The organism is Cryobacterium sp. M23 (assembly GCF_002929655.1).
GTDB lineage: Bacteria > Actinomycetota > Actinomycetes > Actinomycetales > Microbacteriaceae > Cryobacterium > Cryobacterium sandaracinum.
Genome location: NZ_PJJV01000074.1, coordinates 1 through 57671 on the forward strand (window position 1 = coordinate 1; position 57671 = coordinate 57671).

Here is a 57671-nt window from a genome sequence, read left to right on the forward strand (position 1 = left end):
CTGACCATCCCACGGTGGCTCTTTACATTGACGAAGCAACGCTCAAGAGCGGGAAACCACACCACTCACGGGGACGTAACCACCCTGTCAGCGGATTCACTCACCACATCCAGGGAGTGCCTTCTCTACACTCGTCATTCGATCGTCCAGGACCGCACCATGACCACCGCCGAGACGAAGCCGCGTCCCCCCCGGGACGGTGCCGGCGACCATTTGCTACTCGAACAGGTAGCCGCCGGTGACGCACTCGCCTTCGGCTCCTTGTATGACGCCTCCGTCACCGAAACCTGTGCAATCTGCATGTACAAGTTTGCAGTGCCGTCGTCGGCCGACACAGCCATGGTCAGAATATGGATCTTCCTATGGAGCCACCCCGCCGCACTCAACGAACTGGCGGGTACAACAAAATCCATCGTGCTGTGTCCACTGCCTGAGCCGTCACCTCGCAGCGCCGCAGAAGCCTCCGTCAGCTGATTACCCGTTAGATCCGCTAGGTCAGCTCGTCCTCATAAGACCAACAAAACGCGCGGCAAAACGATACGCGCAATGTTGGTAGCGGCAACGAATTTACGAGCCACCCCTACCCACGCGCCAGCGTTGACGGGTCGGAGGCACTCCCAGGCACACCAGTACAGTTCTGCCTGCGTGCCCAGTGCGCGATCAAGGCCGTCTAGCGTCATGAAACATAGTCAAATAAGCGTCCTCCGCCCTACTCCTTCTGATTAGGAACGCCAGTTATCGCAGGTTACGGTGCCAGACCAAGTTGTTGGAGCATGCCCTGTTCGTCGCTGCTACCCCAACGCTCGACAAGTTTCCCGTTCTCGAACCGGCTGATTTGCATGCCACGAACAGACATCGTTTTCCCGCTAGCCGGGTGGCCCATGAGAGGGCCCTGGTGGGTGCCGGTGAGAGTGTACGCGAATGCGACGTCGGTGTCGTTTGCGACGAGGCGCTCGACTTCAATGTGCAGGTCGGGGAAAGCGGCAATCATCTCGCCGAAGAACGCTTTGTAGCCTGCGTGTCCCGGGCCCTGGCCAGGGGCCGGGTCGTTGTCGACTGCGTCTTCGGCCACGAGGTCATTGAGAAGGTCGAGTTCTCCGCTGTTCACGGCGTCACCAAACTTCTGCTGTGCAGCAATATTCACTTCTTGACTCATGTGTTCGCTCTCTTCCTAAAAATTACCATGGGTGGGTTTGTATGTGCCACGAGGTGACCATACCGCCGTTGACGTTCAACGTTGAGAGTCGTGAACGAATTTGAGCATGAATCCGATGCCGATGAGGACGGCCTGCGTCGCAATTCCTGGCAGTGTCGTTGTCTCGACGACGGCCGAGAGCACAGCGGTGCGAACCGTCGCCTCGACGCCGTTGAAGGCGAAGTATCGGGCAAATCGGATACATCCGGATGCGGCAGGTCCTCGGAGGTCTCGGAAGTCGAATCGCTCTTGGAGGAGGAAATTGCCGACGATTGTGACGGCTGCAGAGATGATTGCAGCAGCGATGTACCACACGCCGAGAGCCTGCAGTCCTGCCATGATGAGCAGGTTCGTTACCGCGCCAGCTGCGCCGATGGTGACGAAGCCGGAAAGGTGACCGAAGCGGAGTGCGGCAAGTTGCGTGACGAAGCGGACCCCTTGCTGGAAGTCGGCTCTGGATACACCGGCTTGTCGTTCGTCGAAAACGAACGGTTCCTCCACCACGGTGACCGTATTCCGGGCCAGAATCTCGAGCAGTATTTTGAATCCTCGTGGCTGCAACGCTGCTATATCTATGGTGGCGCGGCGTACGGCGAAAAAGCCTGTCATCGGGTCGGTGCAGTTCTGCAGCCTGACGGGGAGCATTGCGCGTGCCAGGAGGTTTGCTGCGGTGGAGACGATATGGCGGGATGCGCCTGCGAGCCCGCCGGATGAACCGTCGTCAAGGTTCCGGGAGGCGACAACCACATCTTCGTGTTCGCTAGCGGCTGCGGCTAGCAGAATCGGAATCATCTCGGGAGGGTGCCGCAGATCGCCGTCCATCACGATGCACCACTTCCCGCCGCTGGCGGCAATGCCCTCGAGGACCGCGCCCGCTAAGCCGCCGGTGGGTGTACTTCGGTGGATGATGCGGACGGGGAGGCGGGCGGTGTTGCCGACGTGAACTATTACCTGCGGTGTGTCGTCCGAAGAGACGAAGATGATTTCCGCGTCGTAATTGGTTGTGGCGTCACTAATCCGTGCGGCGAGCTCGGCGATGCTCGGTGCCACATTGTAGGTGGGTATCACGATCGAAACGGCCATCAGCGGGTCATTCCTTTCCTGTCCGGGGCGAGGCGAGCGTTCTTGTTCGCCGCTGGCGGGAGGCGAGGTAGAGCCGGTGGGCGGTGATGATTATCGCGAGCTACGCCAGTCCGACGTGGTCTTGCCCGCCCCGTTGTGCCCGAGCAACCCGAATACTTCTCCCATCGGCACCTCGAGAGCGAGGTCGGCTAACGCCGCCGGGAACCGAAGGACCGCAACAGGCCCCTGATAGTTATTGCCATCTTTGTCATAAAACTGACGCTATTGACACCACCGTGAGAAGAAAGTGAGAGAGCCAACGCTCACCGAGAGAGCCATCGACGCCCGTGTCAAGGGCGGGCTCCCCAGCGGTCGGCTCGACAAACGCCAAGCAGCACCGGGTGGGACACACTCGAGTCGGTACAACTGGTGGACCCCATCTCGGTTCACAGCAATAACCGCCAAGGCCGACGAGGAAGTGGGTGATAGTCGGTTGGAATGCGATTGGAGTTGGAATACTTTGCTGCGACGAACGCTAAGACGCTCGTGGTTTTCGTCACGGGGGGCGTGAATGATGACTGAATGGTGGCAGTTCGCGCTAGCGCCCTGGGAAGCCTCGCACTCTTCTGGCTCGCGCTCGTGCTTTTCCTCTGGATTGAATCCACGCGTCACCTAAGAGGTGCATCGCTCAAGGACTTGTTGCGGCTCGTGCCCGATACTTCGCATCTCCTTCGGCGGCTCGCGAGCGATCATTCAGTGTCCATGGGCGTGCGAATATGGCTCCACATTCTTCTCTTTCACCTTCTATTTCCCATTGATGTGATCCCTGACTTCATCCCGGTTCTGGGATATGCTAACGGCGCCCTTATTGTCGCGATCGCGCTGCAGTTCGCGACCCAACAAGCAGGTAGCGTCGCGATCAAACGCCACTGGCCTAATGCGCCGGAAGGACTAGCCGCGGTACTGCGACTAGCTGGCCTGCACCAATGGGAGGCATCTGATCATCATGGGGTTTGAGGCGCCGAAGGTACGATGCATCCGCACCGATAGTTGCGCTGGACAGTTTGTTGGACATTACCTATGTCCTCGTCCATGGTCGAACGATGACGACTTGCCAGTGAATATTGGGAGGAAGATCTATCAGTAGTAGCGGGCAAGACGACGGTGGGACCAACGAGAAAAAATTCCTATCGACGGGAGCGCGCGTCCGTGCTGGCTTCCACGGGGGCCGCTCCGTGTCCCTCGACGCTGTGCGCGTGTTCGCAATGCTCGCAATCGTGGCCGGCCACATCTGGGTAGACGGTCCAGCACGACCATTTCTTTACAGTTGGCATGTACCGATCTTTTTTTTGCTCTCCGGTTATCTCTGGAAGGTCGGTCGGTCGTTTAACCGGGAGGTTAGGAACCGGGTCAGGTCCCTCCTCATCCCTTACGCGGTCTGGCTCGTGCTGCTTGGAACGGTCACCTTAGGGACCGAAAGTGTGGAGGGCGGCTTCGATCCGATCAGGCTCGCGCACCTTCTCTGGGGCGGCCAGTTCGCGACCGGTGGGCCCTTTTGGGCGATGTGGTTTGTGACAGCGTTGTTCTTCGCCGCTGTCATCTACTGGCCTGTGTCACGGTTGCCGTTACCCGGGCAGTGGGCCATCGCCGCGATACTTTTCATCGCGGCGGCGTACATCCCGGGACATCCTGCACGATTCCTGCCGTTGAGCCTGGGGCTCGCCCTCGCGTGCATCGTCTTCATCGTTGCCGGGCGTTCGATGCGGCGGGCCCGGGGCATGGTGCGGCACCCGATTGTCACTGGTGTCGTGTTGCTTGCGGTTTCCTTTACCCTCATCGTTCTGGGATGGTCGCAGCCGCTTGATTTGAAGCGGCTCGATGTGGGTACCCCGGTCGTGAGCATAGTGGTGGCCGTCGCACTTTCCTTCGGCTTCATTCTCATTACAGAGGGTTTGCTGGGCGGCGATTCTGTTGGGGAGGATGCCAAACAAGGTGTCAGACGAAAGAGCCGAGTCGACGGCATTGGCCAGCTCTCGCGAGTGGTCACTCAACTTGCCCAGGCGTCATTAACGGTGCTCTTTATCCACCCTGCGGTGATCACAGGCCTCCACTCATTGGGTCTACCGAAACCCGTGGTCTACCTGCTCACGATCGGAATCGCTTGGCCGGTGGGACTGCTGTTGCTGCGCCTCCCCCACAGCCGCGCTATCACCGGCCTCAAGCCAGCACACTGACCAGAGGTGAATGGCGTAAACATGCGAGCTCGGAACGCTGCGCCGCGGACGCCGCAACGACTTTCAATCCGAGTGCCGAACTGAACGTAAAACCTCGAAGCCGAACCGTTCCATATCCTTGGAAGTGGAACGCCTCCTACGGCGGAGTTTAGAATTTCGACACGCCGTGGAAATTCGTTCCAAAAGTTAGGTTCGAAAAGGTGTTTCGTTTCTCTCGTACAAAACCGACTTCCGGTACGGTCGCTGTGGATATTGGCTACGCTCGCGTCTCGACTGCCAAGCAGCCCTCGACCGGCAGCTCGACGCGCTCGGCGCCGTCGGGATCCCCGCCGATCAGGTCTACGTCGACAAGAAATCAGGCTCGACGACAAACCGACCGGGGCTAACGGAGGCTCTCAAAGTCGCTCGATACGGCGATGTAATCGTGGTGCACACCCTGGACCGTCTCGGCCGAACTGTTCGAGACACGCTAAACATGATCCACGACCTGCGCGAACGTGGCGTCGGGGTACGAAACCTAGCCGATCCGATTCGGGTCGACTCCGCCAATCCGGTTGATCCGATGTCGCAGCTAGCCGTAGTCATGCTCGCCTTATTTGGACAGATGGAGCGCATCTATTCGCTCGAACGTGCCGCCCATGCCCGTGCAGTTGCGATGAGCAAGGGCCGGCGCATCGGGCGCCCCAGCGTCGTGGATCCCACAAAATTCGCCTACGCTGATCACCTGCGCAACGCGGGGCACACAATCCCCGACATTGTTTCTAAGACCGGCATCACGAAATCGAGCCTGTACCGCATTCTGCCTCCACGACGGCCTGAGCCTGCTCCAGGTGCAGACGAGTAGAACGCAAGATCGACGAACCTGATGCAAAAGATTTGCCCATGATCCCGAATGAAATAGCCGACGCCTTTAGCAAAATCGGCGTTCCCGTGCTCGTCGCTCTCATCACGACTCTCGTCGTAGAGTACTTTGCTAAGCCCCGATTGGAGGCCAGAAAATCACGGCTCATCCGTGATCGCCAGCAGATCGATGAGGTCATCTTCGCATTTCAGAAGGCAGCGATGCTCGCTCCGGCATTGCTTCCCGACGAATACATAACTCATCACCCAAACACGAGCGCGGTGAAACGTCGCCAAATTGAAAGGCTCGCGCCAGCGGTCGACGCGCTTTTCGACGCGACAGCGCGGGTGCCCTCGTAATTCATAGCCAGACATTCCTGGCAGGTGGGAGCGGCGAGCTTCTTCGTGGCCTACTTTGCTGGCTTAGTTTGGTCAGAGCTGGAGTCTGAACGGCCCAACGGCGATCACCTCCGCGCAGCTGGAAGTGACATCAGCGAGTTCGACGCGTATTTCGCGGCACACGCGAGTTCTGTGGAGTTTGGAGATAAATGACCGCGCCCTGTGAAGCTCGATGTCGCATTACCGGGCTTCGAGTCGTCTTACATCTCATGTGTTTCGACACACTGAGGTTACGAGACACCCCACACATGAATCTGACTGCAATTGGCGAATTGGGCGGTGCCTAGTGTCTCAAGGCTTACCGGACGCAATCTCACCGCTGCCCTCATCACCTTGGTGAGCAGCAACGCTGCCGCGTCATGACCGCATCACCAGCCCTAACGGCGTGTGATTTCCGACCCCCGTTGTTGCTACCGCTCCGTGTCACCCGATGGGTAGGCTCGGCTCATGACCTCTGGAGCGGTAGTCAACGCGTCGTCGCTCGGCAATGCCGTGCGGTTCGTCGACGTGCCCACCTCGCTGCCAATGAAGATCGGGATCTGGGGCCTTGCAATCATCGCGATCGGGTTCATCGCCGTGGTCCTCAGCGACCTGTTGGTTAGCGCAGATGGCCAGTTCGCCGATCGAATGTCGTTCCAACAAACAGGCCGGATCGGGCTGGTGGGGCTTGGAGTGCTTGTCGCCCTGATTTTCTTGGGCACCGCCGTATTCCAGCGCGCCAAGTTGCGAGCGGCAAAGGCGGTTCGACCCGACGCCTTTGTCTTCATGACGCAGCGCACCCCGGCACTCATCGACGCCCTGAAGACGATTGGGACCGACCGACCGCGACTGCGCCAGCACTTCGTGGTCACGCTCGGACCGAAAGGAATCGAGCTTTGGGGCCGCGGACGAACCGATGTCCCTCGAATGGCCCTGCCCTGGAACGACATTGATTACGCCCATCCCGGCCGACACACGGTCGAAATAGGAAATATCAGCGTCGCGGTTCTGGCCCTCCGCATTTTTCAGACTGTCGATGGGCGCCGGCTAGATCTACCGTTTCCGATTTTCGGTCCGCAAGGCCTCAATCGCGCAGGAACTCATGATGCCAACAAGGTGCTCGATGCCTGCTCCCGCTATACGAGCATCGCCTGACCGACCGCAGCGACCTGAATCAGTCGCGGTTCCCGATAACAAATTCGGTAAACGAAAACATCAGCCAGTGCCCCGCTAGATGAGTGAGTCCTAATGGTCGTAGGCGATGAGGGATCGTTTGTTGGGGGTTCCGAGGAGCCAGTTGTGCCAGATTCCGGCGGCGAGGGCGAGTAGTCGGCCGGCGACGCGGGAGTACAGGCCCGGGATAGTGCGTCCGCCATGGTCTTCGAGGGTGAGTTGGCCTTTGAGAGTGTCGAAGACGGACTCGACCCATTGGCGGATTCCGCCGAGTTTCCCAAAGCGTTTCTTCTCGTCCTTACGGTCCGGTCGGATCAGGTGAGCGCCGAGTTCGTCGGTGATGAACCCTTCGAATTCGCGGCCGGCGAACCCTTTGTCACCGATGATGACTTGGCCCTGCTGGATGAGGTGTCGGTCGTGGCGCAGCATCGCCTGGGCAGCTTCGCGTTCGCCGATTTTGGGGTTGGCCAGGCCCCAGACGACGGGCATGCCATCTGGGGTGCAGACCAGATAGAGGCGGAATCCCCAGAAGTAACGGGAGTGGGAAGCGCAGTATCCGTAGCCGGCGTGTCCGGCCAGGTCGGAGCGTTTCACGGTCTCTCGGGACTTGCCGCAGGGCACCGGGGTGGAGTCGATTAGCCGCGTGATCTCGCCCCAGGACGGGGTATCCCTGCCCAGTTCTGTGATCACCGCGGAGAGCAGCCCGGTGGCTTGGCGAACGCGTTTGCCCCACCCGGATTGTTGGGGCAGATTCGGAAACATGGGCCTGAGGTACGTGTTCGCGTAGCGGATCCATTTTCGGTCCGAGGCGATGCCGAGCAGATGTTGGGCGACGACGAGGCAGAGCAGCTCAATGTCGGTCAGGGCCGGCGGGCGCCCGGGTCGCCCCCGTCTGGAAAACCCCAGCGCGGGGATGATCCGATCGTCTAGATGGACGTAAAGTGTGGTCAGGAGGGTGTTCAGATCTGTCTTCACAAGCAGGGTTTAACACCCTCCGCCTTCGATTAACAGCGTCCACGCCGGGCCAGTCCGATCTGACTAGACGTGTACCGCTACCGACAATCGATTAGGACTCACTCATCTAGACGTTCCTTCGTGACACCCAACCTGGCAGGCCGAAATCGTTGAGTCTTCGACCCGAAGCCGCGGCGTTTCTGGTCTGCTGGAGACTAAGCGCTCGGATTGCCGATGCGTACCATCGGCAGGCTCCTAGAACGCGTCGGGTGCGACCGTCTTCGCGCCGACTTGCAGGGCCAGCGCCTCGAGTACGTGCGCGGGGGTCGTGGCGGCCTGGAGGGCGTCGCGGAAGGTGGGCTTTATCAGGGCGCGGGATAGCTGGGCGAGTACCTTCAGGTGCTCGGTTCCGGCCTCCGCCTCCGGGACGGCGATCATGAAGATCAGCGTGGCCTTGGAGCCGTCGGCTGAGTTCCAGTCGATGCCTTGCGTGCTGCGGGCGAAGGCGAGTACCGGGGCGGTTACACCGTCCGACTTTGCGTGGGGGATCGCGATGCCGTCGCCGATGCCCGTCGTGCCGTGCTTCTCGCGGGCGAGGGCGGCCTGGGTCACCAGGGTCTCGTCGGTGACGCGGCCGGTCTTGCTCATCAGGCCGGCGAGGGTGCTGATCATCGCATCCCGGTCGGTCTCGTCGACGTCGAGCACGATCGTGCGTTCGTCGATATAGTCGAGCACCGTCTTCTTCGCCGGGGGCATAGGCGACGATTCGGACTCGGACGCTACCGAGCCGACCGTGCCGGCATCCGCGTCCGATGGGCCCGTGGGCGCGGGGACAGGACCGGAAGCCCCGGCGGCGGTGCCCGTGGCCGCACCCGTCGCTGCAGCGTGGCGGGTCGACTTGCGCGCGGAAATGCCGAGCAGCAGCACCGAAACGAGGGCGGTGACGACGGCGCCGGTGATCAAGGCCGCGAAGTACATCGGCACCCCGGAGACCGCACCGAAGACGGCGACGATTGGGCCACCGTGCGGTACGGAGTTGGTGACCCCGAACAGGGCGGCAATGCCTCCGGCCATGGCGCCACCGATCATGTTCGCCGGGATGACCTGCAGCGGCTTGGCCGCGGCGAGCGGAATCGCGCCCTCGGTGATGCCGAAGAATCCCAAGAACAGTGCGGCGATGCCGGCTTCACGCTCTGGTTTGGAAAAGTAGCGGCCGCGGATCAGGGTGGCCAAGCCCATCCCGAGCGGCGGGACGGCGATCGCGGCGGCGACCATGCCCATCGGGGCTGAGTTCCCCTCCGCGATCAATGCTCCACCAAAGAGGAATGCGGTCTTGTTGATCGGGCCGCCCATGTCGAAGGCGACCATGGCGCCGAGAATCAGGCCAAGCACGATCGCGCTGCCACCCTGCAGGCCGGTGAGGAACGTGGTCATGCTGGAGAAGACCCAGCTGATCGGCTGGCCGAGGGCGAGCACGAAGGCGCCGCCGACGATCACGGTGGTGAGCACGGGGATCACGAGGATCGGCATGATCGGCTTGATAAAGCGGTGCACGGGGATTTTCTTGATGCCGAGGGCGACGAAGCCGACCAGGAAACCGGTGATGATGCCGCCAATAAAGCCGGCGCCTGATTCGGAATTGTAGAAGGCCCCGGTCGTGGCGATCCAGCCACAGATCATGCCCGGTGCGAGCCCGGGCCGGTCGGCGATGGCGTAGGCGATGAAGCCAGAGAGGATCGGCACCATCAGGGTGAAACCGAGTCCGCCGATCTGGTTGAGCGTCAGCCAGAAACTGCCCTCCGGGATGACGAGCCCATTCGGGGTCGCCTCGCCGCCGAAGGAGAGCGAGATGGCGATCAGGAGCCCGCCGACCACAACGAACGGGATCATGTACGACACGCCGTTCATCAGTGCGCGGTACAGGGTGCTTCCGAAGTCGGCCTTGCCGCTGCTCGAGGGCGTGGCGTCCCGGCTGGAACTGTCGCCGACGGTGGACGGCTCGGCGGCGAGGGCGTCCCGGATCAGGGCGGCGGGGCGGTGAATGCCGTCGGCGACCCCGACGGAGACGATCCGCTTGCCCGCGAAGCGCGAGGCATCGATCTTGGTGTCGGCCGCGATCACGATTGCGTCCGAACGGTCGATGTCGTCCTGGCTGAAGGTGCCTTCGACGCCGACCGAGCCGTGCGTCTCGACCTTCATCTCGTAGCCCAACTCAGCCGCTGCGCTCTCGAGCTTCTCGGCCGCCATGTAGGTGTGCGCTATGCCGGTGGGGCAGGCGGTGATCCCGAGAATCAGGAGTCTCGGTGGCACCGTGCTCGCTTCGAAGAGAGGTTGGGACATGGCTAAATAGTCCTTCCGGGGCGAGGCCGACCGGAACTTCCGCGGACACCACAGCCCAAGTTCATAAGTTTAACCAAGTTTATCACTGCCCCGAAAGTGGGTGCGTGCCTTAGCCCTTTGACCTGATGGAGACCCTGAGGGCGAGTGCGTCCGTCGTAATCCGGGCCATCGACACGACGTCGCGCATCCATTGGCCCTGACCCCGCTGGCAGGCTTCACGCCGGGGGCCAGGGTGGAGTAGTCAGGCGATTATCGATCGCGTGCGGGCGTCTCCAACTCGGCCGGTTCCGGCGTTACCCGCAGGCCGCCTGGTGTGTTTGACAGACGCACCAATTCCTCGACCCAAGCACGGTTTAGGAGAGGTTCCTTATTGCCGAAAAAGTCGAATTGAAGCGGAATCGTTGGGTGGATCCAAATGGTGCTGTGACCGTGTCCTGATGCCGCCGAGTATTCCCACGAAAACGTGAAACTTTCCCCTCTGCGTACCTTGGACAAAATGACGATCTTGAGGTGAGCGAGCACCCGGTCGTCGAAGTCGACGGTGATCGACGGAGTCCCGTAGATAAATTTACCCATGAATGCTCCCAAGTCCGTTGTCGATTTCGTTAGCGACAAGGTTAAAGTCCTTGGCCGTCCGACCAGCGTCGCCTGTGGTTTCGACGGTGCCGGTAATACCGATCATCGGCATTTCAGGTAACGGGAAACGCGTCGCCTCATCTTCCTCCGTCATCCCTTCGACGTCGACATCGACGACGTCGAATTGACTGGTTGGGCTGAGAATTAGCGTGTGCACGGATGTCTCGTCGTTCTCGTCGAGCACGGTGACATCCACAGCCACACTATTGTCGCTATCGGCCACTGAGGTGACGTAGTCGAGAAGCGTTGTTGTGATGCTGTTGCTCGTGACAATGGAGCCGCCGATATATGTTATGCGCTTCATGCGGTGATGCTAGCTGATTGTTGTGCCCCGCGCACGCCGATGGTCCACCGGCGCAGGCCAGCGGGAGAAGGCTGGCCTCGCGAAAGGCTGCCCCGACGCCGACGGGCCCTGGCGATCCCCGCGAGTGAAGGTTGGAGCCGTGCGGCGCTCCAGTCCATCCGCAGGGCCGCTACTGACTGACGCGGTGGGCGAGTCACGCCAAGCTGTTTCGACTTTCGAGGATTGCTAGTTGTCATCACTGACAAGCGATGGACAACAAGATCAGGATTATGACATGTAGATCAGGAACCTACAGGGTGTCAGGCGCCCGGCACCATATCGGCGAAGCGGGAGTAGTGGCCGTGGAACGCGACCGTGACGGTGCGCGTGGGGCCGTTACGGTGCTTGGCGACGATCAGGTCCGCCTCGCCGGCGCGCGGATTGTCCTTCTCGTACGCGCTCTCGCGGTGCAGCAGGATGACCATGTCGGCGTCCTGCTCGAGCGAACCGGACTCGCGCAGGTCTGAGATGGCCGGCATCTTGTCCGCGCGCTGTTCGGGACCACGGTTGAGCTGGGAGAGGGCAATAACGGGAACCTGTAGCTCCTTGGCCATCAACTTGAGCGCGCGGGAGAACTCACTGACCTCCTGCTGGCGCGACTCGACTTTCTTGCCCGACGTCATCAGCTGCAGGTAGTCGATGATGACCATCTTGAGGCCGACCCGTTGCTTCAGCCGGCGGCACTTGGCCCGGATCTCAACCAGGGTCATGTTGGGGCTGTCGTCGATGTAGAGCGGGGCGTCGTTGATGCGACCGCGGGTGGCGGCAATGGTGGTCCAGTCGCGCGCGTCGACGGCGCCCTTGCGCATGCTCTGCAAGGGTACGGATGCTTCGGCCGCGAGCAGACGCATCGCGATTTCGCTGCGGCCCATTTCCAGGGAGAAGAAAATGCTGGGCATGTCGTGCTTGATGGAGGCTGCCCGGGCGAAGTCGAGGGCGAGCGTGGACTTACCCAGCGCCGGACGCGCCGCCACGATGATCAGCTGGCCGGGATGGAAGCCGTTGGTGAGCTCGTCCATATCGGCGAAGCCGGTGGGAACACCGGTCATCTGACCGTCTTTGAGCTTGGCAGCCTCGATCTCCTCGATCGCGGCTGTGACCGCGTCGGTCAGCGGCACATAGTCTTCGGTTTCGCTGCCACCCGTGACGGCATAGACCTCGGCCTGGGCGGTATTGACCAGATCCAGCACCTCGCCCTCACCGGAGTAACCCATCTGGGCGATGCGGGTGCCGACCTCGACGAGGCGCCGGAGGAGAGCGCGTTCGGCGACGATCGAAGAGTAGAAACCGGCGTTGGCCGCGGTCGGCACGAGGCTCGTGAGCGTGTGCAGGTAGTCCGCGCCGCCGGCCCGGGACAGCTCGCCGAGCTTGGTGAGCTCGTCGGTGACGGCGATAACGTCGGTCGGCTCGCCCTGCGCGTAGAGCGACAGAATCGCGTCGAAGATGATCTCGTGCTTGGGGATGTAAAAGTCTGCGGCGCGCACGGTCTCGACGACGTCGGCGACGGCATCCTTGCTCAGCATCATGCCGCCGAGCGCGCTCTGCTCGGCCAGGAGATCGTGCGGGAGCGTGCGCTCGGTGTGCCGGGCTTCCAGTCCGCCGCGTGAGTCTGCCCCGCGCTTGTCCGCCAGACCCAAGTGAGAGATCGACACTCGTGCCTCCTTTACTCGTGGTGCAGTTCTATCAGGGCCCACCGACATCGCTGCCGGGCACTGTGCACACCTCGATTGCGGCCGCGTGCCTACCATACGGACCCGGCTCGGCAGAGAACAAACCGCCCTGTGGATAAGCCTGTGGACAATCTGGGCGAAACGCCGCGTGTCTTGTGCACAAGCTGTGGAATCAACTGTGGACAACTTAAGTTTTTCATCGGCTAAATACAGTTTGATCAGGCATTAATTCTATTCACAGTGTCGTCTTGAAAACCTGTCTAAAGTACGTGTTGAATCTTGTCGAGGTGTGAGAAAACCTGTGTACAGCGCCTCATGTTCTGGGACTAAAATCACCCCCGATTGGGTGTGTGGCATCGCTTAAACAGGTGTGGCGGTGGGTTCCTTTCGGAACCCACCGCCACACGGGTGTAAAGCTGTAGAGCTTACTTGGCAGCTACCACCAGCAGTGTGATGGTCGCACTCAGTTCGTCACGAAGACGAACCGTTGCCTGGTGTTCACCCGTCATCTTGATCGGGCTGAGCTCGATTTTGCGCCTGTCGAGGGCACCGAGACCCGCTGCGGCAACTGCATCCGCAACATCCGTGGTCTTGACGGAGCCGAAAAGGCGTCCGCCTTCGCCGGCCTTGACGACCAGCTTGACCTTGGCGTTCTCGAGTGCAGCCTTGAGAGCCTGCGCCTCTTCGAGGGTGGCGTGCTCGCGGGCTACGCGAGCGGCCTTGATCTGCTGAATCTGCTTCTCGCCACCGCGAGTCCAGGAAACAGCAAATCCCTGCGGGTAGAGGTAGTTGCGGGCGTACCCGTTCTTGACCTCGACGATGTCACCGGGTGCACCGAGGCCGGAGACCTCGTGCGTCAGAATGATTTTTGACATGAGGTGTCCTACCTGCCTGAACCGGCGTAGGGCAGCAGCGCCATTTCGCGAGCGTTCTTGACGGCGCGGGCGATAAGACGCTGCTCCTGAACGGAAACACCGGTGATACGACGGGCGCGGATCTTTCCACGCTCGGAGATGAACTTGCGGAGGGTGGGGACATCTTTGTAATCGATGACACCAACCCGGATCGACTTCGCGGGAGCGGCATTCTTGCCACCCTTAGCACCGCGGAGCGGCTTGCGGCGGTCGCCGCTCGACTTTCCAGCCATGATTTCCTTACTTTCTCAAAGAAGTGTTTTTCAGCCAACAGCCTGTAAGGCTCGGCTTAGAAGGGTGTCTCGTCGCTGAAGTTTCCCGGAGTGTTCCAGACATCTCCACCGGTGTTCGCGGCGGGGGCGCTGGCAGCCCAGGGCTCGTCGTTCGAGGCAACGGCAGGTGAGCCACCGCCTCGAGGAGAAGACGATGACTGCGCGCGAGTGAGCTGAGCGGTGGCGTATTTCAGCGAAGGACCGATTTCATCGATCTCGAGCTCCATGCTCGTTCGCTTCTCGCCTTCCTTCGTCTCATACGAACGCTGCTTGAGACGCCCGGAAGCGATGACACGGGTACCCTTGGTCAGTGAACCAGCTACGTGCTCGGCGAATTCACGCCAAACGCTCGCGCGCAGGAAGAGCGACTCGCCATCTTTCCACTCACTGGTCGCGCGATCGAAATTGCGCGGAGTGGATGCGATGGTGAAGTTGGCAACCGCCAGCCCGTTCTGCGTGTACCGCAGCTCCGGATCGCTGGTCAGGTTGCCCACCACGGTAATTACGGTCTCGCCGGCCACGGGCTACTTGTCGCTTGCCTTGTCGGCGGACGCGGCCGGCGCGGGAGCAACAGCTTCTGCCGTGGCAGGAGCGTCGACAACCGGGGCTTCGACCTTGGCCGGAGCAGCCTTGACCGCGGCGGCAGCAGCTGCCGATGCGGGCTTCACGGACGCGGCGACCTTGGCGGTCGGGGCGGCAGCAGCGGCTTCAGCCTTCGCAGCGATTACCTTCGGGTTGGCTGCCTTGCGGGCGGCCTTCTCGGCGGCGAGCTTGCTCGCGACGGCGACCTGGGCAATGCCTTCTTCTGCGCGAAGCACTTTGGTGCGCATGACGGCTTCCGACAGCTTCAGCTGGCGGTCGAGCTCGGCCGTGGCAGAAGCGTTGGCGGTGAAGTCGACAACGGCGTAGATGCCTTCGGACTTCTTGTTGATCTCGTAAGCGAGACGGCGGCGACCCCAAACGTCAACCTTGTCAATGGTTCCACCATCGTTGCGAACAACGTTGAGGAACTTGTCAAGGCTGGGAGCTACGGTGCGCTCATCGATCTCGGGATCGAGGATAACCATCAACTCGTACTGATGCATGACTAACCCACCTCCTTCGGACTAAACGGCTGCAGAATCTCTGCAACAGGAGGGTTGTGCATGTGTTGTAAGCGGAGGCCGGGAATCCGGCACACAGACAACCTGCCAAGGCTACCGGAAACGGCGGCCCTCCGCCACCGCCTCCGCCCGTTCACCCGTTTGGCGCCCTCGTCGCCGCCGAGTCCGTCACCGCTGTCGCGAGAATCGCCAACTGTGCCGACCATCGCCGTTCTATCGGAGATTCTGGGCACGAACGGCGACGGTCGCTTCACCTGTTGGGGTATTTCCCTGGTTCGGGACGCAGTCCGGCGGCGAGCAGGAGCCGTTTCAGGCTCTCCCGGCGCAGCGCTACCGCCCAGATCCAGCGCGCCATTCCGTGCCCCGTCCCGCGAAGCCGGTCTTCGCGAAGCTTTTCTGACCACACGACTTCTTCACTGGTACGCCCGTTCATGAAGGCGTCCCGCGTGTACTTGACTTTGCCGTCAAATTCGCCGAGGAGGCGAAGTGTGCGGTTCTCCTGTTTCTGAACCCACCGGAAGTCCGTGATGTCTTCCTGCCCGTCCTCGTGCACGAAGGACACCTGCAATTCGGGGGGCGGGAATCCGCACAGGTGAATCTGTCCCCGGCTGAGGGACTCGCCCACCGAACCGGATCGACTGTCGCAGAAGACAATGGCGATCCGAGCGGCTCGTGCCCCACGGGTTGGTCCGTCGGAGTCGAGTCGATCAAGCAGGATGTCGCGGTCGATCCCGAGCGCAGCCATGCCGTTCGGCAGGATGAATTTAGGTTTCGTTCCGTAATCGAGCGTGGCGACTGCCGACAGGAATCCTGCCGTTCGTGCAACATCGATCAGCGTACGCAGCAGACCCGTGACCAGCATCCCTTCGATCTCCACGACGTCTTCGTCGGGCAATCGGTCGTGATGCCAGGTGACCCCGTTCTTCGAATGCACGCCGGTTTTACCGGCCGCCATGAGGTGGACCTCGTCGGGCCATGTGCCGACGATGGGCAGTCCCCACAAAACAGCAGCCGATTCATAAGAGTAGACGGGCTGGGACTTTCTGGTGGCCTCCACGGCGCGCATACGCAAGAAGTACCGATCACGATCGCTGATGATGTCCCAGCCGGTCGCGTCAACGGCAACGCCACGTCGTAGGCGAACGGCTTGACCGGACCCGACCAGCCGTTGAACAGGACGCCCATCGCTGCCGAGAAACCGAGCGTCACGACCGAGATACAGTGGCCGCCAGTCATGCGGGGAGTTGGGATTCATAGCGCCATGCTGGTGGTGCGGCCTATTGGCTCCGATCGCAAGGGCGGCTCCTGTGGCCAAGATCGGCGGCGGAGGTCCTGTGGAGGGATAGTCACACATCCGCTCGCGAAGTGCCACCGGGTCTCGACTCTCGCCGTTTGTGCCGAGAGTCATCACCCGCGCGGCGACTCTCGGCACAAACGGCGAGAGTCGGCGAATGGACGGCCCCGAAAGGCGCCGGGAGGGCCTACTGTGCGCGCTCGGCCCACCAGGCGATCAGGCGGCGGGTGGCCTCGTCTTCGCCGATCGGCCCGTCATCCAGCCGCTGCTCGAGCAGGTACCGGTAGGCCTCGCCGACGTCACGGCCCGGACCCACTCCGAGGACGGCCATGATCTGCTCACCGTCGAGATCGGGGCGCACCGCCGCCATCTCTTCCTGTTCGTTCAGCTCCTCGATGCGCTGTTCCAGGTCGTCGTAGGCGAAGCCGAGCCGGTCCGCCTTGCGGCGGTTACGGGTGGTGACGTCCGCACGGGTCAAGATGTGCAGTCGTTCGAGCTGGTCGACGGCGTCCCGCACGTAGCGCCGCACCGCGGAGTCCGTCCAGGCACCCTCGGTGTAGCCGAAAAAACGCAGGTGCAGTTCGATCAGGCGTGCCACGGCGGCGGTCGTGTCGTTGTCGAAACGGAGGGCCCGTAGCCGCTTCTTCGCCAGCTTCGCGCCGACCAGGTCGTGGTGGTGGAAACTGACCACGCCGCCCGGCTCGAGCTTGCGGGTCGCGGGCTTGCCGATGTCGTGCAGCAGCGCCGCCAGGCGCACAATCAGGTCGGGGCCGTCGAAGCTGCCGCGGGACTTCTCGTAGCCGATGGCCTGGTCCAGCACCGTCAGGGTGTGCTGGTAGACATCCTTGTGGTGGTGGTGCTCGTCGACTTCGAGGCGCAGGGCGGGGATCTCCGGCAGCACCCGGCTGCAGAGCCCGGAGTCCACCAGCAGCTCGAGCCCGGCACGCGGGTTGTCCGCACACAGCAGCTTCGAGAGCTCGTCGCCGATGCGTTCGGCCGAGATATTACGGATGCGGTCCGCCATCGCTTCCATCGCTTCCGCGGTGTCGGCGTGGAGGGCGAATCCGAGCTGGGCGGCGAACCGGGCCGCCCGCATCATGCGCAGCGGGTCGTCGCCGAACGAGATCTCCGGGGAAATCGGCGTGCGCAGAACGCCGGCCAGGAGGTCGTCGATGCCGTTCGCGGGGTCGACCAGAGTCAGCCCCGGAAGGCGCAGAGCCAGTGCATTCACCGTGAAATCGCGGCGTAGCAGGTCGTCCTCCAGGCGGTGGCCGAAAACCACCTCGGGCTTGCGCGTCTGGCCGTCGTAGCTGTCCGACCGGTAGGTCGTGATCTCCACCTTTTCGCCGGCGATTTGGGCGCCGATTGTTCCGAAGGCGCGGCCGATATCCCAGTGGGCATCCGAGATTGGCTTCACGAGGTGCAGGATTTGGTCCGGTGTGGCATCCGTCGTGAAATCGAGGTCGTTTAACGGCCGGTCGAGGAAGGCGTCGCGGACCGGTCCGCCGACGAGGGCCAGTTCGTGTCCAGCCGTCTGGAACGCGGTCGCCAATCGGGAAACGGTCGGGGTAGCAGCCAGGTCGCCCAGCCGCTTGAGAGCTGTCGCAACGCTTTGCATGACCCCCATGCTAGTTGCTGGAGCTACGCCGGCTGCCCCGGTGCGGCGTTACCCCCGCGTCGAAGCCGTAGAATCCCCTACATGGTGGCCGAGTCTGTTCTCAAGCGTCGGCCCGCGCTCCCCGGAGCGATGCGCGGCCTCTGGTCACGCACGAAGAGGCCGATCGGCGCCGTTCTGATCGGCCTGCTGGCCGGGGTTCTGCCGGTCGCCTCCGCCGGTCTGCCCGCATCCGCAACCGCGTCTGAAATCACATCTGCATCTGCCCCAGCGGCCCCGACAGCGAAGACCCCCGCCGCCGTAACGGCCAATGCGGTGAACCTGAGCGTGGCGCCCGCGACACTGGCGCCCCTCCAGGCCGGCCAGGACCTCACGGTCACTGTCACCGTCGAGAACGCGACCCTTGACACCATCTCACCGGGCACCATCGACCTCTTCCTCGCGGAACGGGCACTGATCAACCGCAACGCCCTCAACAGCTGGCTGGATCCGGAGAAGAACAGCAAACCCGGCGATCTCATGTTGAGCGAGCCCACGATGGCGTCCATTCAGCCGGACAGCACCGAGATCTTCACCTTGACCGTGGCGGCCGGCTCCGTGGGCCTCACCAGCGGCAACGCATGGGGTGCCCGCGGCATTGCCGCCACCCTGAGTACAGATGACAGGGTGCGGGCAGAGGGCCGAGGCACCTTCGTCTGGTATTCCGACGAAGAGGTCACCCCCGTCAACATGTCGGTGATCATGCCGATCACCGTCCCCGCGCAGTCGACGGGCCTGATTACGTCAAAGGCACTGGAAACGTTTACGGCGCCGACCGGTGTTCTGAGCCGCCAGCTCGACGGCGTCGTCGGCCGCCCGGTCACCATTGCCATCGACCCGCTGATCATTGTTTCCATCCGAATCCTCGGTTCGGCGGCACCGCCCAGCGCAATCGCGTGGCTGAACCGGCTGGACGAGGCTTCGAACGATATATTCCCGCTCAGCTATGCTGATGCCGACCTTGCCCTGCAGGCTCAAGCCGGCGCCGGGCCGCTGCTGACGCCCACCACGTTCGACCAGGCGATCGACCCTGCCTTGTTCGCCGCGACGGACCAGCCCGCGACGCCGAACTCCGACCCTGCCCTCCCGCCTGGCACCGAGACACCGGCGCCGTCAACGGACCAGCCCGCACCCCCCAGCGATGGCACACCACCCACCACGGAAGAGTTGCTTGCTTGGGAATATAGCGCCACTGACATCGGCTGGCCGGCCGAGGGTGACGTTGCGAGTGCAGACCTGGACGTTTTCGCGGCCAGTGGCCTCAACACAACCATTTTGGGCGGATCGAACGCATCCGGGGCCGCCGGCGACTTCACCCCGAATGCATCCCTTGATCTCGGCACCGGCCACGGTTTGGGTCTGGTCGTCGATGATTCGCTGGCCGCCGCCCTGCGCACCGCCGCGGCCGCGACAACGGATGACGCGTGGCGCGAAGCCATGTCCCAGGTCAGCTCGCAGCTGGCGGTCGTCTCGGCCGAGCGCCCCGGAACCGCGCGCACCCTCCTGGCCACTTTCGACCGCGGGTGGCCGCCCAGCGCGGACCGACTCACCGAGACCATCGACGCGCTGGCCGGGTTGCGGTGGTACGCGCCGTCCACCCTGCCGGAGGTGCGGGCATCCGTCCCATCCGAAGAGGTCGAGTTTGACAGCCAGGCCGAGCCGGAGGATCGCGTGGCCCTGGCCGCCGAGCTCTTCGAGGCCGAGAAGACGGTCACCGACTTTTCCTCCGTACTGTCCGACCCGGCGATCGTCACAGGCACGCAGCGCCTGGACCTGATGGCTCTGCTATCCAATTCCTGGGCATCCCAGGAGGCCAGTTGGGCGGATGCCGTCGGCACCAGCCTCGCGAACTCCTCGGCGCTTGTGGGCTCCATCACGGTCGCGACCAAGGGCCCCATCAACGTGGTCGGCAGCCAAGTCGACATTCCGGTGACCCTGGACAACGCCCTGAGCCAGGCCGTGACGGTGATGGTGCAGGTCGTTCCCTCCAACGGGCGCCTCCTGGTCGGCGAGGCGGTGGAGTCCACCATCGAAGCCCAATCCGCCCGCACCGTGACCATCCCGGTGACGGCCGCAGTGGGAAACGGCGCCGTCACCCTGCGCGTGACCCTGCTCACTCCGGCGGGAACGGTCATCTCGCAGCCCGCCCTCATCCCGATCAACGTGCGCGCGGACTGGGAAGGCCTCGGATCCCTCCTGTTCGCCGCGTTCGTGGTGCTGTTCTTCGGGTTCGGTGTGTGGCGCAACATTCTGCGACGCCGACGGGAACGTGCCGAAACTGAGACTGCGGACGCCCCTGAGCCAGAGGCAGAACCGGCCACAGTCCCTGAAGCCGAAGCACCCCCAGAAGAAGATCCCGAATCCGGGGCCGCCGGCGCTGCGCCCGGCCCGCTGACCCCCGCCAGCGCGGCCGATGCCCCGACGGAGCCCCGTGCCTAAGACCGACAGCATCGGCCGGGCGAGCGCGTTCCTCGCCTCCGGAACCATTGTTTCTCGCATCCTCGGCTTCGTGAAGCTGATTGTGCTGGCGGGGGTGATCGGCCAGGTCGGTCAGAGCACCAACGCCTTCGCCGTGGCGAATCAGCTTCCGAACACGGTCTACGTCATCGTGGCCGGTGGGGTGCTGACGGCCGTCCTGGTGCCGCAGATCGTGCGCGCCAGCCTGCACGCCGACGGTGGCACGGCGTACATCAACAAACTCCTCACGCTGGCCCTGGTCATCCTCGCCGCGACCACCATCGCAGCCACCGCGCTTGCTCCGCTGTTGACCCTGCTCTACGGGTCCAACATGAAGCCGGAATCGCTGGCCCTCGCCACGGCGTTCGCCTTCTGGTGCCTGCCACAAATCTTTTTCTACGGCCTGTATACGGTCCTCGGAGAGGTTCTGAACGCCCGCAAGTCCTTCGGCCCGTTCACCTGGGTTCCCGTGCTCAACAACGTCGTGGCCATCGCGGGCCTGCTCACCTTCTCGGCGCTCTACGGAGCCGACCCGAACGGGACCCGGCTGGCCACCGAGTTCACGCCCGCGATGATCGCCGTCCTCGCCGGGAGCGCCACGCTCGGCGTCGTGCTGCAGGCCGTCGTGCTGTTCTATTTCTGGCACCGCATCGGTCTGCGCTTCCGCCCCGACTTCCGCTTCCGCGGCGTCGGACTCGGCGTGGCCGGCCGGATGGCGAGCTGGACCTTCGGGATGCTCCTGCTGACAACCCTGGCCGGCGTCGTCGAAACCCGGGTGGTCACCCTCGCCGGCGACTCCGACGCCTCGGTGGCCGCACTCAACACGGCCTGGCTCATCTTCATGCTCCCGCATTCGGTGATCACCGTCTCAGTCACCACCGCCTACTTCACCCGGATGAGCGAGCACGCCTCGGTGGGCAAGCTGGCCCTGGTCAGAAGGGATGCCTCCTCCGCCATCCGCGGCACCACCCTGATCATCGTGCTCGCCTCCGCCGTCATCGCGGTCTGCGCCTACCCGTTCGCCCGGGTCTTCGTCGCCCCCTACGAACAGGTGCAGAGCATCGGCAACGTCATCGTCGCCTACGTGCTCGGCCTCGTTGCGTTCTGCGTCCTGTTCGTCGTACAACGCACCTTCTACGCGCTCGGCGACACCCGTACGCCGTTCTACTTCACCCTGTTCCAGGTGACGCTGGTCATCATCGGCGTCCTTGCCTGCTCGCTCCTGCCCAGCGCCTGGATCGCCGCGGGCGTCGCACTCACGGTCACCGTGTCCGGCATTGCGCAGGCCCTGCTGGCGGCAGGGCTGCTCCGTGGGCGCCTCGGCGGCATCGACGGGCGGCGCATCCTGCGCAGCCTCGTGGAGTACTTCGTCGCCGCCGTGCCCGCGATCACGGCCGGCGTTCTCCTCCTGCTCGTGCTTGGCGGCACTCAGGAGGCTGGATTCGCCCTGTCCGGGACGCTCCAGGCCGTTCTCACCATGATCGTCATCGGCCTCGCCATGTCAGGCGTCTACTTCGGCCTGCTGCTGCTCATGCGCACCGCTGAGCTGCGCGGCTTCATCGACCCGGTGATCGACCGCATCCGTCGTCGTTGACCGGTCCCCAGCCCGCGTGGAATAGCATCCGATTAGGATGTGTTGTATCCGGAAGCGCGGCAATCGAGATCGCTGCCCCCATAATCTGAAGGAGTCTACGCGTGCGTCAGATCATCATCATCGGCTCCGGACCGGCCGGTTTCACGGCCGCGATCTATGCCGCCCGGGCGAACCTGAAGCCGCTTCTGATCGCCAGTTCGGTCGAGGCCGGCGGCGAACTGATGAACACAACCGAGGTGGAGAACTACCCGGGCTTCCCCGACGGCATCCAGGGACCGGAACTGATGTCCAAGATGCAGGAGCAGGCCGAGCGGTTCGGCACCGAGGTCGTCTATGACGACGTCAGCGAGCTCGAGCTTTCCGGCGACACCAAGACCATCACGCTGGGCAGCGGCGAGAAGCACGAAGCCCTCGCCGTGATTTATGCCACGGGTTCCGCCTACCGCAAGCTGGGCCTGGACGACGAAGAGCGCCTGTCCGGCCGCGGCGTGTCCTGGTGCGCCACCTGCGACGGCTTCTTCTTCAAGGAGAAGACGATCGCCGTGATCGGAGGCGGCGATTCCGCGATGGAAGAGGCCACCTTCCTCACCCGCTTCGCCAGCAAGGTCTACGTCGTGCACCGCAAGGACACCCTGCGGGCCTCCAAAATCATGCAGGAGCGTGCGTTCGCCAACCCCAAGGTTGAATTCCTCTGGAATTCCCAGGTCGTCGGCATCACCGGCACGGATGCCGTCGACGGCTTGGTCCTGCGCAACACCGTCTCGGGTGATGAAACCTTGCTCCCCCTCGGCGGAATCTTCGTGGCCATCGGCAACGACCCGCGCACGCACCTCGTGCACACCAAGCTCGATTTGACCGCGGAGGGCACCATCGCCGTCGCCGGTCGCAGCTCGAAAACCAGCCAGACCGGTGTTTTCGCCGCCGGGGACGTGATCGACCCGACCTATCGCCAGGCGGTGACCGCAGCGGCATCCGGAACCGTCGCCGCACTCGACGCGGAGCACTATCTGGCCTCGCTTCCCGAGAACCTGCTGGCCAGCGCCGGCGAACCCGCACTCGCGTAACCCCTCACCGAAGTCACATAACCCTCAATCAAGGAGTAACCACATGTCTGCACGCGCCGTCACCGACGTCACCTTCGACCAGGAAGTCATCAACAACGAAAAAACCGTTCTGGTGGACTTCTGGGCGGAATGGTGTGGCCCGTGTCGCGCCGTCAGCCCGATCCTCGACCAGATTGCCAGCGAGAACGCTGACAAGCTCGACATCGTCAAGCTGAACGTCGACGACTTCCCGGCGCTGGCCGCCAAGTACCAGATCACCTCCATCCCGGCGATGAAGGTGTTCCAGAAGGGCGAGGTCGTCAAGACCGTCATCGGCGCCAAGCCGAAGGTCGCCCTTGAGAAGGATTTGGCCGCCTACCTGGCCTAACCGTCCCTGCCTCTACCGAGGCCCTGACCCGTCCGGCTCACGCCGGGCGGGTTTTTTGGGATTCGGGCCGGATGGTACCGACCGCATACGATTGAAACCTCACCAGATCGGAAGTGACGTGACAGCGAAGCGCTCCCCCCAGACCGGCAACAACCTCGACCCGTGGTACCACCACTACGCCGAGCGAGCCGCGGGGTTGCGCGCCTCCGAGGTCAGGGCTCTCTTCGCGGTGGCCTCCCGCCCCGAGGTCGTCTCACTGGCCGGCGGCATGCCCTTCGTGGCCGCCCTACCGCCCGACCTGGTTATCAACGCCATGGACCGGGTCATGCGCCAGCAGGGCCCCGTCGCTCTCCAATACGGCTCTGGTCAGGGCGTTCCCGTTCTGAGGGAGCAGATACTCGAGGTGATGGGGCTTGAAGGCATCCGTGCGCACGCCGACGATGTCGTCGTGACAACGGGGTCGCAGCATGCCCTCGAATTGGTCAGTAAACTTTTTCTCGACCCGGGCGACGTGGTGCTCTCGGAGGGCCCCAGCTACGTCACGGCCATGGTCATCTTCAAGTCGTATCAGGCCGAGGTAGAACACGTGCCCATGGACGAGCACGGCCTGATCCCTGAAGCGCTCCGCCAGCACATCCAGCGCCTCAAGGCCGCCGGCAAGACCATCAAGTTCCTGTATACGATCCCGAACTTCCACAACCCGGCCGGAGTGACCCTCAGCTGGGCCCGTCGCCTCGAGATCCTCGAGATCGCCCGGGCGGACGACATCCTGGTGTTGGAAGACAACCCCTACGGACTGCTCTACTTCGACCAGCCGGCACCCGATGCGATGCGCTCGCTCGAAGAGGACGGAGTCGTCTACCTAGGCACGTTTTCCAAGACCCTCGCCCCGGGTTTCCGGGTCGGTTGGGCGCTGGCCCCGCACGCCATCCGGGAGAAGCTGGTGCTTGCCAACGAGGCCGCGGTGCTCTCCCCCAGCTCGTTCAGCCAGCTGGTGATTTCCGAGTACCTGGCGACGTCCGATTGGAAGGGCCAGATCAACACCTTCCGCGGGGTCTACCGCGAGCGCAAGAACGCACTGCTGGACGCCCTGGAAGAGTACCTGCCCGGCCTCACCTGGACCAATCCGAACGGAGGGTTCTACGTCTGGGTCACTCTTCCAGAGGGACTGGACTCCAAGGCCATGCTGCCGCGGGCGGTCAAGGAACTCGTGGCGTACACGCCCGGCACCGCCTTCTTCGCCGACGGCGACGGGCGGCGCAACATGCGCCTCTCGTTCTGCTACCCGACGCCGGATCACATCCGGGTCGGAATCCGTCGCCTCGCATCCGTCCTCCGTGATGAGCTCGACCTGCTCGAGACCTTCGCCGGCACCGGTTCCCTGAACCCGTTGCGCGCAGAAGGCCGCTTCAACTCCCCGCCTCCCGACATTTCGTAGTTCGTCTCCGTCGGTATCCACACCAGCCAAAGCAAGGAAAAAACCCTGACCATGAGCGATTTTTTGCCACTTGACATCGTTATTCTCGCGGGCGGTATCTCGCACGAGCGGGACATCTCACTACGCTCGGGTCGCCGGGTCGCGGATGCACTGACGAGCTTGGGCCACACCGTCACCGTTCTGGACCCGCAGGCCGGCCTGCTCGCCGATCTGACCATCCGGAAACCCGATGTGATCTGGCCGGTCGTGCACGGCGCCACCGGTGAGGACGGTGCACTCCTGGCCCTGCTGGAGACCACCGGGATACCGCACGTGGGCTCGCTAGCTGGACCGGCCCGTCTGGCCTGGTCGAAGCCGATCGCCAAGGAGCTCGTGCGCCGGGCCGGCTACGCCACCCCCGACGCAATCGCCCTGTCCACCGAGACCTTCCGGGATCTCGGTGCCGCCAGCGTCCTCGAGCACCTCCTGACGGCCCTGCCCACGCCGCTCGTGGTGAAACCGGCCGAGGGTGGCTCGGCCCAGGGGGTCAACATCATCGACTCCCCCGCCGGACTGCCGCGTGCCATGGTCGACGCCTACACCTACGCCACGGTCGCCCTCGTGGAGGAGAAGGTCGAGGGTACCGAACTGGCGGTCGCGGTCATCGACATCGGAGACGGCCCCGTTGCACTGCCCGCCGTGGAGATCGTGCCCATTGACGGCGTCTACAGCTTCGAGGCCCGCTACAACGCGGGTGAGACGCTGTTCTACACACCGGCCCGGATCCGCGCGGAGATTGCGGAACTGGTGGCACAAACCGCGGTCGCCATCCACGAACTGCTCGGCCTGCGCCACATCTCCCGCATCGACCTGATCGTGGACTCGGATGGCGTTCCCTGGTTCCTGGAAGCGAACGTGCTTCCGGGTCTGACCGAGACGTCCCTGGTGCCCCAGTGCATCGAGGCTTCCGGTCAGTCTCTCGGCGCCGTCTACGACGCCCTCGCCCGAGCCGCCATCGCCGGCTCGTAGTCCGCGCCGTGGGCCGTGTTTCACGTGAAACATGGTTCTGTCGTCACTCGAGCCCGTCGGTGGACGTGCTCATCGAGACCGCGCCGACCAGGCGCCCCCTCACACTGGTGGAGGTTGTCGAGCACCCACCCCGCTCCCACACCGCCCGCCCTGCCGGCATGGACGCCATGCCCCCCGTACCTGCCCGAATGCCCGGACGGGACCGACGTCGTTGGCAGCACCTGGAAGTTAGGTCGCAGACTCTTTCACTACACCGCCGGAGAAGCTGACGAGTAGACACGCACCCGACTCCCGGTGTCGTCCCTCTGCGTCGAGAAGCATTACTTGATCGACGATGCTCTCGCGAGGGACAGCCCCGGCCACACTCGGCACCGTCCGCTCACCGACCGTGATCTGCGGGATCCGACGTTTCACGTGAAACGCCCACGACACATCCACTCGCTGACCTCAGTAGACGCCAAACCACCGAGTCTCCACCTACGAACCGGCCCGAGAACAACCACGGGCGAACAAGCTCGGACTGACTGGCCCTCTCCTCTACCCACCCCTTTGGCAGTGTGGCGCCTTCGCGGATTCGACGGCCGTGACGCGAGCTGGCGGAATGAGACCAGACCGCAGACGAACTGTCGTGCCTCCACGGAGTCGGCACGCCGCGCGCAAGGCAGGACATTCTCACCGTTCCTCCGCACCGTGTGCCCGGGATTAGGCGCAATCCAGACAGGCAACGGAGAGCATGCCGGCGCGGGTGGCGGATCGAACTCGCGACTGTGACAGATGCCATGCCGTGGGCGGATGCATCCGCTGACGATCCCCGATCTCACGAACACACGCATTTCGGCGGTCGATCCTGTCGAGACCGGAATGGGCACCGGCACAGGTGCGCGGAGGTGTCGACGCTGCGGAACTGCTCCAGTGTCGAACTTTTAGGGACCAGATCCGAACCCGGAGTGTGTTTCACGTGAAACATGACCATGTCGGGACGGGGAGACAATATTCTTCGCCCACGCAGTGCCCTGGACCGTTCGCGTGGCGACCCGCCCGGTCTGGACGTCGTATCCTTGGGTCCGCCTGTCGGGGTTCTTGCACTCGACGCGGTTGGATTTCGGCAATGTCGATCAGGGGCGAAGGGATGCCGATACGGCCTCACCCAGGTCCTGGTGGGTTCGCGCAGCGCGCGGGGCAGGCGACTCCCCGTCGTGTTTCACAAACGGCGGGACCAAAACCCACGAGCCGTGGGGAACAAGTCATCAGTTGACGGGGGTCGAGGGTGGCTCCATTGATTGACCTCACCCGCGAAACACTCATGATTCACCAGGTTGGCCCGCGTCATGCTCGGTCACGCGGAAGGACCCGAGGGGCCCGGCACGTGACGAACTCGACCACCGAAACGGATCGACGGGAACCAGTCTCGCCACGCTTGACCACCGGAACGGGACGGGGGCGACGGTGATCGAGCCTGTCGCAACCTGTGCACACTGGATCGCTCCATTCTCTGCAGGCCAGACTCTGACGGCGGATGCCGGCTGCTCACTCAGAATGAGCGCCGTGACTCAAGCCGTGAATCCGGGGTGGGCTGGTCAGTGCGCTTCTCGAGTGCACGATCTCTGATACGCAGAATTTAGGCCCCATAAGGGCCGTAATGTGGATTTCTGTTCTGCCACCTGAGCGCTTAGGTTGCTTCCTGATGACGTCTAATGTGTAGTTCATGACTGATTTGATCGCCCCGGCGACTCAGCTAGCGATGACCGGAGGTCGGTTTGACGAATCGCAGGCCCACCTGAGCGGGAGGACCAGCGTATCTGGATGGACGTGCAGCCAAGGCGTCGGGTCTCGGGTCTCGACAGGCTCCACCACCGGAAAGGGTGAGGGGACAGAGTCTTGACAGGCTCGAACACCGCGGCCCGGTTCGACGCACGGGTGAGGGCCGATGCTTATGTTTCACGTGAAACACTAACGGGGCGGGGCGGGTCTCGACTCACTCGACCACGGGGTGATCGATCACCGGCTGGTCAACCACCGGCTGGTCGACCACCGAGCGGTCGACCACCGAGCGGTCGAGCAGCGGGGCGCTCGACACTGGGGTGGGGCTAGCTGGCTCCGAAACCGGGTTCGCCGAGAACGTCGAGAATGCGATTGAGATCACCGATCGTGGCAAAATCAACCGTGATCTGGCCTTTTCTTGCCCCTAAATGAATCTTTACGCGGGTGTCCAGTCGGTCACCGAGGCGTTCCGCGATCTCGTCGAGGTGTCCCTGACGACGTCCGCCCGTTGGCTTGACGGAATCGACACGTGGCTGCATCGCGGCCGCGGCCTCCGCTGCCCGCACGGAGAGATCCTCGTTGACGATTTTGTCGGCCAGCTTGACCATGCCCGCCGGATCCCCGACGGAGAGGATCGCTCGCGCGTGCCCGGCAGACAGAACACCGGCGGCAACGCGCATCTGCACGGCCTCGGGGAGCTTCAGCAAACGGATGGTGTTGGTGATCTGCGGCCGCGACCGACCGATCTTCTGTGCGAGCTCCTCCTGGGTGATGCCGAAATCGGCCAGCAGCTGCTGGTAGGCAGACGCCTCCTCGAGCGGGTTCAGCTGTGCGCGATGCAGGTTTTCCAGCAGCGCGTCACGCAACATGTCGACATCCGCCGTCTCACGGATGATCGCCGGAATGGTGGTCAGTCCGGCCACCTTCGTGGCGCGAAGCCGACGCTCCCCCATCACCAGTTCGTATTTGCCGGGCTGCTCCACGATGGAACGAACCACGATGGGCTGCAGCACGCCGACTTCCTGGATGCTGTGTACCAGCTCGGCCAGGTCGGACTCATCGAAGGTGCTCCGCGGCTGGACGTGGTTCGGCACGATGTCGCTGGGATTGAGGTGCGCGAGCCGCGCACCCGGAACCGGAAGAAGTCCCTCGGTCTCGTTCGGGCGCACCGCATTGGCGTAGGGGAAGAACACATCGACTGGACGCGCCTGCGTCGGGTCGTCCTGAATGGGGATGAGTGCACCGATCCCCCGGCCAAGCCCAGTCCTTTTAGCCATTAAAGTGCGACTCCTGTCTTGGGGGCGCCCCGATGGGCGATCTCTGCTGCTGCTTCGAGGTATGAGAGTGATCCGGCAGAATTGAGGTCGTAACTGATAACGCTCTGACCGTAGCTCGGCGCCTCAGAGACACGCACGGAACGCGGTATAAGGGTGTTCAGAACCTGCTTGGGGAAGTGTTCACGCACATCCTGGGCCACGTGGTTCGCCAGGTTGGTGCGGCTGTCGTACATCGTGAGCAGAATCGTGGACACCCCGAGGTCCGGGTTCAAGTGCTTCTCGATCAATTCGATATTCTTGAGCAGCTGGCTGAGACCTTCGAGCGCGTAGTACTCACACTGAATCGGGATCAGCACCTCGCGGGCCGCGACAAACGCGTTGATCGTCAAGAGTCCCAGAGACGGGGGGCAGTCGATGAAAACGTAGTCGTAGGGGTCATCCATCGTTTTCAGGTGCGATTCGAGGGCACGGTTGAGACGCTGCTCACGGGCGACCAGGGAGACGAGCTCTATTTCTGCACCCGCGAGGTGGATAGTGGCCGGCACACAGAACAGCGAGCCGAACTCCGGGCTGGTCTGAACGACCGCAGCCATTTCCTCGTCGTTGACGATGACGTCGTAGACGCTGGGGGTTTCCGCGCGATGTTCGACGCCCAAGGCGGTGGACGCGTTGCCCTGGGGGTCCAAGTCGATCACCAGAACGCGCGCGCCCTGACGGGCCAGAGCGGCCGACAAGTTGACCGCGGTCGTGGTCTTGCCGACGCCACCCTTCTGGTTCGAGATGGTGATGACGCGCGTCTTCTCCGGCCTCGGCAGCGTCTCGGAGGCAATCCGCTGTCGGCGCCGCGTCAGGTCAGAAATCTCACGCGCAAGCGGGGTCGTATCGTCAAACACCGCGGCCGCCTTGCTTGATTGCTGGTCTTCACCAGGTTGTTTCACGTGAAACCTTCGCGTTCGACGATTAATGAGCCACCCCCGCAGGGACTCCGGTTGTGCCTCAGCACTGACAAGAGCAGACACTAGGGACTAATCCACTGTAGCCCTTATGACTCGAGTCACATCCTGCAGCACGCCCTCGCCGAGGGTGATCACCTCGACATTGCTGAGCCGGAACTTACGGATGGCCTTCGCCGCGGCTTCGACCTCCGCCGCGGCGCCCGTGCCCTTCATCAGCACCAGCTCACCGCCGGGATTTAGAAGGGGGGCCGTGAGAGGGATCAGGGTGCGGAAGGCACTGACCGCACGGGCGGTCACCTGGTCAAGCCGCCCGGGCAGCCGAACGTCTTCCGCCCGAGCCCGGAGTACGGTCGCATTGGTCAGGCCGAGCGCGGCCACTTGGCCGGTCAACCATGCGACCCGGCGCTCCATGGGCTCGATGAGTACGAACGTCACATCCGGCCGGGCGATCGCCAGCACCAAGCCGGGTAACCCGGCCCCGGAACCGACATCGCCGACGAGTCCGGGTCGGAGCAGCGGCGCGACGATCGCACAGTTGAGGATATGTCGACTCCACAGCCGTGGTACTTCCACCGGGCCGATCAGGCCGAGTTCCTCGCCCTGCGCAGCCAGGCTGGCCACGAAGGCGCGGGCACCCTCGATCTGGTCACCGAAGAGATCCGCGGCAACGGCTGGCTCCGCCTCGAGAGTGTGAGTCACAATATTTCGATGTACTACGCGGCGGAGATGACCGTGTGGCGGTCCCGGCCCTCGCCCTTGGACTCAGAGACGAAACCCGCTTCCGACACCAGGTCATGCACGAGCTTGCGCTCGTAGGAGGACATCGGCGGCAGTGATGCCTCGGCGGCACCCGCTTGGATGCGTTCCACGGCGCGGGACACCAGTGAGGCTAACTCGGCCTGCCGGGCGTCGCGCGAGCCGCCGATATCCAGGATCAACCGCGAGAAAGCTCCGGTCTTGTTCTGCACGGCCAGTCGCGTCAATTCCTGCAAGGCATTGACGGTTTCCGGCTTAGATAGCAAACGCAGGTTCGCGACATCCGAGGAATTGACGGACAGGTATGCCCGCCCATTACGCGCGTCAATGTCGATGTCCCCGTCGAGGTCGCAGATATCGAGGAATTCCTCGATGTAGTCCGCGGCGATGTCCCCCTCCTGCTCGAGCTGGCCGAGCGTGGGGGAATCGTCCGCCGGTCCAGGTGCGGCGATCACGTCAGTGTTCTCAGTCACGTTGGGTCTCTTCTTATTTTTTAGGGCCGGATTGCTTTTTGGCACGATTCTTTGCGACCGGCTGCTGACGCTGAGGCTTCTTGGGCTCTTCGACCACAATCACGTCACCATCCGTGGCGATGAGTTTACCCTTTCGGGCCAGTCGCTCTTCGCGCGCCTTGGCGGCCTCACTGCCGGGCGTGGGCATATTCCGGATGACCAGGAACTGCTGGATCATTGTCCAGATGTTCGAGGTAAGCCAGTAGAACATGACGCCGAGGGGGAAGGCAACACCGGAGAAGGCAAAGACAAGGGGAAGCAGGTAGAGCATGATGCGCTGCTGCTTAAACATGGGGCTTGCCTTGGTTTCCGGCGACATATTCTTGGAGACGATCTGTAGCTGGGTGATGAACTGTGAGGCGGTCATCAGGACCACCATGATGGCCGCGATCCACATAACGACGGCATTGAAGTCCTGACCAGCGACCATTTTCGTCCACTGAGACGCGAACGAGTCATGCAGCGGCGCGTCGCCGAAGAGGGTGGCGTTTCCGAAGCTCTTCGCGAGATCGTCGTTGAGCGGGCCGACTCCAGCCTGACTACGTTGCGCGTCATTCAATACGGAGAACAGGGCGAAGAAGATCGGCATCTGCAGCAACAAAGGCAGGCAGGAGCTCAGCGGGTTGGTGCCTGTGCGCTTGTAGAGCTCCATGGTCTCGCGGGACATGGCCTCGCGCGAAAACTGGTCTTTCTTGCCCTTGTACTTGTCCTGAATCTTCTTGAGTTGCGGCGCGACCTCCAGCATCTTGCGCTGGCTCTTGATCTGCCGCACGAAGATGGGAATCAGGGCGGCCCTGACGACGATCACGAGACCGACGATCGAGAGCACCCATGTGAGGCCGTCGTCGTAGTTCATCCCCATGACGGAGAAGAGGGAGTGGAATGCGACGAGTAGAGCCTCGACGACCCATTTCAGCGGCCAGAGAATCGTACCTAGGAGGTCCATCTTTGCGTCAGCCCTTTCCGTGGCTCGCTGCGATAACAAAACCAAACGACGTCACGATGACGCGACGCTTCCGCCTGAGGGGAACGTCATCGATCCCGCCTTCGGCCCACGGATGGCATCGGCCCAGCCGCAGCGCGGCTCGGGCTGATCCCACGACGAGTCCGTATTCCTGAACGGTGCCGAGTGCATACGCCGAACAGGAGGGGTAGTACCGGCAAACATCGCCGTAGAGCGGGGAAATCACAGCCCTGTACGCACGCAGTACCAGAACCCCCGCGTTGCGTGGGAGGAGTATGAGCGTAGTCAAGAACCTGTTCACCAGTCAGCGATCCGATCGGATCGCTGCCGGGGCCTTACCGGCAACGGATGTAACCGAGATGCGCTGAAACTTCACCAGCGCCACGGACAGTTCCGCATGCAGGATCGACCACGGCGCATCCGCTGCCGACGGCAGAGCGCGGATGACAACATCCGTGCCGGGCCGCGTGGAGAACAGCACAGCGTAGCTCGCCGCCTTCAAACGACGTCGGACTCGATTGCGCCGCACGGCGTCACCCACGTTTTTCGCCACAATGAAACCGAACCGTGCCGGAGCGTCCTCCGGATTCCGGCGCAGATACGTCACCAGGTGCGGGCCGACGATGCGCGCACCCCGGCGCACGACCGACTTGTAGTCGTCACCGGCGGTGATGCGATTGGCCCCCGCGAGCACGAGAGTGCTTAAGCGGAGAGTTCGATGCGACCCTTGCGACGGCGAGCACCCAGAATCGCGCGGCCGGCACGGGTCTTCATGCGAAGGCGGAAGCCGTGCACCTTGGCGCGACGGCGATTGTTCGGCTGGAACGTTCTCTTGCTCATTGTTCTGTCTCCACGTGTTAAATCTCCGTAGGCCAAACTGAGCGGCCGGGAAAGAGTGAGGTAGCCCTCGGGCTGGGGTCAACTGATTAAAACTACGGCTTTGGCCGGTGATGGTCAAACTCGACCTCCCGAAAACATCGGTTGTACACACAATCGCACCCATTTCGAGCATCGACACGCGCACGAAATGCGAACGAATTTGGCCGGACTGGCGGTGATTGACTACCGTGAGGACAAGTTATCCACAGGTTTTCAACAAACCCTGTGAATTGGGGCTTATTTGCCCACAGGCGGTGGATAACCTTGTGGATGCTTTAGCTGGATTATGCGTTCAGAGACGAGCCCAGTCCTCGATCTCCGTCGTTGTAGAAGGCAACAATGAGAGAAAAGCGGAGAAACCATGGCCACCGAAGAACAGCCCATCACGGAGACCTGGCGGTCTGTACTGACCAGCCTGGAATCCGACGACAGCATCACGCCCATGCTGTACGGCTTTCTCAACCTGGTCGAACCCAAGGGTATCGCCGCCGGCACGTTCTACCTTGAGGTCCCCAACGAGTTCACGGCCAGCATGCTCAATCAGCGCATGCGAGTGCCGCTCCTGACGGCGATGGGCCACCTGGATGAGGCGTCCGCGGTGTCCACCTTCTATGTGGTCGTCAATCCCGAGCTGGAAAAGGAATCCATCCGGCCGGTGCGCGAATCGAGTTCTCCCCCCGATGTGGAAACCCCAGCCGCACCGCAATCGGTGTTCGAGAGCAGCTCGCCCGAGCGGCCCCATGACACCCGGTTGAACTCGAAGTACAGCTTCGACAACTTCGTGATCGGCCAGTCCAACCGCTTCGCACACGCCGCGGCGGTCGCGGTAGCGGAGGCGCCTGCGAAGGCCTACAACCCTCTCTTCGTCTATGGGTCGTCCGGCCTCGGCAAAACCCACCTCCTGCACGCCATCGGCCACTACGCGATGAGCCTGTACCCCGGCATCCGGGTGCGTTATGTCAGCTCCGAGGAATTCACCAACGACTTCATCAACTCGATCGCCAACAACCGTGGTTCCGCATTCCAGTCGCGTTACCGCAACATCGACATCCTGATGATCGACGACATCCAATTTCTGCAAGGCAAGGCGGAAACGCAAGAAGCCTTCTTCCACACCTTCAACACCCTGCACGATCACAACAAGCAGGTGGTCATCACGAGTGACCTCCCGCCCAAGCACCTCACCGGTTTTGAGGACCGAATGCGGTCACGCTTCGAGTGGGGCCTGATCACGGATGTCCAGGCACCCGACCTGGAAACGCGAATCGCGATCCTACGCAAGAAGGCGCAGAGCGAGAAACTACAGGTCCCGCACGATATTCTCGAGTTTATGGCCTCGAAGGTCTCCTCGAACATCCGTGAACTCGAGGGAACCCTGATCCGGGTGACGGCCTTCGCGAGCCTCAACCGCACCCCGGTCGACATGGACCTGGTGCAGACGGTGTTGAAGGACCTGATCACCCTCGATGAGGACAACGTGATCGCGCCGGTCGATATCATCACCAACACCGCCGACTACTTCAAGCTCTCCGTGGATGACCTCTACGGGTCATCCCGGTCGCAGGCGATCGCCACGGCGCGCCAGATCGCGATGTACCTGTGCCGTGAGCTGACCAACCTCTCCTTGCCCAAGATCGGCCAATTATTCGGCAACCGAGACCACACCACGGTGATGTACGCGAATAAAAAGATCAGCGAACTGATGAAGGAACGCCGGTCGATCTACAACCAGGTGACCGAGCTCACGAACCGCATCAAGCAGAACCACCGTTACAAATAGCGGTATTTCTTCAGTTTTCACACCTGTGGATAACCCTGTGGAAATTGTTTACACAACTGGGCACAACCTGTAGAAACTCAGCGCGTGGTTGTGCAAACTCCCCTCCTTGCCAAACCGGCACGACACCGAAGTGTGCTGGGCACTCACAGGCTGCCAACAAGTTACAAGTTTGTAGTTCCCAGTCGCCTAGCGGCATCCCACAAGTTATCCACAGTTTCCACACCGGTTAAGAAGATTAACAATTAACTTCTCTTTCTCTCCATCCGACAACCTTGAGTGCTCGGCGGTTGCAAAAATTTGCTCCGTAAAACACGGCTACCATTGAGGCCGTATCCAGGTCTCTAACCGAACAGGAGTGACTTCGTGAGATTTCAGGCCAACCGGGACGTCTTCAGTGAAGCCGTCTCTTTCGCTGTCAAGCTCCTTCCCCAGCGGACGACGCTGCCGATTTTGAGCGGTGTGCTGATCGAGGCGACGGCAACCGGGCTGATCCTCTCCTCGTTCGACTACGAGGTCTCCGCGCAAACCGAGATCGCCGCCGACGTCGAAGAAGTCGGCAAAGTTCTCGTCTCGGGACGACTCCTCGCCGACATCGCCAGTCGGATGCCCAACGCACCGGTGCGGTTCTCGACCAACGAATCTCGGATCACGGTCAGTTGTGGCAGTGCGAGTTTCACGTTGCTCTCCATGCCGGTTGAGGAATACCCAAGCATCCCGCAGGTCAGCGCGCAGGCCGGTCTCGTGCCCGCCGAAGAGTTCTCGGCCGCTGTCGCCCAGGTGGCGGTGGCTGCCTCCCGTGACGATGTCACCCCCGTGATCACCGGCGTACAGCTGCAAGTCACGGAAAACAGCCTCAGCCTCGTGGCCACGGACCGGTACCGTGTTGCCGTGCGCGAGATCGACTGGGATAAAGGCAGCACCACGACCACCGACACCATCACGGCCCTGGTTCCGGCCCGCACTCTGCAGGAGGTCGGCAAGACGTTCGGTCACAGCGGCACGATTTCTATCGCGATCACCCACACCGACGACCGCGAGCTCATCGCGTTCACCGCCGATAAGAAAACCGTTACCTCCCTTCTGATCAAGGGAAACTATCCACCCGTGCGGCGCCTGTTCCCCGATAACGTGGACAACTACGCGGTCATGAACACGGCGGACCTGATCGAGGCGACCCGTCGAGTGCAGCTCGTCCTCGAGCGCGAAGCAGCCCTGAGGTTCACCTTCACCGCCGACGGTCTCACCCTCGAGGCGGTCGGATCGGAGCAGGCCCAGGCATCGGAGACGATCGACGCGATCCTGTCCGGCACGGACACGGTCGTTTCGTTGAAACCTCAGTTTTTGCTGGACGGCCTGGGCGCGGTGCACTCGGAATTTGTGCGAATCTCTTTCACGAAGACCGAGAATCCCAACAAGCCGGGCCCGGTTCTGATCACCAGCCAGACCTCCCGGGATCAGCCGGGCGCCGACAGCTACAAGTACCTGCTCCAGCCCAATCTGCTGTTGCGCTAGGACAATCTCGGAAGGAACAGCCATGCACATCGGCATCATCGGCCTGGGAAAAATGGGCGCGAACATGCGCAACCGTCTGCGGGCCAATGGCGTCGGGGTCACTGGTCTCGACCGCAACCCCGAGATCTCGGACGTTGCCGGCACCGCTGAGCTGATTGCCGCGCTGCCGGCTCCGCGGCTTGTTTGGGTAATGGTCCCGGCCGGTGCCGCGACGGATGCCGTGATCGCCGAATTGGCCAGCGAGCTTAGCGCCGGCGACCTCGTCATCGACGGCGGAAACTCGCGCTTCACCGATGACTTCGCCCATGCCGCTCTTCTGGCGGCATCGGGCGTGCATTACGTCGACGCCGGGGTGTCCGGGGGCGTGTGGGGGCTGACCAATGGATTCGGGCTGATGGTCGGTGGCGCCGCCGAGCAGGTCGAGCGCGCCATGCCCGTCTTCGACGCTCTGCGTCCCGAGGGCCCACGCGACGAGAGTTTCGTGCATGCCGGCGCGGTCGGCGCCGGGCATTACGCGAAGATGGTGCACAACGGAATCGAGTATGCCCTCATGCAGTCATACGCCGAGGGCTATGAACTGCTAAAGAGCAGTGACCTGATCACCGACGTTCCCGGCGTGTTCAAGGCCTGGCAGCGCGGCACCGTGGTGCGGTCCTGGCTGCTTGAACTTCTCGTGCGAGCCCTGGACGACGACCCGGAACTTCAGAACATCGAGGGTTTCGTCGAGGACTCCGGTGAGGGCCGCTGGACCATCGAAGAGGCCATCAATAACGCCGTTCCCGTACCGACGATCAGCGCGGCCATCTTCGCGCGGTTCGTGTCCCGGCAGGACGACTCCCCCGCGATGAAGGCGGTCGCGGCCCTGCGCAATCAGTTCGGCGGCCACGCCGTCAAAACGGCCGACTGACCCGAGTGCGGGTCCAACATCTGTCTCTGACCGACTTTCGCAACTATGCGCAGGTCGAGGTGCCGTTCGCGCCGGGACCCAATCTGATCGTGGGCCGGAATGGGCAGGGAAAGACCAATCTCGTCGAGGCCCTGGGATTCCTCAGTACCCTCAGTTCGCACCGGGTCTCCAACACCTCCGCCATGATCAGGGCCGGTCGCGACGCCGGCATCATCCGGGCCAAGCTCGAGTTCAACGGCCGCGAGATCCTGACCGAGGTGCAGATCAACCGCTCGGGCCTGAACCGGGCCCAAGTCAACCGGTCGGTGATCAAGACTCGAGAACTCCCACGTTTTTTCTCCAGCGTGCTCTTCGCCCCTGAAGACCTGGCGCTGGTTCGGGGTGACCCGTCCGGGCGCCGGCGATTCCTCGACCAATTGCTCGTGCTGCGCACCCCCCGGCTTAGCGGGGTTCTGGCCGACTACGACCGGGTGCTGCGCCAGCGGAATACGCTGCTGAAGTCGGCGCGGGCCTCGGGCGTGCGCACCACCCAGCTTGGAACACTCGAAATCTGGGACGATCGCCTCGTTGCTCTCGGCTCCGAGATCATCGACGAGCGGGCCGAACTCGTTCACCTGCTCGGGCCACCTCTGGGTGCTGCGTACCGGGCGGTCGCGGGGGAAGACCATGGGCCGATGCTGGTTCCATCACTCAGCATCCTGGGTGCAGACGAGGATGCAGCGATGGAGGCGATGGCCTCGACGGGCTCGGTTCCCACCGGTTCGGTTTCGTCAGCCTCGGTTTCGACAGGATCGACCACCGGGGACTCGTTTCGCATGGCACTGGCCGCCCTTCGTCGCAAGGAGCTCGACCGGGGTATGACCCTGGTCGGACCGCATCGGGACGACCTGGTCTTCGCGCTCAATGCACTGCCCGCCAAGGGCTATGCCAGCCATGGTGAGTCGTGGTCGTTCGCCCTCGCCCTGAAACTCGCCTCGGCGGAGCTGCTGCGCCGGGACTCCACGACGGGCGACCCGGTCCTGATCCTCGACGACGTCTTCGCCGAACTGGATCTGAGCCGCCGGAGACGTCTGGCCGCCGCCGTCACCGGTTTCGAACAGGTTCTGATCACCGCGGCGGTGCTCGAAGACGTGCCGGAAGAACTCACCGAGCACACCATCCACATCAATGCCGGGGCGGTCGTCGATGGCTGAGCCGAGCGAGGCCTCCCGGGTCTATCTGCGCTTCAAGGACGTATTCGGTGACCCAAACGCCAAGCGCAGCCGCGCCCGACGGCGTCCTGGAGCCGAAATCGGCTCGAGCGTTCCGTTCGGCGCGGGCCGGGATCCTCGGGGACTGAGCGATACGATCAACTCGCTCACGCTGCAGCTGGGCTGGAACTCACCGCTGGCCCAATCGGAGCTGCTTGCCTCCTGGACCCTGCTGGCCGGCGAGGAGACGTCGAAACACTCGACCCCGGTCGGAATCGACGAGGGCGTTCTGACGGTGCAGTGCGAGTCGACGGCCTGGGCGACGCAGCTGCGCATGATGCGGGTGGAGATCATGACGCATATCGCCGTGAAGTATCCGGACGCAGGCATCGAGTCGATCCGTTTTCAAGGGCCTAACGCCCCCTCCTGGAAAAAGGGTCCCAGATCAATTCCAGGGCGCGGTCCACGCGATACCTATGGGTAACTGGCCAAAACAGGTCAACCCGGTGCATTAAACGCCGCAGATGCCCGATTTGGCCCGCAGTGCTTGGCGTCTTTGGTAGGCTAAAGGGTCGCCCGCGCGACGGTCAGGAGCCCCATTACAGATGTCAGTTGACCCACAGATCGAGCCGGAGCACGGATACGGCGCAGACGATATCCAAGTTCTCGAGGGACTTGAAGCCGTTCGTAAACGACCCGGAATGTATATCGGGTCCACCGGACCTCGCGGTCTGCACCACCTCGTCTACGAGATCGTGGACAACTCCGTCGACGAGGCCCTCGCCGGTTATTGCGACACCATCGACATTAAGATCCTGGCGGATGGCGCGGTTCGCGTCGCCGACAACGGCCGCGGAATCCCGGTTGACATTCACAAGGCGGAGGGCCGCTCGACCGTCGAGGTCGTGCTCACCGTGCTGCACGCCGGAGGCAAGTTCGGCGGCGGAGGGTACGCGGTGTCAGGCGGTCTGCACGGCGTGGGCAGCTCGGTTGTCAACGCGCTGTCCAGCCGCCTCGAGGTGGAGGTACGCCGCCAGGGTCACGTCTGGCGCCAGAGCTTCCACGACGGCGTGCCCAACGCTCCCCTCACCATGGACGAGCCGTCGGATGCAACCGGCACCACCATCACGTTCTGGCCAAGTTCGAAGACCTTTGAGACCACGGACTTCGACTTCGAGACCCTGCGAGCCCGCTTCCAGCAGATGGGCTTCCTGAATAAAGGACTCAGCCTCACGCTCACCGACGAGCGGCCGCAGAACCTCGACGACGAGGGCACGCCGGTCACCAAGACCTTCCTCTACGAGAACGGCCTTGTCGACTACGTCGAATACCTCAACCGGGCCAAGAAAGCCGACCTGGTCAACGACGAGATCATCTCGTTCGAGTGGGAAGATCACGAACGCAAGATGGCGCTTGAAGTGGCCATGCAGTGGACCACCGCCTACACCGAGAGCGTGCACACCTACGCGAACACGATCAACACCCACGAGGGAGGCACCCACGAGGAGGGCTTCCGCGCCGCGCTCACCACCCTCGTCAACAAATACGCCCGGGAAAAGGGCATCCTGAAGGAAAAAGACGACAACCTCACCGGTGACGACGTGCGCGAGGGCCTGACCGCCGTGGTCTCGATCAAGCTCGCCGAACCGCAGTTCGAGGGACAGACGAAGACCAAGCTGGGCAACACCGAGGCGAAGTCCTTCGTGCAGAAGGTCGCCAACGACCAGCTATCCGACTGGTTCAACCGCAACCCCAACCCGGCGCGGGAAATCATCCGCAAGGCGCTTCAAGCATCGAACGCACGGATGGCCGCCCGCAAAGCGCGAGAGACCGCCCGGCGCAAGGGACTCCTCGAGGGTGGCGGCATGCCCGGCAAGCTTAAGGACTGCCAGAGCAAGGACCCATCGCTTTCCGAGATCTTCATCGTGGAGGGTGACTCGGCCGGCGGATCCGCCGTGCAGGGCCGCAACCCCGAGTTCCAGGCGATTCTGCCCCTGCGGGGCAAGATCCTGAACGTGGAGAAGGCCCGGCTCGACCGTGCCCTCGGCAATGCCGAGGTTCAGGCCATGATCACGGCCTTCGGCGCCGGCATGGGCGAAGAGTTCAACCCCGACAAGGTGCGGTACCACAAGATCGTTTTGATGGCCGACGCCGATGTCGACGGCCAGCACATCACGACCCTGCTGCTCACATTGCTCTTCCGGTATATGCGGCCGCTTATCGATCTCGGATATGTCTACCTGGCCCAGCCGCCGTTGTACCGCCTCAAATGGGCGAACTCGGCACACGAGTACGTCTACTCCGACCGAGAGCGCGACGCGCTCCTCGAAGACGGAGCCGCGGCCGGCAAGCGCATTCCGAAGGACAACGGGATCCAGCGCTACAAGGGTCTGGGCGAGATGGACTACAAGGAGCTGTGGGAAACCACAATGGCACCCGAGTCCCGCACTCTGCTGCAGGTCACCCTCGACGATGCTGCCGCCGCCGACGAAATCTTCTCCACTTTGATGGGCGAGGACGTCGAGTCCCGCCGTAACTTCATCCAGAAAAACGCGAAGGACGTGCGTTTCCTTGACATCTGACCACTCCAACACCGGCGGTACCTCGGGCGAGGGCCCCGATGGGACCGACATGGACGCCGCGTCCCTGGCAGCAGACACCGCGGCCAAGGCTGCGCACCTCGTGCAGCACGGCAAGATCGATCAGGTCGACCTGCAGCTGGAAATGCAACGCTCCTACCTCGACTACGCGATGAGCGTCATCGTCGGGCGCGCGCTGCCCGACGTGCGCGACGGCATGAAGCCCGTGCACCGTCGCGTCATCTACGCCATGTTCGACGGCGGCTACCGTCCGGACAAGGCGTTCTCCAAGTGTGCCCGCGTGGTGGGCGACGTGATGGGGCAGTTTCACCCCCACGGTGACTCCTCGATCTACGACGCGCTCGTGCGCCTCGTACAGCCTTGGAGCCTTCGTTATCCGCTGGCCCTCGGGCAAGGCAACTTCGGCTCCCCCGGCAACGACGGCGCCGCAGCCCCACGGTACACCGAGACGAAGATGGCCCCGCTCGCACTCGAGATGGTGCGCGACATCGACGAGGACACCGTCGACTTCCAGGACAACTACGACGGCCGCACACTCGAGCCCACCGTGCTGCCCTCCCGCTTCCCGAACCTGCTGGTCAACGGCTCGGTCGGCATCGCCGTGGGTATGGCTACAAACATCCCGCCGCACAACCTGCGCGAGGTGGCGGCCGGCGCCCTGTGGTACCTGCAGAACCCCGACGCGACCCGCGATGAACTGCTCGAAGCGCTGATCCAGCGCATCAAGGGCCCCGACTTCCCCACCGGCGCTCAGATCCTCGGCATCAAGGGCATCCAGGATGCCTATCGCACCGGCCGTGGTTCCATCACCATGCGTGCCGTGGTGAGCATCGAGGAGCTCCAGGGTCGCACCTGCCTGGTGATCACCGAGCTGCCGTACCAGGTCAACCCGGACAACCTCGCGATCAAGATCGCCGATCTGGTCAAGGACGGCAAGATCGGCGGCATCGCCGACATCCGTGACGAGACCAGTGGCCGCACGGGTCAGCGCCTTGTGATCGTTCTCAAGCGCGACGCGGTGGCGAAGGTCGTGCTGAACAACCTCTACAAGCACACCCAGCTGCAGGAGAACTTCGGCGCGAACATGTTGGCCATCGTCGACGGGGTGCCGCGCACCCTGTCCCTCGACGGCTTCATTTCCGCGTGGGTCGCCCACCAGGTCGAGGTCATCGTGCGGCGCACCCAGTTCCGCCTGAAGAAAGCCGAAGCGGATGCGCACATCCTGCGCGGCTATCTCAAGGCCCTCGACGCCCTCGACGAGGTGATCGCCCTCATCCGTCGCTCCCCCACCGTCGACGACGCTCGTACCGGCCTGATGGAACTGCTGGACGTGGACAAGCTCCAGGCCGATGCGATCCTGACCATGCAGCTGCGACGTCTGGCTGCTCTGGAACGTCAGAAGATCATCGATCAGGCTGCCGAGTTGGAACTGCAGATCGTGGAGTTCCAGTCGATCTTGGCCAGCCCGGAGCGTCAGCGCACCATCATCAGCGATGAGCTCACCGAGATCACCGACAAGTTCGGCGACGACCGGCGCACCGAGATCATGTTCGGCTTCGACGGTGACATGTCGATCGAGGACCTCATCCCCGAAGAGGAGATGGTGGTCACGGTTACCCGCGGCGGCTACATCAAGCGCACGCGCAGTGACAATTACCGCAATCAGCACCGCGGCGGCAAGGGTGTCAAGGGAGCCCAGCTGCGGGCGGACGACGTGGTCGAGCACTTCTTCGTCACGACCACGCACCACTGGCTGCTGTTCTTCACGAACACCGGGCGCGTCTACCGGGCCAAGGCCTACGAAGCGCAGGAATCCGGCCGGGACGCGAAGGGCCAGCACGTCGCCAACCTGCTCGCGCTGCAGCCGGGTGAGGAGATCGCGCAGATCCTGGACATTCGCGACTACGGCGTGGCCCAGTACCTGACGCTTGCGACCCGCGACGGCCTGATTAAGAAGACCGAGCTGCGCGAATACGACACGAACCGCACGGGCGGCATCATCGCGATCAAGCTGCGCGAGGGCGACGAACTTGTCTCGGCCCTGCTGGTCGAAAACGACTCCGACCTGCTGCTCGTCTCCAGAAAAGGAATGTCGATCCGGTTCACGGCATCGGATGAGGCGTTGCGCCCGATGGGACGCAGCACCTCCGGCGTCATCGGAATGCACTTCCGCGGCGAGGACAGCCTGCTGGACGCATCCGTGGTCTCGGGCGACGGCTATGTGTTCGTCGTGACCGAGGGCGGCTACGCCAAGCGCACCGCAGCCGACCAGTACCGCCTCCAGAACCGAGGCGGCCTGGGCATCAAGGTGGCCAAGCTCAACGACGACCGTGGCGACCTGGTGGGTTCGTTGATCGTCGACGAAGAAGACGAGGTGCTCGTGGTACTTGCCAGCGGCAAGGTGGTACGCTCGGACGTCTCCGAGGTCCCGGCCAAGGGACGGGACACGATGGGCGTTGTTTTCGCTAAGTTTGCGGATGAAGACAGAATCATCGCCATTGCGAAAAACACCGAGCGCAATCTGGTGGCCGAGATTCTTGCGGCCGAACCGGAAATCGCCTTGGGAGAGGAAGAACCTGTAAATGAGTAGTGTCGCCGAAAAGCTCGCCAAGAAATCCAGCCGCAAGCCGGCCGCGACCAAGCAGGTGCGGCTCAAGCTCGTCTACGTGGATTTCTGGTCGGCTGTCAAACTGTCTTTCCTGATCGCTCTGTGCCTGGGCATCGTCACGATCGTGGCCACGTTCCTGATCTTCACGATCCTGAACGGAACGGGCATCTTCGGCAAGGTCGATGACCTGTACACCGATATCGCCGGCGCCTCGTCCGATCTGGCCAGCATCCTGTCCATCGGGAACGTGATGGGCTTCGCCTTCGTCGTGGCCATCTTGAACACGGTCGTCATCACAGCGCTGGGAGCCGTATACGCGGTTCTGTACAACCTGAGCGTGAAGATCACCGGCGGCTTGCTCGTCGGATTCACCAACAACTAGTCGTCGGATGTTGCCGGTCGGGTCGCTTTGCGGCTCGATTGGGACAATCCCGTCGAATCGGGTAGTCTCAAACTCGCCCACTAGGGGGATATAGCTCAGTTGGTTAGAGCGCTTCGCTGATAACGAAGAGGTCCCAGGTTCAAATCCCGGTATCCCCACGCAAGAAAAGTTTCGACACCGCGGCATGCAATCCCCGTGATCATGCGGGGCCATAGCTCAATTGGTAGAGCGCCTGCTTTGCAAGCAGGAGGTCCGGGGTTCGATTCCCCGTGGCTCCACAAAATAAGAACGCCCGGCCCCTTTTTTTGGGGCCGGGCGTTCTCCATTTATCGAACCTCAGTCACTTTCGCACAGCTTCACCCTGCGATTTGGTACGGTGAGGCGCATGTCAGCCAGCAACCGCCCAGCACCAGCAGCCGCAATGCCGCCCTCCCGGCCCACGGCCGACAGGCTCGCGATCACGGCCCTCTGGATGGGCATTGTGGCCTTCGCCGGCGGCTGGCTCCCGATTCTCGGCCTGTTGCTCGCGAGCGTAGGGATTGTGCTCGGCATTATCGCGCTGCGGCGCTCGAATCGCCGGGATCTGGCGCAGATCGGGCTGATCCTCTCGATCGTCGCTGCGCTGTTCAATGTGGTCATCGACGTGATTGTCGTCATGTCGCTTCTGACGCAGCTCGAAGAACTCGAGGGTGCCTCGACGATTCTTCTCGGCTGAGCCGGCAACCCGAAAGAAAAGGGGAGGACCCGCATCCCCTGGATGCGGGCCCTCCCCTGGCGTTGCGGTGCTGCGGTCTAGTCTTCGACTGACGTGGCGGCGGCGGGATCATCTTCAGCGACCCACAGCTCGTCGTCGGCGCGGAAGGTCTGCCAGACGGCGTAGGCGACGCCTGCGGCGGCGGCCAGGGCAACACCGAGTGCGATGTAGGTGCCGGCGCCAGGACCCTTGTTCTCTAGCACGACAGGCTTCTGGAACCGCACGCGGTTCAGTGCCGCACGAACGCGGGCGTCGCGGGCGACGTCCCCGACGCTCATCACCGAGCCGATGGCCGTGCCGATTCCGCTGCCGATTCCGGGCAACACCCGGTCGATGACCTGGTGGCGAACACCTTCGGCGAGATCCTGAGTGGCCTGCACTCCAGGGCGCAAAAGGTGCTCATAGCTTTCACGCACGCGGGGAGCTACTTCTTCACGGGTGAGGATGCCGGCCTGGCGGCTGGCCTCCCGTGCAATGGCGTTGGCACGCTCCAGCACTTCCTGCTGGTTGTTCCATAATTCGTCTGCGCTCTTACGCAGCCGAGTAAGTTCCTTGCGGCGCTTGCGTGACAGGCTCATCTGGACCCTCCATCGATGTCATGTGGCGAACACTGTCCATCTTGCCACGCAATCGTCTGGGAGGGCTCTGGGTAGAGCCGGTGTCGATCGGAATCCACCAATCCGGCTGTGCAAGAATTGAGTTCATGTCTAAGCACACTGCCGTCGCAACGCTCAATACCACCCTCGGACCGATCAAGGTCAACCTCTTCGGCAATCACGCGCCGAAGACCGTCAAGAACTTCGTCGGTCTCGCAACCGGCGAGATCGAGTGGAAGCACCCCGCCACCGGTCAAACCTCCAACGCACCTCTCTACGACGGTACGGTCTTTCACCGCATCATCAAGGACTTCATGATCCAGGCCGGCGACCCGCTCGGCCGGGGCACCGGCGGACCGGGCTACCAGTTCGACGATGAAATCAACTCGGACCTCGACTTCACACAGCCGTACGTGCTCGCAATGGCGAACGCCGGTATCCAGGGCGGACGCGGAACCAACGGTTCGCAGTTCTTCATCACCGTCGTGCCGACGACCTGGCTGCAGGGCAAGCACACCATCTTCGGTGCCGTCGAAGACAAGGACTCCCGTGCGATCGTCGCCAAGCTCGCGACCGTGCCCACCGACGGCCGCGACCGTCCGCAGACCGAAGTCGTCATCGAGAGCGTCACCGTCGAGCAGGTCTAGGCTCCGCCTACGATGACAGGCCTGCCCGGAACCGCCGCTAACTTCTGCTACCGGCATCCGAGCAGGCAGAGTTACATCCTCTGCCAGCGCTGCGGCCGCACAATCTGCCCTGACTGCCAGACTCAGGGCGCCGTCGGCGTGATCTGCCCCGAGTGCATGAACGAACAGCGCAGGCATGCCCCGCGCACCAAGCCGGCCATCCTGACCCGGCTGAAGAGCACCTCGCACCCGGTGACCACAGTGATCATCGGCGTCACACTGGCGATATACCTGCTGCAGTTCATCCTGGGTGCTGGTTTCACCAGCCTCCTCTGGTACGCGGGCGTTTACTCCTCTCCCGGGAGCTTTGAGCCCTGGCGCATGCTGACGAGCGTGCTGGTGCACGGCTCCATCTTCCACGTACTGCTGAACATGTACACGCTCTGGATCTTCGGTCAGATCCTTGAGGGAATGCTCGGTCGTGGCCGTTTCCTCGCCCTGTACGTGCTGAGCGGCCTCGCCGGATCTCTGGGCGTCCTGTTCCTGTCCGACCCCCGGATTCCCGTTGTCGGCGCCTCCGGCGCCATCTTCGGCCTGATGGGCGCGTTCCTGATCATCCAGCGGCGCCTGGGCGGAAACGCGACCCAGCTTTTGATCCTGGTCGGCATCAACCTGGTGATCGGATTCCTACCGGGGCTGAATGTGGCCTGGCAGGCGCACGTGGGCGGTCTGATCGCTGGTGCGGTGGTCGGGCTGATCTTCGTGCAGACCCGCCGCATCAAGCAGCAGCGGCTGCAGACCGTGCTGATAACGGTTTTCGGGGCGTTTCTGGTGGTCGTCAGCGGTGCGATGTTCCTGACCTAGCTCGCCGCGTGAGCCCCGATTGCCCGGGGCAATGTGGGTTCGCGGAGGGTGGCGGAGAAGGTTGTTCCCGATGCCGACGCAGGCGCGCAGGGGACCGCGGCGCGGGCGGTACGTGCGGCCCGACCGCCGTGTCTGTCGAGCCCGAGGCCTGCAGCTACTCTGCCCGAACGAATTCGACGGAGATTCTTCTCTAAACAGCCCGTTTGGGCTGACGAACAGGTGTTTGACCCAGAATCTCCGTCGAATTGGTTCGACGCCGGGCACGGCGCTCCGCCGGGGATGAACGCGTGCCCGCAGTGCGGTCAGCCCGCGACCTTCCGGGAGCGACACAACCAAACGATGAGGACTCACTCCCCTAGGGAGTGGCTTCGGCCGCCTGATCACGCAGATAGCCGGCGAATCCTTCTGGAGTGCGCCCGGCGAGGCGACCGGAGGTAACAACGGGGATCAGTTCGGTGCGAATCTCGCTCACCCTGAGACTGCGCAGGGCGGAGACCAGCCGCACGTCCTCATGCCCGTCGACGCGCGCGAATTCTCCGGCGTGCAAATACCGGTCGGCGCGCACTCCGAGGTTCGCACCGTGCACATAGGTGTGGCCCTCGACCAGGCGGTGCTGGGCGTCCCACCGTTCCCTGCCTCCGTCGGACAACCCGTCGTCGGGAACCACGGTTCCCAGGACGAGATCGATGGAGTTGCGGGCGAATGCAAGCTGAACGGTCAGCCAGTTCGGCGGCACAGCGGAGTCGGCATCCGTCGTCGCGATCCACGTCGCCGAGGTGAACTGGTCAGAGGTCGGCACAAGGTGCCGCACCCCGGCGCGGCGGGCAACGCCGACGGCGCCACCGTTCGTCTGGATGCTCGCGAATATCGGCCACTCCGAGGCGACGTCGGCTGTACCATCGCTGCACCGGTCGAGCACTACCACGACGTCGATGACCGGCGGCGCCTGACCGGCCACCCCGCCGACCTCCCCGACGGCCACGGCCAACGCCGACAGGCATCTCGGCAGGAGCTCCTCCTCATTGCGGGCCGGTACCACGACGATGATTCTGTCGATCGCGCCGCGGCCGCTCACGGAACCAGGCCTTCGCGTTGTGCGACCGAGCGAGCCGGCGCGGCTTCGAACACCTCGAGCAGGAAGTCGCGTTCCCGATGCTCAACCGTGCGCTCGAACCCGGCCAGCCTGCCGAGCTCTGCGTGCACCTGGTCGCCGGTCAGTGGATATTCCGGCACCGGATGCCGCCAGTGGCAGGCCACGAGCACACCACCGGCAGCAAGGCTGTCGCGGCATCGCCCGAGAACCGCTCGCAATTCCTCCGCCGAGAAGTAGTACCCGACCTCGGAGAACACGATGAGATCGAAGGAGCCCTCCGGCCACTCGGTGGGCAGGGTGCGCCGTGCGAAAGTGACGCTGGGGCGTGACACCAGCCGGGCGCGGGCGACCTGGAGCGGCTGCTCGGCGATGTCGACCGCGGCGACAGTGTCGCAATGGTCGGCAAGACCAGCCGTCAGCATGCCGATCGAGCAGCCCAGTTCCAGCGCCGCTCGGAAGCGTTTCCGAGGCAGCGCCGACAGGGTCAGTGACCGCTTGCGCTCCTCGTACCAGCGAGTTTCGAAACTCCACGGGTCACGGTTCCCGGCGTAGAACTCCTCAAAGAAATCCCCGGTCAGACTCGCTCTATTCCCCGACTCTTTCTCAGTTTCGATCTCGATGAAGATCTCATACTCGCGTTCGAAGTGCGCACCGAAGGCCGCCTGGATGATCGCTTCGTCGCCGGGCAGCTCGGACAGCGGCTGCACCTGACTGATGTGCAGGGCCATTGCCCTAGATTTACGCCGACGGTCTTCGGGCGCCAGATCAAGGGTTCGCAGCACGCCGTCCGACCAGATCGGGTCCCCCGGGGTGGACCAGTGCCAGGCCCAAATCGGGTATTCGAAGAGGCTGACACCTCGGCCGCGGGCCGCGTGGCGGGCGGCCTCGGCCGCCGCCGCATGGTCAGGATGGCCGTCCAGGCTCCAAGGGGCGACCAACCAGGTTCCCGGCCCGCCGGCCCCGAGCTCGGCGGAAATCGCCCGGGACGCCTCCTCCGGGCGCTCGGCGAGGGATCCGTCGGGGAGCTCGACCAGGCGCACCAGGGCCGAGGGCGCCAGGGCGGTGACGGCAGCCGTCACCTCAACCCGGCGCAATTCCGCAAGCCGCCCGGGGTCGTGCGTACGGGACAGGGGATGGGAGGCCTCACCATTGGTGAGCACCACAACCGTCACCGGAACTCCGGCCCCCCCGGCCCGGGCGATCAGCCCGCCGGCACCGAGCGTTTCGTCGTCGGGATGCGACGCGACCACGACGAGTCGGCGCAATTCGTCGATGCGCAGTGCCTGCACGCCGGCCGCATCACCATGCACCGCCGTCCACACGGTTTCGGCCGTGCCGGCATCCGTGTGACTGAAGCTCACCACGGGGATACCCCGGCGTCCCGTAGTCGGCGACCGAGCGCCGCGTCGTCCCGTTCGGCGTGGTGCTGGCGAACGTAGAGCTGCAGATCGGCGATGCGCCCAGCGTGCCGAGCGTCGAAGGCGAGCGGCGCGGGGCCGAGCGCGTGGCCCGTGCGGGTGATCACCTCGTCGACCGTGCGCGCGACCTGGCCGCGCACCCGCTCTGCCAGGAGTGCGCCCTGGTCGCCGACGGCGTCCCCGGCGTCGATCGCCGCCGCGGCGGCAGCCAGGGAGGTCCCGGCGGCGGTCAGCGCGAGGTCGAGGGCGCCCAGGTGCGCGAGCGCGATCTGATCGGGCTCTCGCTCGAGTACGGACTCCCAGACCCGCCTGGCCAGACCCACGGCGCCACCCCACCAGCAGGCCGCGACGCCGATCCCACCCCAGGCGAAGCCCGGTCTGCGGAGGTACCAGCCGTCGTCGCCGACCGGCCGGGCCATAGTGCCTCGGAACTCGACCGGACCGCTCGGCACGGCGGGGAGCCCTCGGCTCACCCAGGCGTCCGTGCGGACGGTGATGCCGGGGTCGGCCAGGTCGACCACGAACAGCCGCCGGGTGGTGGCCGTGGTGTTCGCTGTGACCAGGGCGTGGCTGAGCGAGCCGGCGAGCGAGCACCAGGGTTTCGTGCCGTCGAGACGCCACCGTTCGCCGCCGACCGGTCTCGCCTCGAGACGAGACCCCGCGGCCTCGGCGGCGAAGACGCCCCAGCTCGGTTCCGGGCTGCCCCCCGCGACGAGCCCGGCCGGATCCAGGGCGGCCTGGTCGAGGATGGCGAGGGCGTCCAGGTGCGCCTCGGCTACCCGCGCGGCCGTGAGGTCCGCGGCGGCCAGGGAAGCCAGGGTTTCAAGCAGGCGCAGCGTCCGCCCTGACCCTGGTCGGGGAACGGAGCCGCCGAGCGCGCGGGAGAGCTCCAGGGCCCGCCCCGCGTCTCCGTTCACTGCGAAGGCAGCCGTTGCGGCGTCGCGCAGGCTGGACTCCGCCGTGCGTTTCCCGGGCACGGTCAGCCAGGTCGGTCCCGGACTTTCTATCCTCGTCAAACCGACCTCCTGGTTTGGTACCGACCACACCAGGCTCCGTGTCCAGGTGCGTGAAACAGGAGGCTTAGCTTCCGACTCAGGCCCTGCCGGCTGGCCTGGTCGGGGCCTTGGCCGGCGCCTTGCGCGGGGTGCGGTTCTCGGCGCTGACCATCCAGGCGTACTGTTCCAGCTTCTCGATAAAGCCGTGCAGGATGTCGGCGCTCGTCGGGTCTTCCTCGTCGACCGCGTCGTGAACGGCACGGATGTTGTCGACCGTCGCGTCGAGGCGGTCGGTGACCAGGCCGACGGTCTCCGAGGTGTCCACCTCTCCGGCGGGGAACTTGGGCAGGTGGGTGGTCGCCGTGACCGTCTCGCTTCGGCCGTCCGGCAGGGCATCGAGCGCGCGCATCCGCTCGGCCAGCTGGTCGGAGAATAGTCGGGCATCGTCGATGATCTCGTCGAGCTGGAGGTGCAGGTCTCGGAAGTTCTTGCCCACGACGCTCCAGTGCGCCTGCTTGCCCTGCACGTGCAGCTCGATCAGGTCGACGAGAACGGACTGCAGGTTGGAGCCGAGTTCTGCTGATGCTTTCATGAGTTACGCCTCTTCTCACACAGCGGAAACACGTCTCGACCGCGTCTCGGCCGGTGCCCCCGCTTGGTTTCACACAGCACCCTAGCAGGTGCACAATGTGAGACACAGCGCCGGGGTTCAGCGAGCTGTTCGGCCGCGGTTGCCTCCCGGAAAAGTTATCCACAGGTTTGTCCACATGGGGATAATTACACCGTTGTCATTATCCCGTCGCGGGGGTGCGGGACGGGGTCTCGACAGGCGTTACCACCGGGCCGGATAAGGGCGGGATCAGCGCCAGCGGGTGGTCATCAGGAAGCCAACGAAGGCGATCCCGAAACCGACCAGAATGTTCCACGACCCGAAACCAGCGACGGGCAGTGTTCCCTGGCTCACGTAGAAGACGATGATCCAGGCCAGCCCGATGAGCATGAAACCGAACATCACCGGCTTGAACCACACGGCGTTCGGACCGGCCTCGCCGGAGCGGGCGACCTCGGTGCGGGCGGGCTTGCTGCGGGGATTCGAGCGTGACATGCCTGCGATTCTAGCGTCTTTGGCTGGATCGACCGGCAGGTGCCCGGCAGAGAGGACCCACCTCCCCGATTAGAATTGAGTCCATGTCCGAGCGAGCAGATCAGCCTCCCGCAGAGGCGACCCGCCACGCCCCCCGCCACAAGAGTCGCCCGCGACTCAGTGCCGTGGGGATCATCGGCGAGGTGCTCATCACGGCCGGCGTTCTCGTGCTCGCATTCCTGGGCTGGCAACTCTGGTGGAATGACATGATTATGGCCGGCCAGCAGTCGAAGGCGGCGGCCGAGATCAGCCAGACCTGGATTGACGACGAGCGGTCCAGTCGCGATCAGGCCGCGGATACCCCGCAGACAACCGACCCGGGGGAGTCGGCCCCGGCCGACTTCGGTGACCCGGTCGTCCGTGAGGCTCCCCCCAGCGCACAATCCTTCGCCGTGCTCTACGTGCCGCGATTCGGGGCGGACTATCACCGGTCCATCGCCGAGGGGATTGACAACAATGTGCTCAACAGCTCCCGGTCGGGGATCGGCCACTACCCCGACACCCAGATGCCCGGTGAGCTCGGCAACTTCGCCCTGGCGGCGCACCGCAGCGCCAACGGCGGTGGCATGCACCTGATCAACGAACTCCAGCTGGGCGACGCGATCTACGTTCAGACCGCTGACGGCTACTACACCTACCGGTTCCGCGACCTCGAGTACGTCGCCCCGACCGCGGTCGATGTGATCGCGCCGGTGCCGCACAATCCGGATGTGGCGCCCGTCGACCGGTTCATCACGCTCACGAGCTGCAATCCCCTGCTCTCCACGGCCGAGCGCATCATCGCGTACGGTGTTTTCGAGGCGTGGCAACCGACATCTGCCGGCCCGCCGGCCGAAGTCGCGACCGTTATCAATGCCCAGGCCCAGGGCTAGGAGGCTCGGATGTACGCTGCTCTCTGGCGGGTTCTGCCCGGACCGGTCTGGCTCCGGATCGTGCTGGTGTTCGTGCTGCTCACAGCCATGTTGTTCGTGCTTGCCACCTGGGCGTTCCCATGGGTGGATTCCATTGTCAACAATCAGGAAGTCACGGTAGGAAGCCCATGACCCGCATCCTCGTCATCGATAACTACGACAGTTTCGTCTACACGCTCAACGGCTACCTGATGGAGCTCGGAGCCGAAACGGTCGTGCTGCGCAACGATGCCTTCGAGCCGGAGGAGGCCGCGGCCCGCATCGCGGAATTTGACGGCGTGCTCATCTCACCCGGTCCCGGCAAGCCGTCCGACGCCGGCGTCTCCGTGCCGATCGTGCGCGCCGCCCTCGGTTCCGGCCAGCCCCTGTTCGGCGTCTGCCTGGGGCACCAGGCGATTGCCGAGGCCTTCGGGGCCACGGTCACCAACGCCGAAGAACTCATGCACGGCAAGACCAGTCTGATCACGCACGACGGCAGCGACTTCTACGCCGGCGTGCCGCAGCCGTTCACGGCGACGCGGTATCACTCGCTCGCCGTCGTCGACGGCACCGTGCCGAGCGACCTGATCGTCACCTCACGCACGCAGGGCGGCGTGATCATGGGGCTCCGGCACGTGAGCGCCCCTATTCTGGGTGTGCAGTTCCACCCCGAGTCGGTGCTGACCGAGGGCGGCTACCTGATGGTGGCCAACTGGCTGGCTCTGGCCGGACTGCCCGGCGCCCGGAAGACGGCCCAGGGGCTCACTCCCCTGCTGAAGCTCAGCTGAGGCGGTCAGCCGCCGGGCCGGGACTCAGTCGGCAGCTGGGCCGGTGCAGTAGACCAACGTAACCTCGGACTTCTGGGGCACGTCGCCCGGAGCCAGGGACTGCTGGGTCACCGGCGAGCCATCCTGCTGGGGACAGGTCTCATCGGGTGTGGGGATGGGGAACAACTGCACGTCGGCTGCGGCGAGCATATCGATCGCCGCGCTCAGAAGCTGACCCTCGAGGTCGGGGAGGGCTACGAGGCCGCTGGAGACGATGAAATCGACCGTGACACCGGTTTTTTCCGTCGTCGCGGCGACTGGGTCGGTTCGGAGCACCAGACCGGCGGCGATGGTCGGAGAGTTCTCCCGAGTGACCGACCCCGCGGTGAGGCCGAGGTCCGTCACCGCGGTCTGGGCGTCGGCGAGGGGCAGGTTGGTGACATCCGGAACGTCGACCGGCTGGGCGCCGGTGGAGACATAAACCTCGATCAGGTCGGTCGGCTGGGCGATCGTGCCTGCCGGAGGGTCTGTGCGGATCACCTGGTCCTTGGGCACCGTGGCGCTGGCCTCCTCGGCCCGGATCGCGGCCAGGTCCTGGTCCAGAAGTGAATTCTGGGCGTTCTCATAGCTGAATCCGGTGAGCGACGGCACCCGGCGCGAGTTGTCGGGCAGATCAACGCTTGGCGTGAGGCTGAAGGCCCAGATCATGACGGAGAGCACGATGACGACGACGCTGAGGATACCGGCCCAGATCCAGATCACGGGTGGGCGGCGCTGCGTGCGCACCATGGTTTCGTCTTCGGTGAGCTGTTTGAGCGCGAGCTCGGAGCCGGAAGCCGCCAGCGGGGCAGCAGCGAACAGCCCGCCGCTGGAGTCATCGGACGTGTGGTACTCCGGAATCTGCCCTGACCCGGCCAGCTCGACGTCGGTGCGGAACTCCACGGCACTCTGGTAGCGCGCGAAACGGTCCTTCGCCAGGGAATGCAGCACGACGGCGTCGAGTGCGGGGGACACCCGGGAGTTGATCGAGCTCGGTTCGACCGGGGCTTCGCTGACGTGCTGGTAGGCGACGGCCACGGCGGAGTCACCGCGGAATGGTGGGCGACCGGCGAGCATCTCGAACAGGACCACGCCCGTGGAGTAGAGGTCGGTGCGGGCATCCACCGATTCACCCTTGGCCTGCTCGGGGGAGAAATAGGAGGCGGTGCCCAGGATCGCCGTGGTCTGCGCCACGGTCGTCGAGGAGTCGGAGATGGCCCGGGCAATGCCGAAGTCCATCACCTTGACCTGACCGGTCTTGGTGATCATGATGTTGCCGGGCTTGATATCGCGGTGCACGACGCCCGCGCGATGAGAGTATTCGAGGGCTGTCAGAACGCCGACGATGATGCGAACGGCCTCGTCGGGCTGAACCGGGCCCTCGCGGATGATGTCCTTGAGCAGTCGACCGTCGACGTATTCCATCACGATGAACGGGATCTGCGATTCGTGGCCGCCGATCTCGGAGACTGACTCCTCGCCCGCGTCGAAGACGCGCACGATGGTGGGGTGAGCCATACGGGCGGCCGCCTGCGCCTCCTGGCGGAAGCGGGTGCGGAATGCCGGGTCGGCGGCAAGCGATGACTTGAGCAGCTTGATCGCGACCGTGCGGCCGAGCCGGGAATCGGTGCCGATGTGCACATCGGACATTCCACCTCGCCCGAGGAGCGCACCCACCCGGTAACGACCAGCGAGCAGACGGCCTTCATCAGTCAAAGCATTACTCCCAGCTCGCGCACACATTTCACCGTATTTTAGCCGTACCTTCCTGAGCCTCCGCTACGCCGCCGGGGTGACGGTGACAGGTGTGCTGGACTCTGAGTAGGCCGACGCGACCTGGCCGCAGATGTAGCGGAACTTGACCGTGAAGGTGCCGGCGTCGGGACCCGCGGTGATCTTCGTAGAGGTGGCGTCCGGGCTGATCGGGCCGGGGGAGACGGCGTCGCCGTCGGCCACGACTTCATAGCCGGAGAGCGTCTGGCCGCTTGGGCAGGACTGTGCAGCCCAGGTGACCGTGGCCTCTGCTCCGGCGGCGACCGAGGCGGGGGCGACGGTGGGCGCCGCGGTCGGGTCGTCGGGGGTGACGGCGGGGGCGTAGACCGTGACCGTGATCGTGGAACCCTTCGTCACCGGGCCGGTGGGGTTCACGTCGTAGACGGTGTCGGCGATCTGCTCCGGGGTGGTGGCCGCGTTGCCGGCTTGGACATCCGCTACGAATCCCAGCCCGGACAGCTTGTCGCGCGCCTCCGTGCTGGTCAGTCCCTGGTAGTCGGCCAGACTGACCTCGACGGTGTTGCTCGTTGGGGTCGGCGATGGCGCGGGGGTCGCCGAGGGGGTGGGCGTTTTGCTCGGGGACGGAGTCACCGATGCCGGTGCCGACGTGGTCGGCGTCTCCACCGGCGTCGTGTTGTCCTGTGTGAACAGGGCGATCAGGGTGCCGGTGAGTACGAGCGCGAGCAGGCCGATCAGGCCGATCAGCGGCCAGGTCCACGGGCTGCGCTTCTTCTCCTCGGGTTCCGCCGTCGCGGAGGCACGCGTCGCGGGCGCTCCGGTGGGCAGCACGGTCGTGGCCTGCATTCCGCCGGCTCCGGGCATCAACATGGTCGCGGAGGTGGGCGTGACGCCGTTCATGATGGCAGGCACGGATGCCGCAGCGGCCGCGATGTCGCCGCGACGGAGGGCCGCGGCGGCACGGGACAGGTGCGCGGCCGAGGCCGGACGGTCCGCGGGGTTCTTGGCCAGGCAGGAGATCACCAGGTTGCGCACCGGCTCCGACACCGTGTCGGGCAGGTCGGGGGCGGTCTCATTGATCTGCGCCATGGCGATCGCGACCTGGGACTCGCCCGTGAACGGCCGGCGGCCGGCGAGGCTTTCGTAAGCGACGATGCCGAGCGAGTAGATGTCGGTGGTCGGCGAGGCGGAGCGGCCGCTGGCCTGCTCGGGTGAGAGGTACTGCACGGTGCCCATGACCTGGCCGGTCGCGGTGAGCGGCACCTGGTCGGCGATGCGGGCAATGCCGAAGTCGGTGATCTTGACGCGGCCCTCGGGCGTGATCAACAGGTTGCCCGGCTTGATGTCGCGGTGCACGAGTCCGGCGGCGTGCGCGGCGTGAAGCGCGGCGGCCGTCTGGGAGACAATGTCCAGCACCTTGTCCGCGGGGAGGACATGCTCGCGCTCGAGGATGGTGGACAGTGCTTCACCGGGTACGAGTTCCATCACGAGGAAGGCGCTGCCGTCTTCTTCGCCGTAGTCGAACACGTTGGCGATGCCTTCGTGGTTGACGAGCGCGGCGTGACGGGCCTCGGCGCGGAACCGCTCGAGGAACCCAGGGTCACCGAGGTACTCGTCCTTGAGAATCTTGATGGCGACCGTGCGACCGATTACGAGGTCGATCGACTTCCAAACCTCACCCATCCCGCCAATGGCGATCCGGGACTGCAGCTCGTATCGTCCCCCGAAGGTGAGCCCTGATGTGGGTCTCATTTGTTCAGCACCGCCTCTAGTACTTCCTTTGCAATAGGTGCGGCAAGCAGATTGCCGAACCCTGTCTGGCCAAGTCCCCCGCCATTTTCAACGAGAACGGTGATCGCATATTTCGGATCCTCCGCAGGAGCGAATCCGGTGAACCACAGGGTGTAAGGCTCGTCCTCGGCGTTCTCCGCCGTGCCCGTTTTACCTGCCACCTTGACCCCGTCTATTCTTGCATTGCTGGCGGCGCCATCCTGGACTCCGTTGACCATCATTTGGTTCAGTGTTGCCGCCGTTTCGGCGCTCATCACCCGTTTCATTGCTTCCGGCTCGAAGACCTGAATCGGACTCAGGTCCGGTGCGGTCACCTTGTCGACGAGGTTGGGCGTCATCAGCTGGCCGCCGTTGGCGATCGCGGCTGAAACCATCGCCATCTGCAGGGCCGTCGCACGGACATCCGTCTGGCCGAAGGCCGAGAGTGCGGTCTGGGCGTCGTCGAGAACCGTGGGGTACACGCTCTGAGACACGTCGAGGGGGATCGAATAGTCGCTGTTGAAGCCGAACTTCTCGGCCGTGTCGCGAATGGCCTTGTTGCCCAGCTGCAGACCTAGTTCGGCCAGCGGAATGTTGCAGGAGAGACGCAGGGCGGTGGCGAGGGTGACGGTGTCCCCTCCGCCGCAGGTGCCGCCGCCGGAGTTGATGACGACAGCCGACGAGCCGGGCAGCTGGTACGTGGGCGGGTTCGGGAAGGTGCTCTCCGGGGTGAACTTGCCCGATTCCAGGGCGGCCGTCATCACGACCAGCTTGAACACCGAGCCGGGTGGGTTGAGGGTCTTGGTGGCGCGGCTGAGCAGCGGGTTACCGTCGTCGTTCAGCAGCGACTGATAGTTGTCGGTGACCTGCTGGTTGTCGTGCACGGTGAGCAGGTTCGGGTCGTAGCTGG

At 63.7% G+C, this 57671-nt stretch carries 56 protein-coding genes, 2 tRNA genes and 1 pseudogene (1 of these 59 running past the window's edge); 28 read left to right on the plus strand and 31 right to left on the minus strand.

The annotated features are described in order from the left end of the window. The coding region (locus tag CXY82_RS10485) for a hypothetical protein (RefSeq protein WP_233199293.1) at window positions 1-474 on the plus strand (474 nt) is incomplete at its 5' end. Window positions 475-745: 271 nt separating this feature from the next. Here the strand turns inward: CXY82_RS10485 and CXY82_RS10490 are convergent. The 3 genes from CXY82_RS10490 to CXY82_RS18595 all read right to left on the minus strand — a co-directional run bounded on the left by CXY82_RS10490 (window position 746) and on the right by CXY82_RS18595 (window position 2443). After that, window positions 746-1156 (minus strand): ester cyclase, encoded by a 411-nt coding sequence (locus CXY82_RS10490; protein WP_104170894.1) that lies wholly within the window; start codon window positions 1154-1156, stop codon window positions 746-748. Window positions 1157-1231: 75 nt separating this feature from the next. Further along, entirely contained in the window at window positions 1232-2278 is a 1047-nt protein-coding gene (locus CXY82_RS10495) for a glycosyltransferase (protein ID WP_104170895.1), read from the minus strand. A gap of 90 nt (window positions 2279-2368) precedes the next feature. After that, the gene (locus CXY82_RS18595; RefSeq protein ID WP_338145491.1) at window positions 2369-2443 is read right to left on the minus strand and encodes a hypothetical protein; all 75 of its coding nucleotides are present in this window, start codon (window positions 2441-2443) and stop codon (window positions 2369-2371) included. Window positions 2444-2839: 396 nt separating this feature from the next. On the opposite strand from CXY82_RS18595, the gene CXY82_RS10505 reads away from it, so the two are divergent. The 5 genes from CXY82_RS10505 (at window position 2840) to CXY82_RS10525 (ending at window position 6864) form a co-directional block, all read left to right on the plus strand. Further along, window positions 2840-3274: a YkvA family protein gene (locus CXY82_RS10505; RefSeq protein WP_174843624.1), complete on the plus strand. Its 435-nt coding sequence runs from the start codon at window positions 2840-2842 to the stop codon at window positions 3272-3274. A gap of 233 nt (window positions 3275-3507) precedes the next feature. Next, complete coding sequence (locus CXY82_RS10510) at window positions 3508-4491, plus strand: acyltransferase family protein (protein WP_255408584.1); 984 nt, start codon at window positions 3508-3510, stop codon at window positions 4489-4491. A 322-nt stretch (window positions 4492-4813) separates the two neighbouring features. Further along, window positions 4814-5335 (plus strand): recombinase family protein, encoded by a 522-nt coding sequence (locus tag CXY82_RS10515; RefSeq protein WP_233199299.1) that lies wholly within the window; start codon window positions 4814-4816, stop codon window positions 5333-5335. Window positions 5336-5373: 38 nt separating this feature from the next. Further along, window positions 5374-5691, plus strand: a complete 318-nt coding sequence (locus tag CXY82_RS10520) for a hypothetical protein (RefSeq protein WP_104170897.1) — start codon at window positions 5374-5376, stop codon at window positions 5689-5691. 486 nt (window positions 5692-6177) lie between these two features. Then, window positions 6178-6864 (plus strand): hypothetical protein, encoded by a 687-nt coding sequence (locus CXY82_RS10525; protein WP_104170898.1) that lies wholly within the window; start codon window positions 6178-6180, stop codon window positions 6862-6864. Between the two features lie 90 nt (window positions 6865-6954). Here CXY82_RS10525 and CXY82_RS10530 read toward each other — a convergent pair whose 3' ends face one another. The 11 genes and pseudogenes from CXY82_RS10530 to CXY82_RS10580 form a co-directional block, all read right to left on the minus strand. Next, window positions 6955-7857: an IS982 family transposase gene (locus CXY82_RS10530; protein WP_104170899.1), complete on the minus strand. Its 903-nt coding sequence runs from the start codon at window positions 7855-7857 to the stop codon at window positions 6955-6957. Window positions 7858-8091: 234 nt separating this feature from the next. After that, entirely contained in the window at window positions 8092-10176 is a 2085-nt protein-coding gene (locus CXY82_RS10535; protein WP_104170900.1) for a fructose-specific PTS transporter subunit EIIC, read from the minus strand. A 249-nt stretch (window positions 10177-10425) separates the two neighbouring features. Then, on the minus strand, window positions 10426-10752 hold the full coding sequence (locus CXY82_RS10540) for an ATP-dependent DNA ligase (RefSeq protein ID WP_104170901.1): 327 nt from the start codon (window positions 10750-10752) through the stop codon (window positions 10426-10428). Next, complete coding sequence (locus tag CXY82_RS10545; RefSeq protein WP_104170902.1) at window positions 10745-11116, minus strand: hypothetical protein; 372 nt, start codon at window positions 11114-11116, stop codon at window positions 10745-10747. Before CXY82_RS10545 ends, CXY82_RS10540 begins: the two co-directional genes overlap by 8 nt. Window positions 11117-11415: 299 nt before the next feature. Continuing rightward, entirely contained in the window at window positions 11416-12807 is a 1392-nt protein-coding gene (gene dnaB, locus CXY82_RS10550; RefSeq protein ID WP_104100664.1) for a replicative DNA helicase, read from the minus strand. 443 nt (window positions 12808-13250) lie between these two features. Further along, window positions 13251-13700, minus strand: coding sequence for a 50S ribosomal protein L9 (gene rplI, locus CXY82_RS10555; RefSeq protein ID WP_104100663.1), 450 nt, complete (start codon window positions 13698-13700; stop codon window positions 13251-13253). Between the two features lie 8 nt (window positions 13701-13708). Further along, complete coding sequence (rpsR, locus tag CXY82_RS10560) at window positions 13709-13972, minus strand: 30S ribosomal protein S18 (protein WP_035835236.1); 264 nt, start codon at window positions 13970-13972, stop codon at window positions 13709-13711. A 56-nt stretch (window positions 13973-14028) separates the two neighbouring features. Beyond that, window positions 14029-14532: a single-stranded DNA-binding protein gene (locus tag CXY82_RS10565; protein ID WP_104100662.1), complete on the minus strand. Its 504-nt coding sequence runs from the start codon at window positions 14530-14532 to the stop codon at window positions 14029-14031. Window positions 14533-14727: 195 nt separating this feature from the next. Next, a pseudogene (rpsF, locus tag CXY82_RS10570) lies at window positions 14728-15096 on the minus strand (30S ribosomal protein S6); the annotation flags it as partial. 268 nt (window positions 15097-15364) lie between these two features. Continuing rightward, complete coding sequence (locus tag CXY82_RS10575) at window positions 15365-16369, minus strand: hypothetical protein (protein WP_134542452.1); 1005 nt, start codon at window positions 16367-16369, stop codon at window positions 15365-15367. Between the two features lie 226 nt (window positions 16370-16595). Next, window positions 16596-18026 (minus strand): CCA tRNA nucleotidyltransferase, encoded by a 1431-nt coding sequence (locus CXY82_RS10580; protein ID WP_104170966.1) that lies wholly within the window; start codon window positions 18024-18026, stop codon window positions 16596-16598. An 81-nt stretch (window positions 18027-18107) separates the two neighbouring features. On the opposite strand from CXY82_RS10580, the gene CXY82_RS10585 reads away from it, so the two are divergent. From CXY82_RS10585 to CXY82_RS10610, 6 genes are all read left to right on the plus strand, one after another. Beyond that, a complete protein-coding gene (locus CXY82_RS10585) occupies window positions 18108-20501 on the plus strand; it encodes a DUF6049 family protein (RefSeq protein WP_104170905.1) in 2394 nt (797 codons plus the stop codon). Then, window positions 20494-22113 (plus strand): murein biosynthesis integral membrane protein MurJ, encoded by a 1620-nt coding sequence (murJ, locus tag CXY82_RS10590; protein WP_370287845.1) that lies wholly within the window; start codon window positions 20494-20496, stop codon window positions 22111-22113. The genes CXY82_RS10585 and murJ overlap by 8 nt, the downstream gene beginning before the upstream one ends. 101 nt (window positions 22114-22214) lie before the next feature. Then, window positions 22215-23177, plus strand: a complete 963-nt coding sequence (trxB, locus tag CXY82_RS10595; RefSeq protein WP_104170907.1) for a thioredoxin-disulfide reductase — start codon at window positions 22215-22217, stop codon at window positions 23175-23177. Window positions 23178-23220: 43 nt separating this feature from the next. Further along, window positions 23221-23544 (plus strand): thioredoxin, encoded by a 324-nt coding sequence (gene trxA, locus CXY82_RS10600; protein WP_104100656.1) that lies wholly within the window; start codon window positions 23221-23223, stop codon window positions 23542-23544. A gap of 118 nt (window positions 23545-23662) precedes the next feature. Next, window positions 23663-24982 carry a PLP-dependent aminotransferase family protein gene (locus tag CXY82_RS10605; RefSeq protein WP_104170908.1) on the plus strand — a complete coding sequence of 440 codons (1320 nt, stop codon included), beginning with the start codon at window positions 23663-23665 and terminating at the stop codon, window positions 24980-24982. A 51-nt stretch (window positions 24983-25033) separates the two neighbouring features. Continuing rightward, entirely contained in the window at window positions 25034-25990 is a 957-nt protein-coding gene (locus CXY82_RS10610; RefSeq protein ID WP_104170909.1) for an ATP-grasp domain-containing protein, read from the plus strand. A 2087-nt stretch (window positions 25991-28077) separates the two neighbouring features. On the opposite strand, the gene CXY82_RS10615 is transcribed toward CXY82_RS10610, so the two are convergent. The 8 genes from CXY82_RS10615 to rpmH form a co-directional block, all read right to left on the minus strand. Then, the gene (locus CXY82_RS10615) at window positions 28078-29028 is read right to left on the minus strand and encodes a ParB/RepB/Spo0J family partition protein (RefSeq protein ID WP_104170910.1); all 951 of its coding nucleotides are present in this window, start codon (window positions 29026-29028) and stop codon (window positions 28078-28080) included. Then, the gene (locus CXY82_RS10620) at window positions 29028-29921 is read right to left on the minus strand and encodes a ParA family protein (protein ID WP_104170911.1); all 894 of its coding nucleotides are present in this window, start codon (window positions 29919-29921) and stop codon (window positions 29028-29030) included. Before CXY82_RS10620 ends, CXY82_RS10615 begins: the two co-directional genes overlap by 1 nt. A 132-nt stretch (window positions 29922-30053) precedes the next feature. Continuing rightward, complete coding sequence (gene rsmG, locus CXY82_RS10625) at window positions 30054-30686, minus strand: 16S rRNA (guanine(527)-N(7))-methyltransferase RsmG (RefSeq protein WP_104170912.1); 633 nt, start codon at window positions 30684-30686, stop codon at window positions 30054-30056. An 11-nt stretch (window positions 30687-30697) separates the two neighbouring features. Then, window positions 30698-31213, minus strand: a complete 516-nt coding sequence (locus CXY82_RS10630; protein ID WP_104100650.1) for a R3H domain-containing nucleic acid-binding protein — start codon at window positions 31211-31213, stop codon at window positions 30698-30700. 13 nt (window positions 31214-31226) lie between these two features. Next, on the minus strand, window positions 31227-32198 hold the full coding sequence (gene yidC, locus CXY82_RS10635; protein ID WP_104100649.1) for a membrane protein insertase YidC: 972 nt from the start codon (window positions 32196-32198) through the stop codon (window positions 31227-31229). A 7-nt stretch (window positions 32199-32205) separates the two neighbouring features. Next, window positions 32206-32517, minus strand: coding sequence for a membrane protein insertion efficiency factor YidD (gene yidD, locus CXY82_RS10640; RefSeq protein WP_104170913.1), 312 nt, complete (start codon window positions 32515-32517; stop codon window positions 32206-32208). 3 nt (window positions 32518-32520) lie between these two features. Then, window positions 32521-32910, minus strand: coding sequence for a ribonuclease P protein component (gene rnpA / locus CXY82_RS10645; RefSeq protein WP_104170914.1), 390 nt, complete (start codon window positions 32908-32910; stop codon window positions 32521-32523). 8 nt (window positions 32911-32918) lie between these two features. Further along, window positions 32919-33056, minus strand: a complete 138-nt coding sequence (gene rpmH, locus CXY82_RS10650) for a 50S ribosomal protein L34 (RefSeq protein ID WP_104100646.1) — start codon at window positions 33054-33056, stop codon at window positions 32919-32921. 400 nt (window positions 33057-33456) lie between these two features. Here rpmH and dnaA point away from each other — a divergent pair, with 400 nt between their 5' ends. The 11 genes from dnaA to CXY82_RS10705 all read left to right on the plus strand — a co-directional run bounded on the left by dnaA (window position 33457) and on the right by CXY82_RS10705 (window position 44789). Next, on the plus strand, window positions 33457-34875 hold the full coding sequence (gene dnaA, locus CXY82_RS10655) for a chromosomal replication initiator protein DnaA (RefSeq protein ID WP_104170915.1): 1419 nt from the start codon (window positions 33457-33459) through the stop codon (window positions 34873-34875). Between the two features lie 363 nt (window positions 34876-35238). Further along, complete coding sequence (gene dnaN, locus CXY82_RS10660) at window positions 35239-36387, plus strand: DNA polymerase III subunit beta (protein WP_104170916.1); 1149 nt, start codon at window positions 35239-35241, stop codon at window positions 36385-36387. Window positions 36388-36409: 22 nt separating this feature from the next. Continuing rightward, complete coding sequence (gene gnd / locus CXY82_RS10665; RefSeq protein ID WP_104170917.1) at window positions 36410-37294, plus strand: phosphogluconate dehydrogenase (NAD(+)-dependent, decarboxylating); 885 nt, start codon at window positions 36410-36412, stop codon at window positions 37292-37294. A 5-nt stretch (window positions 37295-37299) separates the two neighbouring features. Continuing rightward, on the plus strand, window positions 37300-38487 hold the full coding sequence (gene recF / locus CXY82_RS10670; protein ID WP_104170918.1) for a DNA replication/repair protein RecF: 1188 nt from the start codon (window positions 37300-37302) through the stop codon (window positions 38485-38487). Further along, window positions 38480-38968, plus strand: a complete 489-nt coding sequence (locus tag CXY82_RS10675; RefSeq protein ID WP_233194112.1) for a DUF721 domain-containing protein — start codon at window positions 38480-38482, stop codon at window positions 38966-38968. Before recF ends, CXY82_RS10675 begins: the two co-directional genes overlap by 8 nt. Before the next feature lie 121 nt (window positions 38969-39089). Continuing rightward, window positions 39090-41066, plus strand: a complete 1977-nt coding sequence (gyrB, locus tag CXY82_RS10680; protein ID WP_104170920.1) for a DNA topoisomerase (ATP-hydrolyzing) subunit B — start codon at window positions 39090-39092, stop codon at window positions 41064-41066. 49 nt (window positions 41067-41115) lie between these two features. Then, window positions 41116-43674, plus strand: coding sequence for a DNA gyrase subunit A (gene gyrA, locus CXY82_RS10685; RefSeq protein WP_104170921.1), 2559 nt, complete (start codon window positions 41116-41118; stop codon window positions 43672-43674). Then, a complete protein-coding gene (locus CXY82_RS10690) occupies window positions 43667-44074 on the plus strand; it encodes a DUF3566 domain-containing protein (RefSeq protein WP_104100639.1) in 408 nt (135 codons plus the stop codon). Before gyrA ends, CXY82_RS10690 begins: the two co-directional genes overlap by 8 nt. Before the next feature lie 84 nt (window positions 44075-44158). Continuing rightward, window positions 44159-44232: transfer RNA gene (locus tag CXY82_RS10695), tRNA-Ile, on the plus strand. A gap of 47 nt (window positions 44233-44279) precedes the next feature. Beyond that, window positions 44280-44352: transfer RNA gene (locus tag CXY82_RS10700), tRNA-Ala, on the plus strand. Window positions 44353-44459: 107 nt separating this feature from the next. After that, window positions 44460-44789, plus strand: coding sequence for a hypothetical protein (locus CXY82_RS10705; RefSeq protein ID WP_134542444.1), 330 nt, complete (start codon window positions 44460-44462; stop codon window positions 44787-44789). A gap of 77 nt (window positions 44790-44866) precedes the next feature. Here CXY82_RS10705 and CXY82_RS10710 read toward each other — a convergent pair whose 3' ends face one another. Continuing rightward, window positions 44867-45406: a hypothetical protein gene (locus tag CXY82_RS10710; protein ID WP_104100637.1), complete on the minus strand. Its 540-nt coding sequence runs from the start codon at window positions 45404-45406 to the stop codon at window positions 44867-44869. A 125-nt stretch (window positions 45407-45531) separates the two neighbouring features. Here CXY82_RS10710 and CXY82_RS10715 point away from each other — a divergent pair, with 125 nt between their 5' ends. Together CXY82_RS10715 and CXY82_RS10720 are read left to right on the plus strand one after the other, a co-directional pair. Then, window positions 45532-46071 (plus strand): peptidylprolyl isomerase, encoded by a 540-nt coding sequence (locus tag CXY82_RS10715; protein ID WP_104170923.1) that lies wholly within the window; start codon window positions 45532-45534, stop codon window positions 46069-46071. A gap of 12 nt (window positions 46072-46083) precedes the next feature. Continuing rightward, window positions 46084-46914, plus strand: coding sequence for a rhomboid family intramembrane serine protease (locus CXY82_RS10720; RefSeq protein WP_104170924.1), 831 nt, complete (start codon window positions 46084-46086; stop codon window positions 46912-46914). A 355-nt stretch (window positions 46915-47269) separates the two neighbouring features. Here CXY82_RS10720 and CXY82_RS10725 read toward each other — a convergent pair whose 3' ends face one another. From CXY82_RS10725 to CXY82_RS10745, 5 genes are all read right to left on the minus strand, one after another. Beyond that, complete coding sequence (locus tag CXY82_RS10725) at window positions 47270-47989, minus strand: glycosyltransferase family A protein (RefSeq protein ID WP_104170925.1); 720 nt, start codon at window positions 47987-47989, stop codon at window positions 47270-47272. Continuing rightward, complete coding sequence (locus CXY82_RS10730; RefSeq protein WP_233199294.1) at window positions 47986-49368, minus strand: bifunctional PIG-L family deacetylase/class I SAM-dependent methyltransferase; 1383 nt, start codon at window positions 49366-49368, stop codon at window positions 47986-47988. Before CXY82_RS10730 ends, CXY82_RS10725 begins: the two co-directional genes overlap by 4 nt. Next, complete coding sequence (locus CXY82_RS10735; RefSeq protein WP_146067670.1) at window positions 49365-50441, minus strand: acyl-CoA dehydrogenase family protein; 1077 nt, start codon at window positions 50439-50441, stop codon at window positions 49365-49367. Before CXY82_RS10735 ends, CXY82_RS10730 begins: the two co-directional genes overlap by 4 nt. Window positions 50442-50517: 76 nt before the next feature. Next, window positions 50518-51012: a Dps family protein gene (locus tag CXY82_RS10740; protein ID WP_104170928.1), complete on the minus strand. Its 495-nt coding sequence runs from the start codon at window positions 51010-51012 to the stop codon at window positions 50518-50520. A gap of 267 nt (window positions 51013-51279) precedes the next feature. Further along, a complete protein-coding gene (locus CXY82_RS10745) occupies window positions 51280-51525 on the minus strand; it encodes a cell division protein CrgA (protein ID WP_104100630.1) in 246 nt (81 codons plus the stop codon). 83 nt (window positions 51526-51608) lie between these two features. Between CXY82_RS10745 and CXY82_RS10750 the strand changes: the two genes are divergently transcribed. Genes CXY82_RS10750 through CXY82_RS10755 form a run of 3 tightly spaced genes read left to right on the plus strand, consistent with a single transcriptional unit; the run spans window position 51609 to window position 53242 of the window. Further along, window positions 51609-52436: a class E sortase gene (locus tag CXY82_RS10750; RefSeq protein WP_104170929.1), complete on the plus strand. Its 828-nt coding sequence runs from the start codon at window positions 51609-51611 to the stop codon at window positions 52434-52436. A gap of 9 nt (window positions 52437-52445) precedes the next feature. Further along, entirely contained in the window at window positions 52446-52607 is a 162-nt protein-coding gene (locus CXY82_RS17605) for a DUF4175 domain-containing protein (RefSeq protein WP_146067669.1), read from the plus strand. Beyond that, window positions 52604-53242: an aminodeoxychorismate/anthranilate synthase component II gene (locus CXY82_RS10755; RefSeq protein WP_104170930.1), complete on the plus strand. Its 639-nt coding sequence runs from the start codon at window positions 52604-52606 to the stop codon at window positions 53240-53242. The genes CXY82_RS17605 and CXY82_RS10755 overlap by 4 nt, the downstream gene beginning before the upstream one ends. A gap of 24 nt (window positions 53243-53266) precedes the next feature. Here the strand turns inward: CXY82_RS10755 and pknB are convergent, their stop codons facing one another. The 3 genes from pknB to CXY82_RS10770 all read right to left on the minus strand — a co-directional run. Next, window positions 53267-54976 (minus strand): Stk1 family PASTA domain-containing Ser/Thr kinase, encoded by a 1710-nt coding sequence (gene pknB, locus CXY82_RS10760; protein ID WP_233194110.1) that lies wholly within the window; start codon window positions 54974-54976, stop codon window positions 53267-53269. A 63-nt stretch (window positions 54977-55039) separates the two neighbouring features. Beyond that, window positions 55040-56743 carry a protein kinase gene (locus tag CXY82_RS10765; protein WP_104170932.1) on the minus strand — a complete coding sequence of 568 codons (1704 nt, stop codon included), beginning with the start codon at window positions 56741-56743 and terminating at the stop codon, window positions 55040-55042. Further along, window positions 56740-57671 carry the 3' portion of a penicillin-binding protein 2 gene (locus CXY82_RS10770; RefSeq protein ID WP_104170933.1) on the minus strand. It continues 520 nt past the right edge of the window, so the window shows 932 of its 1452 coding nt (coding positions 521-1452); the start codon falls outside the window, past its right edge — the gene reads right to left on this strand; the stop codon is at window positions 56740-56742. Before CXY82_RS10770 ends, CXY82_RS10765 begins: the two co-directional genes overlap by 4 nt.

Coding starts and splice junctions, on each gene's coding strand:
- trxA (WP_104100656.1), top strand. CDS start 23,221: ATGTCTGCACGCGCCGTCACCGACGTCACCTTCGACCAGGAAGTCATC.
- CXY82_RS10585 (WP_104170905.1), top strand. CDS start 18,108: ATGGTGGCCGAGTCTGTTCTCAAGCGTCGGCCCGCGCTCCCCGGAGCG.
- CXY82_RS10675 (WP_233194112.1), top strand. CDS start 38,480: ATGGCTGAGCCGAGCGAGGCCTCCCGGGTCTATCTGCGCTTCAAGGAC.
- CXY82_RS10495 (WP_104170895.1), bottom strand. CDS start 2,278: ATGGCCGTTTCGATCGTGATACCCACCTACAATGTGGCACCGAGCATC.
- CXY82_RS10745 (WP_104100630.1), bottom strand. CDS start 51,525: ATGTCACGCTCGAATCCCCGCAGCAAGCCCGCCCGCACCGAGGTCGCC.
- CXY82_RS10750 (WP_104170929.1), top strand. CDS start 51,609: ATGTCCGAGCGAGCAGATCAGCCTCCCGCAGAGGCGACCCGCCACGCC.
- CXY82_RS10575 (WP_134542452.1), bottom strand. CDS start 16,369: ATGAATCCCAACTCCCCGCATGACTGGCGGCCACTGTATCTCGGTCGT.
- rpmH (WP_104100646.1), bottom strand. CDS start 33,056: ATGAGCAAGAGAACGTTCCAGCCGAACAATCGCCGTCGCGCCAAGGTG.
- CXY82_RS10690 (WP_104100639.1), top strand. CDS start 43,667: ATGAGTAGTGTCGCCGAAAAGCTCGCCAAGAAATCCAGCCGCAAGCCG.
- CXY82_RS10505 (WP_174843624.1), top strand. CDS start 2,840: ATGGTGGCAGTTCGCGCTAGCGCCCTGGGAAGCCTCGCACTCTTCTGG.
- CXY82_RS10535 (WP_104170900.1), bottom strand. CDS start 10,176: ATGTCCCAACCTCTCTTCGAAGCGAGCACGGTGCCACCGAGACTCCTG.
- CXY82_RS10765 (WP_104170932.1), bottom strand. CDS start 56,743: ATGAGACCCACATCAGGGCTCACCTTCGGGGGACGATACGAGCTGCAG.
- gyrB (WP_104170920.1), top strand. CDS start 39,090: ATGTCAGTTGACCCACAGATCGAGCCGGAGCACGGATACGGCGCAGAC.
- CXY82_RS10580 (WP_104170966.1), bottom strand. CDS start 18,026: ATGCAAAGCGTTGCGACAGCTCTCAAGCGGCTGGGCGACCTGGCTGCT.
- CXY82_RS10715 (WP_104170923.1), top strand. CDS start 45,532: ATGTCTAAGCACACTGCCGTCGCAACGCTCAATACCACCCTCGGACCG.
- CXY82_RS10705 (WP_134542444.1), top strand. CDS start 44,460: ATGTCAGCCAGCAACCGCCCAGCACCAGCAGCCGCAATGCCGCCCTCC.
- CXY82_RS17605 (WP_146067669.1), top strand. CDS start 52,446: ATGTACGCTGCTCTCTGGCGGGTTCTGCCCGGACCGGTCTGGCTCCGG.
- CXY82_RS10720 (WP_104170924.1), top strand. CDS start 46,084: ATGACAGGCCTGCCCGGAACCGCCGCTAACTTCTGCTACCGGCATCCG.
- yidC (WP_104100649.1), bottom strand. CDS start 32,198: ATGGACCTCCTAGGTACGATTCTCTGGCCGCTGAAATGGGTCGTCGAG.
- rplI (WP_104100663.1), bottom strand. CDS start 13,700: ATGTCAAAAATCATTCTGACGCACGAGGTCTCCGGCCTCGGTGCACCC.
- CXY82_RS10740 (WP_104170928.1), bottom strand. CDS start 51,012: ATGAAAGCATCAGCAGAACTCGGCTCCAACCTGCAGTCCGTTCTCGTC.
- CXY82_RS10545 (WP_104170902.1), bottom strand. CDS start 11,116: ATGAAGCGCATAACATATATCGGCGGCTCCATTGTCACGAGCAACAGC.
- CXY82_RS10610 (WP_104170909.1), top strand. CDS start 25,034: ATGAGCGATTTTTTGCCACTTGACATCGTTATTCTCGCGGGCGGTATC.
- dnaA (WP_104170915.1), top strand. CDS start 33,457: ATGGCCACCGAAGAACAGCCCATCACGGAGACCTGGCGGTCTGTACTG.
- CXY82_RS10710 (WP_104100637.1), bottom strand. CDS start 45,406: ATGAGCCTGTCACGCAAGCGCCGCAAGGAACTTACTCGGCTGCGTAAG.
- CXY82_RS10615 (WP_104170910.1), bottom strand. CDS start 29,028: ATGGCTAAAAGGACTGGGCTTGGCCGGGGGATCGGTGCACTCATCCCC.
- CXY82_RS10490 (WP_104170894.1), bottom strand. CDS start 1,156: ATGAGTCAAGAAGTGAATATTGCTGCACAGCAGAAGTTTGGTGACGCC.
- CXY82_RS10755 (WP_104170930.1), top strand. CDS start 52,604: ATGACCCGCATCCTCGTCATCGATAACTACGACAGTTTCGTCTACACG.
- CXY82_RS10525 (WP_104170898.1), top strand. CDS start 6,178: ATGACCTCTGGAGCGGTAGTCAACGCGTCGTCGCTCGGCAATGCCGTG.
- CXY82_RS10520 (WP_104170897.1), top strand. CDS start 5,374: ATGATCCCGAATGAAATAGCCGACGCCTTTAGCAAAATCGGCGTTCCC.
- rpsR (WP_035835236.1), bottom strand. CDS start 13,972: ATGGCTGGAAAGTCGAGCGGCGACCGCCGCAAGCCGCTCCGCGGTGCT.
- gnd (WP_104170917.1), top strand. CDS start 36,410: ATGCACATCGGCATCATCGGCCTGGGAAAAATGGGCGCGAACATGCGC.
- gyrA (WP_104170921.1), top strand. CDS start 41,116: ATGGACGCCGCGTCCCTGGCAGCAGACACCGCGGCCAAGGCTGCGCAC.
- CXY82_RS10540 (WP_104170901.1), bottom strand. CDS start 10,752: ATGGGTAAATTTATCTACGGGACTCCGTCGATCACCGTCGACTTCGAC.